Here is a 53,993-nt window from a genome sequence, read left to right as displayed (position 1 = left end):
CACTACGTCAGACGTAGTGCGGGAATCAACGCATCATGCGGGAACGCCGAAGGGCGGGGGTTACACCAGCCAGGCGGCTGATCCCGGGACCAGTAGGCCACCTTCGAGGGGGGTGCTGACGAGCAGGATTTGGCCGGGAGGCAGGGGGACCGGGTGGTTCGAGGCGTTAAGGGCGCAGATCAGGCCACCGGAACGACGGAAAGCGAGGCAGCCCTCCGGGGCGCCGTACCACTCGATGGTGTCGCCGGAAAACTCCAGCCGCGCGTAACGCAACTCCAGGGCCTGTCGGTACAGCGACAGGGTCGAGTAGATGTCCTCGAGCTGGGCTTCCACGGTCAGGCTGGCCCAGTCGGCAGGCATGGGGAGCCAAGTGCTTTCGCCGTTGGTGAAGCCAAACGGAGGTTCGGTGCCCTCCCACGGCATTGGTACGCGGCAACCGTCGCGGCCACGGTCCGTGTGCCCCGAGCTTTCCCACACCGGGTCGACGAGGGCTTCGTCGGGCAGGTCCACGTTCGGCAGGCCAAGCTCGGCACCGTTGTAGATAAATGCGGTGCCGGGTAGTGCCAACTCGAGCATGATCATCGCGCGGGCACGGGCGGTGCCAATGGCGAGCAAGTCGTCGGGCGTCAAACCCTCCGCGGCGGCACCGGTCGGCAGGTAACGGGTCACCTCGCGGGGCACATCATGGTTCGACAACGTCCAGGTCGGGACGGCGCCGACGGCAGCGGTCGCGGCCAGCGATTCGGTAACCGCTTCCCGAATTTCGGCAGCGTCGAATTCGACAGTCGCGAGGCGGAAGTTGAAACCCAAATGCAGTTCGTCGGGCCGCACGTACTTGGCAAAGGCCTCGTTTGAGTGGACCCAAATTTCGCCGACGTTAAAGGTCCCTGGATATTCATCCATCACCGCGCGGATGGCTCGGTGGATTTCGTGGACACCGTCGTCGTTGAAACGCGGATCATCGTCGGTGTGTTTCAGGATCTCCGACGACGCCGTCATATCGGGAAGTCCGGCCGGTTTCGCCATCCCGTGTGCCACATCGATCCGGAAGCCATCGATGCCGCGGTCGAGCCAGAACCGCATCGTGGTCTGCAGGTCGGCGAGGACTTCGGGGTTGTCCCAGTTCAGGTCGGGCTGTTCCGGGGCAAACAGATGCAGATACCACTGGCCGGGCCGCCCGTCGGCTTCGGTCACTCGCGACCACGCCGTGCCGCCGAAGACGCTGGTCCAGTTGTTGGGTGGTTCGTCACCGTCGACACCGCGACCATCGGCAAAAATGTAGCGGGCCCGCTCCGGGCTGCCGGGTGCAGCACCCAACGCAGCCGAGAACCACGGATGCTGGTCGCTCGTATGGTTCGGTACCAAGTCCATCGTCACGCGAATATCCCGGTCATGGGCTTCACGGATCAGTTGGTCGAACAGTGCCAAATCGCCGAACAACGGATCGATGGCGCGCGGATCGGACACGTCGTAGCCGTGATCGGCCATCGGCGACCGCATGATCGGCGACATCCAGATTGCGTCGACGCCCAGCAGTTCGAGGTAGCCGAGTTTGTCGATGATGCCGGCGAGATCGCCGACACCGTCGCCCGAGAGATCGGAAAACGATCGCGGATACACCTGGTAGATGACCGCCGATCGCCACCACTGGGTGCCGTAGTCCGCGGTGCCGTAGGTCATCATCTGCTGATCCACCGTTTTGCCGTCCCTCACTGTTCCACTCTTGCCTGATCTGTGCCGTGCCTGTCGGTGCTAGTACTCGGAGTTCACCAAGGACTGCGCCGCCATGTTCATGTAGTCGGTCATTGCCTTGCGGTGCTCGTCGTCCATGATCGATGATTCGATGGATCCGATCGCGATGTGCATGCATCGCAGCCATGCGTCCCGCTGGATGGGGCCGATGGTGTACGGCACATGCCGCATCCGTAGACGCGGATGGCCGCGTTCGTCGTTGTAGGTGTGCGGTCCGCCCCAGTACTGCTCCAAAAACATGCGGAGACGACGCTCTGCCGGACCCAGGTCTTCTTCCGGGTACATCGGCTTCAGAATTTCATCGTTTGCCACCTCTTCGTAGAAGCGGGCAGTGATGCGGCGGAAGGTTTCGTGACCGCCTATTTCCTCGTAGAACGTGCTCACTTGTCCCATTGTCCACTATCGGTGCGATTCGCCGTCTACGACACTCTGTAGGCCCTCGGGCGACAGGCGGTAGTCCGGTGCGTTAAATTGGACGCAGATGATCTGCAATCGGCAGGTCTGTGCGCTTAGCGTCGAGCGCTTGTCGAAAGGGTCGGGTGTGGACCAGCTTCTTGTCCCAGTCGGAATGACCGTCGTGGTGCTGTGCCTGTTGGCAGTCGCGGCCTGCGTCGTCTCCATGATTTTCTCGCATGGATTGAAGCGACCGAAGATTAACGAATACACGCTTGACCAGCCTTGGGTCAGCGGCCCGACGCTGTTCAGTGCGACCGAGATTGAGCCCATGGCTCTGGCCCGGCACTTTGAGCCCGGCGATGTCGAAGGAGGATCTGCAAGTGGCAAGTGGTGACCTGACCCAGAAGTACACTGCTGTCGCCCCGGCGAACAGCCTCCCCCTGGGGACCGTCGTGACCAACAGCGGTCGCGTTTCGGTGGCCCTGTTTCCGGGCGACGGCTTCGACACCCCGCCGTTCAGCAGCCACGAGCTCATCATGCTCGACGAGGCGTTGAGCCAGGCGAGCGAAGTGGCCAACGTTCGGTTCTCCGTCTACATCGGTGAACTTGGCGATAACGCCGTTGCCGGTGCCCGCGAGATCCTGGCGCAGGCTCCAGAGCCCGCCCACGGCGCACTCATCGCAGTGTCGCCGAACTCGAAAGACGTCGCTGTCGTTTCGGGCTCGGACGTTGCCGGACGCGTCAACGACCGTGTCGCTGAACTCGGTGTTTCGGCCGCGCTGTCGTCGTTCAAGCAGAACGACCTCATCGACGGCCTGGTGTCGGCACTGCGCGTGATGGCGACCGCCGTCGAGCGCCCCTGATCTACCACTAAAGTGGGCCCCGCCGGATTCGGCGGGGCCCACTTTGTGTTCGGCCGCTACACGAGGGTGTAGGTGCGATCGCGTTCGCCGCGCTCCCACAACTGGTCATTGCCGACGGTGGTCGATTCGGCAGCCAGGGTCCGCTTGATGATCTTGTTCGTCGCGGTCGCAGGCAGTTCGGCAGCGATCCGCACATACCGCGGCCAGGCCTTGATGGACAGGTCGGGCTGAGCAGCCAAAAACTCGGCGAACTCGTCGGGGGTGAGGGTGGCACCGTCGCGCAGGACCATCGCCGCCATGACCTGATCCCCGACCGCGTTCGGGTCGGGAACACCGTAAACGGCGACCCGACTGAGCTGATCGAGGCGGGTCAAAATCCGTTCGATCGGGCCAGCCGCCAGGTTTTCACCGTCGACGCGCATCCAGTCGGCGGTACGGCCGGCGAGGTAGATCCAGCCGTCAGCGTCCACATATGCCAGGTCACCGGACCAGAACATGCCTCCCCGCATCCGCTCAGCATCGGCTTCGGGATTGTTGTAGTAGCCGGTGAAGAAGCCGGGGCCGGTGCTGTTGACGAGTTCGCCGACCGCTTCGGTGGCGTTTGTCAGTGCGCCGGTGTCATCGAACTCGGCGACGGCACATTCGACGTTGGTCTCGGGGTTGTAGACCGCGACACCGGGCAAACCCCGGCCGATGGAGCCAAGCGGGGTATCCGCCTCACGGGTAATGATGACGGCGTTCTCGGTGGAGCCGAAGGCGTCGACGACGGTGGTGCCGAAACGGCGAGAGAACTCGGCGATGTCGCGGTCGGAGGCCTCATTGCCGAAGCAGATGCGCAGACCGTTGTCGGCATCGTCCGGCTGTGGCGATGTTGCCAGCACGTAGGCGAGCGGCTTGCCGACGTAGTTCATGTAGGTGATGCCGAAGTCACGGAGGTCACGAGTGAATCGGGAGGCGGAGAACCGAACGGGCACCAGGGTGCCGCCAACAGCGAGCGCCGGCGAGAAGCAGGCTGCGATGGCATTCGAGTGGAACAGCGGCATCGAGACGTAGAACACGTCGTCGGCGGTGAGGCCGAATCGTTCCACCAGGTTCTGGCCCGCATAGACGATCATCAAGTGCGAGACCAAGACTGCCTTCGGGTCACCGCTGGTGCCCGAGGTGAAGATCATCATGAAGGGGTCTTGGATTTCTGGCGTCCGCAATGGCTTGAGATCACCGGCTGCCGCAACCTTGTTTGCCCAGTCTTGCGACTCAAGATCGACGACCCTGACATTCGGCAGTTCGACGCCATCCAGCAGGGTGCGGTTGGCGGCGTCGGTCATCACCAGTTGGGCATCCGAGCGCTCGATGTCGTGTGCGAGTGCCTCGCCGCGCCGGGTGATGTTAACGCCGACGAGCACGTACCCACCGAGGCCGGCCGCAGCCAGCGAGACCAGCATTTCGGGGGAGTTATCGCAGAGAATCGCGACGTGCGCCGGGCGGTCGGAGTCGAGTTCGGCAATCACGGCAGCGGCGTGGGCTGATGCCCGCGCCACAAACTCCTGCCAACTCCACTCGACAATTTGGTCGTCGGCGTCACGGAATCGGACGGCAATATCCGGGGAATCAGCGCGCGATTGAAGCAGCGTTTGAATCGTATCCATAATCGCAGCTTGGCATAAAAGGCATATGCGGCGCCGTCATATCTGGTAGGACGGCACGAACCATCCCGGATACGGGTAAAGCCGGGACGTTCACCCAGAGAAGCCGCGTTCGCCTCGTCGCTGGGACGAGGCAAACGCGGCTTGATCGGTGAGTGGGAAAGCTACCGGCCTGACGAGTCCAAGGCGCGGGCACGCAGGGCGCGGGCCACGCCGTCGCGCCCTTCGATCACCAGGCGCGCCAAGGCTGGGGGATGATCGTCGGCGAGGAACAAATCGGCCTTGGCTAGGCCCTCTTCGCTGACGTCCCACGATGGGTACAGGCCAACGACGACGGTCTGCGCCACCTCGCTGGTGCGGCGTTCCCACAGCGCCGCAACCGAATCGAAGTAGCGCGATGTGAACGGTGCCAGCAATTGGTCCTGGCCGGGCCGGACCAGACCCTCGACGATGGACCGCACGGTGACATTGGCGATCGAGTCGTCGTCGAAGGCACGGTCCCAAGCTGCGGCTTTGACCTCTGCGGACGGTCGTGCCGCACGGGCGGCCTCGGCGTGGCGGGCACCCGCAGCCGTGTTGTCGCGATCGGCCTCAGCGTCAATTATCTCGAGCCCGATGGTGCCGTGCGCGGCGAGTGCCTTAACGAGCCTCCACCGGAGTTCGTCGTCGATCACCAAGCCCGTCAGCCCGTGATCGGCGGGCGAATCTCCATCGAGCAGCGCTTGCAAGAGGGGCTGCTGGTTGTCGTTGGTGACGCCCGCGAGGAGCGCGTTGACGAACGCCAACTGGTGATCGGAGCCAGCTTCGGCTTCGCCCGCCAACTCGAAGAGGCGGGCGCTGAACTTCGGCCATCCGGTGTCCCTTGCCCACCGTGGGTCTGCGTACGACTCCAGCGCGGCGACGGCCTGCAACAGCACGCGCTGCACCACGCCGACCTCGGTTTCAGCGCCGATACCGGCGCTCACGAGACGGACGAAGTCGCGAGCGGACATTTCCGCCTGGCGGGTCATTTCCCAGGCGGCCGACCAAATCAACGTGCGCGGCATCGGATCAGCGATGTCGGCGACGCGTGAGGTAGCCGTCGCGAGGGACTCCGGATCGAGGCGGACCGACGCGTAGGTGAGATCGTCGTCGTTAAGCAGTACCAGTGCACCGCGCGAAATCCCGATCAGTTCGGGGACCTCGGTGCGCTCGCCCTCAATGTCGAGTTCGACAACGTGACTGCGAACCAGTTGGCCGTCGACGTCTGAGTAGACGCCGACCTTCATCCGGTGTACCCGGGTTTCGCCAGCACCGGGTGATGCGCCCTCCTGCAGCACTGCAAACGAGGTGAAGCGGCCCTCCGCGTCGACCTCGAACTCGGGACGCATCACATTGATGCCGGTGGTCTTGAGCCACTGTGCTCCCCACCCGGACAAGTCGCGGCCCGAGGCTCGTTCCAACGACCCCAGGAGGTCGTCGAAGGTGGCATTCGAGAACCGATGCTCAGCGAAGTACTCTCGCAGCCCCTTCAAGAACGGTTCCAGGCCGACGTAGGCGACGAGTTGTTTCAGGACGGAGGCGCCCTTGGCATAGGTAATGCCATCGAAATTGACCTCGACGGCAGCCAGATCGGGGATGTCGGCGGCGATGGGGTGAGTCGACGGCAACTGGTCCTGCCGGTACGCCCAGGATTTCTCAACGTTGGCGAACGTGGTCCACGCGTTGGTGTATTCGGTTGCCTCCACCTGCGACAGCACCGACGCGAAAGTTGCGAACGACTCGTTGAGCCATAGATCGTCCCACCACTGCATGGTCACGAGGTCGCCGAACCACATGTGCGCCATCTCGTGCAGGATCGTTTCTGCGCGGCGCTCGTACAGGTAGCGCGTGACGCGGGAACGGAAGACGTAATCCTCGAGGAAAGTCACGGCACCGGCGTTTTCCATGGCACCAGCGTTGAACTCCGGGACGAACAACTGGTCGTACTTGCCGAACGCGTAAGGCACGCCGAATACGCGGTGGTAGAAGCCAAAGCCCTGCTTGGTTTCGGTGAAGAGACGCTCAGCATCCATGAATTCGCCGAGCGAGGCGCGACAGTAGAGGCCGAGCGGGATGGTGCCGTATTCGTCGACGTACTCGTCTTGCCAAACGGCGTACGGTCCGGCAATTAGTGCGACCAAGTAGGTGCTCATCAACTCGGTGGTGGCAAAGCGGTGCACCAGCGCGCCGGGATTTCCCGGGGCATCGGCGGCAGGTTCGCTGTCGCGGGCACCGTTGGAAATGACCTGCCAGTCAGACGGCGCGGTCACGGTGACGGTGTACGTGGCCTTCAGGTCGGGTTGGTCGAAGCAGGCGAACATGCGCTTGGCGTCGGCGGTCTCAAACTGCGAATACAGGTACACCGCACCGTCGGCGGGATCGACAAAGCGGTGAAGGCCTTCACCGGTATTGGAGTAGGCGCATTCGGCAACCACTTCCAGGGTGTTGTGCGCCGCGAGGTTGTCCAAGGAGAGTCCGACGGCTTCGTCGAACCCGGAGACGTCAAGGTCGACGCCATTGAGGTTGGCCGAGACCAGGTTTGGGGCCACTAGGTCGATGAAGGTGGACTCGCCCTCGGTGGCGGTGAACGTCACGACGGTAGTCGAGGCGAAACGCTCCACCCCCGGCGCGTCGGCGCCGTTGGTCAGATCGAGGTCGATGCGATAGTTCTCAACGGAGACGATGGCGGCGCGCTGCCGCGCGGCCTCGCGTGTCAGATTCGGTGCACTCACGACTCCAACACTAGTGGCGGAAGGACGACTGCGTCGGAAGGCTTGCATAGCAGGGGCAACATCGGCGGTGACGGCAGTGCCGGTGGTTGAATGGGGACATGGCTGACTCTGCAACCTCCGTTGATCGCGTCGACTTCTGGTTCGATTCCCTGTGCCCGTGGTGCTGGATCACCTCCCGCTGGATTTTGGAAGCGGCTCAGGTCCGAGACATCGATGTGAACTTCCACATCATGAGCCTGGCCGTCCTGAATGAGAACAAGGATGTGCCGGACAGTTACCGCGAGATGCTCAAGACCGCGTGGGGACCTGTCCGCGTGCTGGCCGCAGCGCAGGCGCGCCACGGTGACGCCGTCCTTGCGCCCCTATATGCCGAACTCGGGACTCGGATCCACAAGGACGGTAACCGCGACTTTGCTGACGTGATCCCCGCAGCGCTCGCGGCCGCCGGCCTCGAAGCTGACCTGGCCGATGCCGTCGACTCCACCGAGTTCGACGTCGCGATTCGGAAGAGTCACCACGAGGGGATGGACAAGGTCGGTGACGATGTCGGAACTCCGACCATCCATGTCAACAACATTGGCTTTTTTGGGCCGGTGTTGTCGCGGATTCCGCGTGGCGAGGAAGCCGGTCGGGTGTGGGACGGTGCTCTCGCACTGGCGTCGTACCCGCACTTCTTTGAACTCAAGCGCTCGCGAAATGAAGAGCCCGAGTTCGATTAGCCGGTAGTTTCACGTCCGCGACAGATCTGAATTCGCCTGTATGACAAGCACTCTGGCCGCACCCGAGGTTGTCGCCGTCCAACGAAAGACGTTGTGGACGGTCGTTATCAGTCAGGCCTTCGGCGGGGCTGGGTTGGCTGCCGGTATCGCGGTGGGAGCACTGATCGCCGCGGACATGCTCGGTGGAGACTCGCTGTCGGGTTTGCCCACCGCCATGTTCACGCTCGGATCGGCGCTCACGGCGTTCCTCATCGGTCGCGTGACCAACCGAATCGGTCGACGAGGTGGGCTCGGTGCTGGGTTCACCGCGGGTGGTGTGGGCGCGGTAGGTGTTGTCGTGGCAACGGCAATCTCGTCGCCGGTCCTGCTGTTCGCTTCGCTGTTTGTCTATGGCGCGGGTTCGGCGACCAACCTTCAGGCGCGATACGCCGGTACCGATTTAGCGGCCGAAGACCACCGCGGTCGGGCAATCAGCATCGCCATGATCGCGACCACCCTCGGTGCCGTCGCAGGTCCCAATCTCATTGAGCCGACCGGCAAGCTCGCCGAGGCCGTCGGGTTACCTGCACTGAGCGGTCCGTTCGTGCTCGCTGCCGCCGCCTATCTGATCGCCGGTGGTGTCCTGTTTGCCATGCTGCGACCGGATCCGTACCTGCTGGCACGACGACTGTCGTCTGCCGATGACGAGGCCACGACAGCGGTCGACCGGACTCGGCGAAACCTGCGGCGGCCCGCCATTATCGGGGCCTTCGTCATGATCGTGACGCAGGGGATCATGGTGGCAGTCATGACCATGACGCCCGTCCACATGAACGAGAACCACCACAGCCTGGGTGCCATCGGGCTGGTGATCGGATTCCACATTGGCGCCATGTGGTTGCCGTCGCTGGTGACCGGGCAACTCGTCGACCGGGTCGGTGCGCGCGTCACCGCGATTGCCGCTGGCATGACGCTGTTGGTGGCGGGACTCCTGGCGATGGTGAGTCCACCGCAGGGGCTCTTCTGGTTAATCGTTGCGCTGTCAGTACTCGGGCTCGGCTGGAACCTCGGCCTCATCGCAGGTACGGCGCTCGTCGTCGAAGGGACCGATCCGGCCAGCCGTGCCCAAACGCAAGGCTCAATCGACGTGTGGGTCAACGTGATTGGTGCGGTCGCGGGTGTCGGCTCCGGGCTCGTCATGAACGCCGTCGGCTACGGCACGCTCGCCATCGCCGCCGGTGTGCTCGCGTTGGTAGTCGTGCCTGCGGTGATGCTCGGTGGACGCCGCCGCCAACCATCCGATTCCTAGTAGAGCGAGGTCTGCTCCAACTGGTTCGGCAACGTACCCGGTACCACTTGCGCGGGCAATGGCGGTGTGGGTACCGGTGTCACGTTGCCGCTACCTGAACCGCGGACGAAGGACCGGGGACGCAAGAGGATTGCCCCTGCACGAGTGCGGTCGCGCAGAGCGGCGGCGCGCCAGGTCAGCACCGGGTGCGAACTCATGGCGTTCGCCAGTGTCACGAAGAAGCCTTTGTCGTGCGTCGCACGGTCGGCAAACTGATCGAAATCGAGTGCACTGAGCAGGTACTTGCCGCTCGACATGACGCCGATCGCGGCGTGCCCACCGTCGGGCCGCGTGTAGTAGCCGTAGTTGTCGGCCGTGTATTCCTGGGCTCGTGAGAGCAGCGGGCCAAGGAACGGAATGGCCATGATGACAGTGCTCAACAACTGCCGCCAATAGGACACGTGGCCAGCCGCAATGTGGCCAACCTCGTGGCCGATAACAAACTCCAGCGCTTCCGGGCTGCGTGCCCGACCGCCAACCTCAAACAGGTCCGAGTAGATCACCACGTAGCGCCGGAAGCCGTGACCCGACGCGAACGCGTTGATAGCGCCGTTGCCGTTCATCACGTACCCGTCGGGCACGTACTCGAGGCCGTACCGCGCCGCCGATTCCACCAGCATGCGGTAGCCCTCCGGGAACTGCGTCGGACTGAGTTGCACCGCGCTGACTCGCATCCGCGCGTAATTCAGGCCGCGAGCACCGAAGACCAGCAAGGGGAGAGCGAGGGCGAACAGGTACCACTGCGAAATCCCCGTCAGAATCACCAGCCAGACGACGATCGCATAGGTGGCGATCGCCAGGAGAATCCCAACGGCGAGGACCGGAAGCTCCCACGGGTGTCGCCTGGGTGCGCCCGCGTACAGCGCGGGTGGCCGCCAAACTGCACCCGGCCCGGGTACATCAACGGGAGGTGCGATGATCCGTGGATCGTCGACACCGGGAACTGAGGGAATTGGACCGTGGGTATCCACGTCCACCAATCTACTGGTGCCCCATTACACTGGCCGCATGCGCATTTACCTTGGTGCCGACCACGCAGGCTTTGAACTCAAGAACCAGATCGCTGAACATCTCACGTCCGGCGGCCACGACGTCGTCGACTGCGGTGCTCACGAGTACGACGCCCTCGACGACTACCCGGCCTTCTGCATTGCCGCCGCCCAGCGGACCGTCGCCGATCCGGGCAGTCTCGGAATCGTTCTCGGCGGCAGCGGTAACGGCGAGCAGATTGCCGCGAACAAGGTGCCCGGCGCACGGTGCGCCCTCGCCTGGAGTGTCGAAACCGCCCAACTGGCACGCCAGCACAACAATGCCCAGCTGATTGGCATTGGTGGTCGCATGCATTCGAAGGAAGAGGCTTTGGCGATCGTCGACGCCTTCATTTCGACCGCATGGTCCGACGAAGCGCGGCACCAGCGTCGTATTGACATCCTCGCCGAGTACGAGCGCACCGGCGAGGCACCGGCCCTGCCGGACGCCTGATTTTCCGTGCCCGAAGGGCATGCGCTGCACCGACTCGCTCGTCGGCAGCAGCGACTTCTTGGTGGCCAGCGCCTCAACGTCTCAAGCCCGCAGGGTCGCTTCGCGCACGAGGCCGCACTCCTCAACGGGATGGTGTTTCGTCGTGCCGAAGCTTGGGGTAAGCACCTAATCCATCGGTACGACAATGGCGGTGCTTCGGAGCGTGGACGCGGCACCGCGGTGACCCGCCGCATCGTGCATATTCACCTGGGGATCTACGGTGCGTTCCGTGAGGAGTCGCTCCCGATGCCCGAGCCCACCGGGCAGGTTCGGATGCGCCTGATTGGTGACGAAATTGGGATCGATCTGCGCGGACCCAATGCCTGCGAGATATACACCCCGGAGGATCTCGAACGACTCGTCGGACGGCTGGGGCCGGACCCGCTGCGCGGTGACGCCGATCCCGAGGTTGCCTGGCAGGCGATCAAGAAATCTAAACGCGCCATTGGTTCGCTCCTGATGGACCAAAAGGTGCTTGCGGGCGTCGGCAATATCTATCGTGCCGAAGTGCTGTTCCGGGCTGGCGTTGAACCCCACCGGACCGGGGTCACGATTACTCGCGAAGAGTTCGACGAGATGTGGTCGGACCTGCTGCACCTCATGCCAATTGGCGTGCGCCGCGGGCATATTCACGTTGTGCGACCGGAAGACGACAATGGCGCACCAGCCTATGCGGTCGATCGGCCTCGGACGTACGTGTATCGGCGGGCAGGGGAGCCCTGCCGCCTGTGCAGTACCCCGGTCCTTACCGAAGTGATGGAAGGCCGAAACCTCTTCTGGTGTCCGTCCTGCCAATCGTGACGCACGAGATCCCATCCAGCCCTCAAGCCTCAGGTTCCAACCCTTAGTGGATGCTGCCGCCTCTCCAAGGAACCTCCCAGGTTCGACGGGCACAGTTGCATCATGAACGCAGGACAAAAGTTCACGATTTTGGTTGTCGGGGGCACAGGTGAGTCGTTCGAGGGTGACGACCGCACGCAGGTGACAGGGATGCTCGCGGCGGTGACCGAGCGACTCGACGACCGCTTCGATGCCCGATGGGTTGGATACCCCTCAAGTTACGGGCCGGCACCGTCGTTCGACGGCGTCAGCTATGTCGACAGCCTCAACGTCGGCGTGGCCAATCTTGCCGCCGAGATTCGGGCTGCCACGAAGCCGGTCATGATGATCGGCTACTCGCAGGGGGCCGCAGTAATTCGGACGCTGGTCGCGCACCCGGCGAGCCACCGCCTGCTGGGGTCGGTCGCCGCCGTCGGCTTCGTCGCCGACCCCAACCAGCCGCGCGGCGTCATTGACGGATGTACGGGGTGGGGAGTAGCTGGCGAGGGTGCCAACCTGCCCGAAGGGTTGCCCGCGTATTGGGTGGGTGCTCCGTCGGATGTGATCTGCAATGCGAGCGACGATTCGCTGATCCGCGATATTGCCGACCTCACCGATTCACTGTCGTTCCAACAGTTCCGGCAGTGGCTCACCGGTGCGATAGCCCGAGCGATGGGCGACCGGATGCAGAACTCGGAGGCGACGGAGTTCTCGCCACAGCAATGGCGTCGCGATCTGCGACGACTCCGGACGGCTGTGCGAGAAGTGCGCGGCTACCTGCCAGCGGAGATTTCGATGGGTCGCTGGCGTCTTCGAAACCCGATCGGCGGGCGGCACGTTTCGTATTCCCGCGAGCCGTATCGGCGTGCCCCGCTCACCGACCCCGAGGTGACCGGTTGCGAGGACCTTGCGCACTGGCTGCAACTTCAGGCCACGATGGGGGTGCCCCAGCGGGTGGTTTAGTCACGAAAAAACCAGGCTCGTCCGAAATCATTTCGGACGAGCCTGGTTTGGTAGATCGTGTGGGTCAGCAGCGACTAGTCGCCGGTGTACTGACCGCCAACGGTGCCGCGGACGACAATCGGGGTACCCGAACCGATGGTGTCGTAAACCCACTTGCCGTTCTCGGTGCTGATGTTGATGCAACCGTGGCTTGCGTTCGAGACACCCTGCTGAGCGACCGACCACGGAGCGGCGTGGATGAAGATGCCGTCCCACGACATACGCGTCGCGTACTCGACGTAGGTGCGGTAACCCTCGGGCGAGTCGATCGGGACACCGTACGTGGAACTATCCATGTACATGTCGCGGTACTTCTCCTTGGTGTGGTACACGCCATTGGGAGTCGGGTGCTTGTCAGTGCCCATCGAGATCGGCATCTGCTTGACGAACTTATGGTCCTTCCACCAGTAGATCTGGTGGTCGCCATCAGTTGCGAGCGCAACCCAGCCGGTCGGCGACTTCACGTTCGGCTCGGCCGGGATGGCGGGAGCTTCCGGAGTCGTAGTCTCGGGCTTTGGCTTCTCCTTGGTCTTCGGTGCCGGAGCGTTAGGCACGCCGGGGACCTCGGGGAGCTCTGGGAGCTGGATCGGCGGGAGGCCGGGAACGACCGTGACTGGTGCCGCGTTAGCGACTGCCGGGGCCCCCATCGCCAGTGCTGCTGCACTGGCCGCCACAGCAATGACTCGAGCGGTCCGGCTTGCCCGGTTGCTCGAGGACTTGGTGGAAAACACGTGGTCTCTACCTTCGTTTGTGGTCATGAAAAAGGCGCCACCCCCGTGGACGCTCCGGATCATCGTTACACAACCGTTGCCGACTCGCCAATAGCACACGGCCGATACCTGTGAATAATCTAAGTGAAAGTGCAGGTCAAAACGGCACAATTGGGTCTAGGTGGAGTTCGTCACGGATTGCCCGATGTGACTGGTGGGGCCTATGTGATTGCGGTGACGGCGCGAAACTGCTGTCGGCCGTCTGACGGGAGTCGATTAGCCTCGGAACCTGCCATGAGTATCGAACTGCAACTACACCGCGACGTCACTGCCGACAGTGCACCGGAGCGGGCATTGACGACCGCGACCTGGGAGATCGGACCAGGTTGGCGCGGTATTTCCTCAGCGATGCTGGGTGGTGGAATCGGCCCAATCGGCTGGGTGATCAACGCGCAGGTGCCGGGCGACTACTCCCGGACCGACCCCGTCGAGCACCTTGGGGAACTCGCTGACCAGCACGGAATGCGTGGGCGCGGCGTCGGTATGTTGACCGCGGCCCCGGTCGCCAACAGCTTTCAGGCCACTGACAGCGGGGTGTCGGCATCAGCGACAGTTGGCTTGCGCGTCCCCACGTGGGCTGCCGCGGCAGCGGAGGTGCCGGATCCCGAACTCGCGCCCATGGTCTTGCCCGACGAGCCAGCGAAAGCTCCCTACCGTCCGGGCACCATCAACATCACAGTGCAAGTACCGGTCGCGTTAACCGACGCGGCACTTGTCAATGCGGTCATCACGGTGACCGAAGCGAAAACTCAGGCGCTCCTTGAGGCGGGCTATCCCGCCACCGGCACAGCGTCGGACGCCGTGGTGATCGTGGTGCCGGAGGTGGGGGAGCCGGAAGTGTTCGCCGGCCCGCGATCGCAGTGGGGTTCTGCCGTCGCCCGTGCGGTGCACGCGGTGGTCTTGGCGGGCGCTCACGACTACACCAGGCAGCTTGCCGACTAACAAATAAAGTTTTCCAAACAAAAGTCGCGGCAGCGTCTTTCGACGATGCCGCGACCTGGTGGAGCGGGTGACGGGAATCGAACCCGCGTAGCTAGTTTGGAAGACTAGGGCTCTACCATTGAGCTACACCCGCGTTGCGTTTACAGCCCCAAATTTCTAGCGGAGCTGAGCGCGTGCAGAACATTACCGAGCGATGCCGGGAATCACAAAATGCGGTGCCGGAATCACCCTGAAGGGGCCCGGGTTCGCGGAAACGTGGGGCAAGGCCGTACTATCTCCATTTGGCCGTGCCGGAACTTTTTCACGGCCACCGGGATGTGGCGCAGCTTGGTAGCGCATCCGCTTTGGGAGCGGAGGGTCGCAGGTTCAAATCCTGTCATCCCGACGAAATCGTCGCGGCCCGACGAAAGCGCGTCGGCGCGTGGCTTGAAGTTAAAGCCGCGACTGGCAGCAACGAAAACGACAGCACGATCGACTAAGGAGTACCAACACCGTGAAGAGCACCGTCGAGCAGCTGAGCCCGACCCGCGTCAAGTTGAACGTCGAGGTTCCGTTCGAGGAACTCTCCGGTGATTTTGACCGCGCATACGCCTCGCTTGCCCAGCAGATCCGTATCCCCGGCTTCCGCCCGGGTAAGGCACCGGCCAAGCTCATCGAAGCTCGCGTTGGTCGCCAGTCGGTTCTCGAGCAGGTCGTCAACGACGCGCTGCCCAACAAGTACTCCGAGGCCATTGCCGAAGCCGACTTGAAGGCCATCAGCCAGCCCGAGATCGACGTTGCCGAGTTGGTCTACGGTGACCCGGTCCGCTTCACCGCTGAGGTCGACGTCCGCCCCGAGATCACTCTCCCGGCCGCAGACAGCATCGCCGTTGAGGTTGATCCGCTTGAGATCACTGACGCTGACGTGGAAACCGAACTCGACAACCTGCGCGCACGCTTCGGCACCCTCGCCGGTGTTGAACGTGGCGTCACCAACGGCGACTTCGTGTCCCTCGACCTGTCGGCCACCGTCGACGGCGCGGACGTCGAGGACGCCAAGACCGAAGGCCTGTCACACGAGGTCGGCTCCGACACCCTGATCGAGGGCCTGGACGCCGCACTCGAAGGCGTCAAGGCTGGCGATTCGGCCACCTTCACCTCGACCCTCGTCGCTGGCGAATTCGCAGGCAAGGACGCCGAGATCACCGCCAAGGTGAACTCGGTGAAGGTGCGCGAGCTGCCGGAACTCGACGATGACTTCGCTCAGCTGGCTTCGGAGTTCGACACCATCGACGAACTCCGTGAGAACCTCCGCGGACAGGTCGCAGAGTCGAAGAAGTACGAGCAGGCCGGCTCGATCCGCGACGCCGTCGTTGATCAGCTCCTCGAGACCGTCGAGTTCCCGCTTCCCGAGGCTGTTGTGGAGCAGGAAATTGAAGCAACGCAGCACGAGTTGGTGCACGCACTCGGCCACGACGATGCACAGGTCGATCGCTTCCTCGAGGCGCAGGGCAAGACCCGCGACGAGTGGAACGCCGAAAGCCGCGTCGACGCGGAAAAGTCGGTCCGCACCCAGCTGCTGCTTGACGCCCTCGCCGATGCCTCGAGCGTTGAGGTGGGCCAGGACGAGCTGATGAACCAGATCCTCATGCAGTCGCAGCGTTACGGTGTTGCACCGCAGGAGTTCATCCAACAGTTGCAGAACGCCAACCAGATCGGTGCCCTGTACGCCGACGTGCGTCGCAACAAGGCGCTCGCCGAGCTGATCTCGGGTGTCAAGGTCACCGATACCAACGGTGAAGCCATCGACACCAAGGCCTTCTTTGCCCCGGCCGCAGACGAGAGCGACGACAACGCCGAGGGCGACGACGCGTAGTTTTATTACTCCGCAAGGAGTGAGGGCCACAGCCGGGACGAGCAATCGTCCCGGCTGTCGTCGTCTAATCCCGTGCGTCACACCCGACCTGCAACGGGGCTGACAACTGTTCCGCTGTAAGCGAATAAGGGGTGTCGGCGGAACATCTGCGGCCTGAAAATTGATTAACCTCGGTGACAGCATCTTCGTCGGACAGGCATCACGATGCCTGTCGCACCAGCCAACCGGCCGATGAAGAGAATCGCACCGCTAGAGAAGATAGGGACAACTCAGTGAGCAATCTGTACACGCCCTCGATGAGCTCGGGCGTCTCCGGCCTGAACCTGACCGATTCGGTTTTCGAGCGTCTCCTGCGCGAGCGCATCATCTTCCTCGGAACTCAGGTGGACGACGATATCGCCAACCGCCTGTGCGCCCAGATTTTGCTGCTCGCAGCCGAGGACCCCACAAAGGACATCAGCCTCTACATCAACTCGCCGGGTGGCAGCGTCACCGCGGGCATGGCGATCTTCGACACGATGCAACTTGCGCCGTGCGACGTCGCGACCTATGCCATGGGCATGGCCGCCTCGATGGGACAGTTCCTGCTCGCAGCAGGGGCCAAGGGTAAGCGTCACGCGCTGCCTCACGCCCGCATCATGATGCACCAGCCGTCCGCTGGCATCGGTGGTACGGCCGCCGACATTGCGATCCAGGCCGAGCAGTTCGCGGCAACGAAGCGCGAAATGAACCGTCTGAACGCTGAATTCACCGGCCAGCCGCTCGAGAAGATCGAAGCCGACGCCGACCGCGACAACTGGTTCACTGCTGAAGAGGCCAAGGAATACGGCTTCGTCGACCACGTCGTGACCACGGCGAGCGCCTGACCGCGACCGCGTCCATCGATCACCTCATCTCACCGGTTACGGAGACCTCATGACTAACTCGCTTCCCGCCGACGTTCGCGCGGGCATCTCGGATGCGGCCCTGGCAATGAAGAGCATTCAGGCCCGCTATATCCTCCCCAGCTTCATCGAGAACACCCCCAACGGCCAGCGCCAGTACGACCCGTACGCCAAGCTGTTCGAAGAGCGCATCGTGTTCGTCGGCACCCCGATTGACCAGACCGTTGCTAACGACGTCATGGCGCAGTTGCTGGTCTTGGAAAGCCAGGACCCGGACCGCGACATCACCATGTACATCAACTCACCCGGCGGCAGCGTTCCCGACATGCTCGCCATCTACGACACGATGCAGTACGTCCACTGCGACGTCGTGACTGTCTGCCTGGGTGAGGCAGCATCGGCCGCGGCGATCCTGCTGGCCGGCGGCACCCCGGGCAAGCGTGCGGCGCTCCCGAACGCCACCATCCTGATTCACCAGCCGCGTACCGGCGGTGCCTACCAGGGGCAGGTCTCGGATCTGGAAATCCAGGCCGCTGAGATTGAGCGCATCCGCAAGCGCCTCGACGAGATCCTCGCCGGGCATACCGGCCAGGATCCCGCAAAAATCCGCAAGGACACCGATCGCGACAACATCCTCACTGCCGATCAGGCAAAGGAATACGGGATCATCGACGAGGTCTTCGAATACCGCAAGAAGTCGGGCCGCAGCTAACTCTGCGACGCAGGCCAACGTGTGCGACACGCCGGAGGAATACCGGCTGTCGCCGCGTTGGCCACCTAATCTCCAACGACTGCCGCATTTCGGCTCGTCGAAGACCAGGCGCGCGGGTACCGTCAAGGTAGATCGCAGATAGGAAGTAGGTGCGGCCAAATGGCGCGAATGGGAGACGGTGGTGACCTCCTGAAGTGCTCTTTCTGCGGTAAGAGCCAAAAACAGGTCAAGAAGCTCATCGCCGGTCCAGGTGTGTACATCTGTGACGAGTGCATCGACCTCTGCAACGAGATCATCGAAGAGGAACTCGCCGAGACCAGCGATGTGAAGCTCGACGAGCTGCCAAAGCCTGCTGAGATTCGGGAGTTCCTCGACAACTACGTCGTCGGTCAGGACTCGGCAAAGAAGACACTCGCCGTCGCCGTCTACAACCATTACAAGCGCATCCAGGCGGGTGAGAAGAAGAGCGACAAGCGGTCGCCGGGTGGCGAGTCCATCGAGTTGTCGAAGTCGAACATCTTGATGCTCGGGCCCACCGGTTGCGGTAAGACGTACCTGGCGCAGACCCTCGCCAAGATGCTGAACGTTCCGTTTGCCATCGCTGATGCGACGGCGCTGACTGAAGCCGGGTATGTCGGTGAGGATGTCGAGAACATTCTGTTGAAGCTGATCCAGGCAGCGGACTACGACGTTAAGCGTGCTGAGACCGGCATCATCTACATCGATGAGGTCGACAAGATCGCCCGCAAGAGCGAGAACCCGTCGATTACCCGCGACGTGTCGGGCGAGGGCGTGCAGCAGGCACTGCTGAAGATCTTGGAAGGCACGCAGGCGAGTGTGCCGCCGCAAGGCGGACGCAAGCACCCGCACCAGGAATTCCTACAGATCGATACAACGAACGTCCTGTTCATCGTCGCTGGGGCTTTCGCTGGTTTGGAGAAGGTCGTAGACGAGCGAATTGGTAAGCGCGGCATCGGTTTCGGCAACGACGTGGTCAGCAAGGACAAGGTTGATACGGCTGATCACTTCGCCGAGGTGATGCCCGAGGATCTGATCAAGTTCGGTCTGATCCCCGAGTTCATTGGCCGCCTACCGGTTATTGCCTCGGTCGCGAACCTCGACAAGGAAGCCTTGGTTTCGATCTTGTCGGAACCCAAGAATGCGCTCGTCAAGCAGTACGTGCGACTTTTCGACATGGACGACGTCGAGTTGGAGTTCACGCAAGACGCGCTGGAGGCGGTTGCCGATCAGGCCATCCACCGGGGGACCGGTGCCCGCGGTCTGCGCGCCATCATGGAGGAAGTGCTCCTGCCCGTCATGTACGACATCCCCAGCCGCGACGATGTCGCCAAGGTGGTCGTGACCGGCGAGACGGTCCGTGACAATGTTCTGCCGACAATCGTGCCGCGGTCCGAAGACGACGGACCTCGCGAGAAGTCCGCGTAGCAACAGAGTTCAGTCCCCGAGTACCGCGTACGCGGCACTCGGGGACTTTTGTTTGCTCGACGGAACGGGCGGACTTAGCAGGTACCCGGATATGCGGGTTCAACAACGACGGTTTCGGCTTTGCCCTGGAAAATCACGGTCGGAACCTTCAACTGAAGGGGTGCCGCCGACCGCTTCTTCAAGTAGGTCACCAGGTCGTTCATATCCGCGTTGGGGTTCAAGGAGCCTTGGAGGGGAATGTTGCCCAGTTGCTGTGCCACGGAGGCAAGGCAACCGCTGCGCGCCGCCTTGAGCAGCGGGGTTGACTGGGGCGTCACATAGTCTTGGGCGACAAACGACGGGTCCGCAGCTTCGGCGCCAAGCAAAATTGCCGGATAGAACGCCAGCGCCGGGGCCATGGCGGGGTCTCCAGATTGGAGCATCGGAACCATTGGTGCGAGATCGCTGCCGGGCGCAATCGAGATGGCACCCTTTAAGTTGAGGTCCGGTCCTTCTCAGCGTCGGTTTCTTATCGTCGTTGTCGTCTTTGTAGGCATCGAATTTATAGGCATCGAACCTCCGCAAATTGGGGCCAGTTGGGCACAGGACGTACCGATGGGATGCATCTCACCTTCAGTGCTATCGCACGGGTAGGAGGGGAGATGCCTGAAATCCCGAACAGTGGGCACTGATAAACCCGATGCAACTTGCCGATCGGTCCGAGCGATTTGACCCCACGACCAGAAGTCTTTGCCACACTGGGCTCATGACTAGCACGGGCGATGTAAAACTGGCCGGAATCATCCTCGCGGGCGGGCGTTCTCGCCGAATGGGGCAAGACAAAGCAGCCTTGGAATGGGATGGGGGACCGATGCTTTCGAAGATCGCCTGGGCCATCAGCGCCCGTTGCGAACCGGTCCTGGTGGCCGCACCCCTGACATCTCAGGCCTACGTCGACCTCAATGAGGAAACCGATCTGGAGTGGGTCACTACGGAGAAGGCGGGGAGCGGCCCGCTCGGCGGACTCGTAGCCGCATTGACTGTTGCGCGCGAACGGGGTGCGGACGCTGCCTTCGTGTGCGCCACCGACATGCCTCTGGTCGATACCGGACTGATCGACGAACTGGTTGGTGGGCTCACCGAATCGTCCGACGCGGTGGTTGCCTACGATGCCGGGCGCGACCATCCGATGGCCGCGATCTACCGCACGCGGGTCGTCGACCAACTTGCCGATCTTGTCGAGGGCGGCGAACTGAGAATGGTCGCCGCGCTAGAAGCCCTGGTCACGAGGCGTGTTGGTGTTTCGGATCCGGAATGGTTGGCCAATGTGGACGCTCCCGAGGACCTGCACCGCCTGCGCATCTCGAGAGTTTCCTAAGATTAAGGGGTGACGAACCCCGAGCAGAGCAATGCACTCCCTAAGTCGTGGGACCCGGCCGACCACGAATCGGACCTGTACCAGACCTGGGTAGACGCCGGATACTTTACGGCCGATGCCACCAGCGACAAGCCCGGCTACTCGATTGTGCTGCCGCCGCCCAACGTAACGGGCTCCCTCCATATGGGGCACGCACTCGACCACACCCTCATGGACACCCTGACCCGCCGCAAGCGGATGCAGGGCTACGAAGTCCTGTGGCTGCCTGGAATGGACCATGCGGGCATCGCGACGCAGACCATTGTCGAGAAGCAACTCGTGGCGGAGGGGACCAGCAGGCACGAGCTCGGTCGCGAGGAGTTTATTGACCGCGTCTGGAAGTGGAAGGCTGAGTCCGGCGGAACCATCGCTGGACAGATGCGCCGCCTCGGCGACGGGGTCGACTGGAGCCGCGACCGGTTCACGATGGATGAGGGACTCTCGCGCGCCGTCCACACCATCTTTAAGCAGATGTTCGATGACGGCCTCATCTACCGTGCCGAACGACTCGTCAACTGGTCGCCAGCCCAGCAGACAGCGATCTCCGATATCGAGGTCAAGTACGCCGACGTCGACGGCGAACTCGTCTCGTTCCGCTACGGCTCCATGGACGACGACCAGCCGCATATCGTCGTTGCGACGACCCGTATGGAGACGATGCTGGGTGACACGGCTATTGCCGTCCACCCCGACGACGAGCGCTACCGAGACCTCATCGGCGTCGAGCTTGACCACCCGTTCGTCGACCGCAAGATTCCGGTGATTGCCGACGACTATGTCGACCCGGAGTTTGGGTCGGGCGCGGTCAAGATCACCCCGGCTCACGACCCCAACGACTTCGCGATCGGCCAACGGCACAATCTGCCGATGATCACGATCATGGACCGGACTGCCACGATCGAGGGCACCGGAACGACGTTCGATGGTCTCGACCGATTCGCCGCTCGCGTTGCCGTCCGCGAAGCACTGGCCGAACAGGGCCGCATCGTGAAGGAGATCCGTCCGTACGTGCACAGCGTCGGACACTCCGAGCGCGCAGGTGAACCGATTGAGCCGCGACTGTCGATGCAGTGGTGGGTCAATGTTGAATCCCTCGCCAAGGCTGCGGGCGATGCCGTTCGCGACGGTGACACGGTGATTCACCCGAAGAGCCAGGAGCCGCGTTGGTTCGACTGGGTCGACAACATGCACGACTGGACGATTTCCCGTCAGCTGTGGTGGGGTCACCGAATCCCGATTTGGTATGGCCCGAACGGCGAAGTGGAATGCTTCGGCCCGGACGAGACGGCGCCGGCTGGCTGGGAACAAGATCCCGACGTACTGGACACCTGGTTCTCGTCGGGTCTGTGGCCCTTCTCGACCATGGGCTGGCCCGAGCAGACCGACGACCTGGCGAAGTTCTATCCGACGTCGGTCCTGGTCACGGGCTACGACATCCTGTTCTTCTGGGTGGCCCGCATGATGATGTTCGGCACCTATGTCGGCAAGCTCGACCTTGGGGGATTCGGCACTCGACCCGACGGCGGTGCGAAGGTGCCGTTCTCCGACGTCTTCCTGCACGGACTGGTGCGCGACGAGCACGGCAGCAAGATGAGCAAGTCGAAGGGCAACGGTATCGATCCGCTTGATTGGGTTGACCGCTTCGGTGCCGATGCGCTGCGATTCACCCTGGCCCGCGGCGCCAACCCGGGCAGCGATATTTCGGTCGGCGAATCACACGCGCAATCGTCCCGCAACTTCGCCACCAAGCTGTTTAACGCCACCAAGTTCGCGATGATGAACGGGGCGCAGGTCGGCGACTTGCCGGCCGCCGACGCGCTCACCATCGCTGATCGTTGGATCATCGGTCGCCTCAACGAGGTGTTGGCCGACGTCGACTCGGGCTTTGAACGTTACGAGTTTTCGAAGTCGTGCGAGGCGCTGTTCCACTTCGCGTGGGACGAGGTCTGCGACTGGTACTTGGAATTGGCAAAGGTGCAGTTTGCCGAAGGCGGCGCGCGCGCCGAGGCGACGACCCTGGTGCTCGGCAATGTGCTCGACCAGTTGCTCCGCGCCCTGCACCCGGTGATGCCATTTGTCACCGAAGTCCTGTGGAAGGCGCTGACCGGCGGCGAGTCGGTGGTTATCGCCGCGTGGCCCACGGGAACCGGAACTGGCTCCGACACCGACGCCGCACAGCGGATCGACGACCTGCAGAAGCTGATCACCGAGGTCCGACGCTTCCGCAGCGACCAGGGCCTCAAGCCCGGTCAACGGGTCGCGGCCACCGTCGAGGGGCTCGACGAGGCTGGCCTGGCCGATCTACGTCCGCAATTGGACTCGCTCGCGAAGTTGGAGGCCGCCGGAGACGACTTCTCGGCGACCGCGACCGTCGAGGTGCGACTGTCGACCGGTACCGCGACCGTCGCGATCGACACCTCGGGCACCGTCGACCTGGAGGCCGAACGCAAGCGTGCGGCGAAGGATCTTGCTGCCGCGGAGAAGGAGTTGGCGGGGACCACCGCCAAGCTCGGCAACGAGCAGTTCCTGTCGAAGGCACCGGACAACGTTGTTGACAAGATCAAGGCTCGACAGGCTCTCGCTGAGGCAGATATCGCCCGACTGACCGCCAAGCTCGCCGAACTGGGTGCCCAGTGACCCATTCGCCGGACGCGGCCGCCGACTACGCCGAGCTGCAGGCCCTGGAAACCGAACTCGATACGCGGTGGCCGGAGACCAAGATCGAGCCGTCCCTGTCGCGCATTAGCGCGTTGATGGAACTGCTCGGGAACCCACAGCACGCCTACCCGACGATTCACGTCGCGGGAACCAACGGCAAGACCTCGGTCACCCGCATGATCGATTCACTGCTGCGGGCATTTCACCGTCGTACCGGTCGGGTCACCAGCCCCCACCTGCAGATGGTGACCGAACGCATTGGGATCGACGGTGCGCCGATTTCGCCGCGCACCTACATCGACACCTACCGCGACATCGAGCCTTACGTGACGATGGTTGACGATTCGTCGACCGCCGATGGGGGCCCGCGGATGAGTAAGTTCGAGGTGCTCACCGCGATCGCTTACGCGGCTTTCGCCGAGGCACCCGTTGAGGTGGCGGTCATCGAAACCGGCATGGGTGGTCGATGGGATGCGACCAACGTGATCAATTCGCAGGTTGCCGTCATCACGCCGATTGCGATGGATCACGCCGACTACCTGGGCGATACCCTCGCCGCGATCGCAGCGGAGAAGGCGGGCATCATCAAGCCGGGCCCCGAGGATGCGATCATCCCGATGGATCCGATCACCGTCATTGCACCGCAGACCCCCGAAGTAACCGACGTCCTGATGCGAGCGTCGGTGGAGGCGGGAACGATAGTGGCGCGGCAGGATTCGGAATTCGCGGTGCTCGAGTCCGCGACCGCCGTTGGCGGACAACTGTTGCGCATCCAGGGGCTGGGCGGTGTATACGACGAGGTGTTCCTACCGCTCCACGGTGCACATCAGGCCCAGAACGCCGCACTTGCGCTCGCCGCCGTCGAGGCGTTCTTCGGTGCCGGTGCCGACCGTCAGCTCGATGTCGACGCGGTCCGCGAAGGATTCGCCACGGTCGAGAGCCCGGGCCGATTGGAGCGCGTTCGCAGCGCCCCCACGGTCTTCCTCGATGCCGCGCACAATCCGCATGGGGCCGAGGCGCTCGCCAAGGCTCTGGTGTCCGAATTTGATTTCCGCAGGCTCATCGGCGTGATCGGTGTCCTCGGAGACAAAGATGCGCGCGGCTTGTTGACGGCGTTGGAGCCGGTCCTCGACACCGTCGTCCTAACCAACAATGGATCGCCGCGCGCACTCGATACCGATGCGCTCGCCGACATCGCGAACGACGTATTCGGCGAAGACCGCGTCGTCGTGGAACCTTTCCTACCCGATGCCGTCGATGCGGCGATCGCGCTGGCCGAAGAAGACGAACAGGGTTCAGTCTCCGGCGCGGGCGTCGTTGTCACCGGTTCCGTCGTCACCGCGGGTGCAGCCCGCACCCTGTTCGGCAAGGAGCCGTCATGACAGAGCAGTTCACCGCGCCCGCAACCGACCCGTGGAAGGGCTTCCGCGGCGTGATGGCTGGCACCTTGATCCTGGAAGTGATCGTGGTGGCACTGGCCTTCCCCGTGGTTGCCCGCCTCGCTGGTGGCGTGACCTGGGCGTCGGGCCTGTACCTCGGAATCGTGACGCTGATCTTGCTGCTGCTCTCGGGCCGACAGGGTAAGCCGCGCGCACTAGAGATCAACCTGGTGATGCAGGTGTTTGTGATTGCCGGCGGACTCATACACTGGTCGATCGCCGTCGTTGGCGTGGTGTTTTTGTGCGTGTGGCTGTACATCGCTTACATCAAGCGTGATGTGGCGAAACGGATCGAGCAGGGGCGACTGCCCGGACAACAACCACTCTGAGCTGTGACGATGTGACCCATTCTGTGTTTTCGGTTACACTCGCTGATCGGTGGGTGGAACCTTGGGAACTTCATCCGATCGGCGCACTTGCGGGGGTTCGTGGACGCCAGATCGGGTAGCCCATTCGAAATCAGAAGTAGGCGGAGGAACGCACAGGTGTTGTCGAGTTTGGGTCGATTGAGTGTTTCCGTCGCCACGGTCGCTGCGGCAGTTGCGACCGTCGTGGTGCTTGCCGCACCGGTGGCTTCAGCAGACTCCCCGACGCATCCCCGTCCGAACGATCCCGCGGCTTCGCAGTCGCAGGCGCCGCACGCACAGCCCTCCAAGTCCAATGCGCAGCCCTCCAAGTCAAATGCCCCCAAGGCGACGGAGACCGACCCGGACGCTGCCGAGGCGAGTTTCCCCATGCCGGTGCAGCCCGGTGCGCTGGGCTACTTGGCGACACGGTCGGCGACCCTGTGGTTGCACCAACGCGGTGCCGTCAACGTCATCGCCAACCTCCCGGTGCCGGGGGCCTACGCCAAGTCGAATAAGTACATGGCGAAAGAGCTCGACCGTCAGCTGACCGCGGCGGTCAAGACGCCGGGCGCCTGCCTGCAGATCATCGTCAGTGGCGGCGATGGTGGGGGACTGTTCAACTACGGCTTCTTCGCAATCGAAAAGCAGTACTGCCCCAAGTAGTGCACCGGTGACCGACGGTCGCTACAGTGTCGTGCGTGACTGAACAGACTCTCGTCCTCATCAAGCCCGACGGCGTCCAGCGCGGCCTGGTCGGCGAAGTACTCGCCCGAATCGAGCGTAAGGGCCTCACACTCGCGGCGTTGGAACTGCGCACGGTGACCACCGAGGTGGCCAGCGAACACTATGCCGAGCATGCCGAGCGGCCCTTCTACGGTTCCCTCCTCGACTTCATCACTTCCGGACCGTTGGTTGCGGCTGTCGTCGAAGGCCCGCGCGCGATTTCGGCATTCCGTCAGCTTGCCGGTGGCACCGATCCGGTCGAGAAGGCTACGCCCGGCACTATCCGTGGCGACTTTGCGTTGGAAACCCAGTTCAATATCGTTCACGGTTCCGACTCGCCCGAGTCCGCTGCTCGTGAAATCGGTCTCTGGTTCCCCGAGCTCAACATCTCAGAAACCCTCTGAACTCTGCTTTAACGATCGCTAACATCTGATCGACCTCAGACAACGCGGCGCGCGAGAGGCATTTCGGCACTCGTGTGTGGGCTATGGCCCGTGATGTGGGATACTTGCCTAGTCGTCGGCACCACGCTTTGGCGTCGACGATCGACGCACAGCCAGATAGAGGTACCCGGTTCCGTCAGATCCCCACAGGGATCCGGCTGCGGCCCGAGGCCTGCGTCGAGCAAGGCGTCTTGACGACGCAAAGACCACATAACACCCGGTCAATCCGGCCGGCACACATTGCAATAAGGCCCTCGCGTGGCCGCGTTGTCTCGCTTTCACAGTGACTACGCGCCCGGGGGTCTTGAGGAGACCACGTGACCGATAACGGGTCGCCGACTGATGCCACTTCGGCGGATCAGTCAGCGGAGAAATTTCCCCTACGACTCCGTGTGCATGCACTTGCGCGCGCGCTGGAACTGACCAGCAAACAGGTACTTGAGCACCTGCAAGACATGGGCGTGACGGCACGCACCGCACAGTCGTCGATCTCGCGATCGGATGCCGAGGCCGTCGAACGCCGCGTCAGCGGTGCTACCGAGGCTCCTAAGGACGAGCCTGCATCGGCTCCGGCCGATACCGCGCAGGCCGGTTCGTCACTGTTCTCCGCTGTTGAGACCCCACAACCGGTTGCTGCCCCTCGTCAAGAGTCCGCAGCACCGCTATTCCTCCCGCCAAGTGCGGTTGAGGCTCCGTCGAGCGTCGAAACCCCGGCCGCTGCGGGCGAGGTCGCTGAACCAGCTAAGACAGGGCCAGCCAAGACGGGATCCGGCAAGGCAGGGTCAGACAAGGCAGGGTCAGACAAAGCAGGGGCAGACAAGGCAGGGACTGCCGAAGCCGAGGCGAGCCAGCCCGAGAGCGCCCCGTCCGATGCCAGCGACGGTGATACCGAGCAAGCACCGGCCCAGCGACGCCAGCGTCGCCCAGCAAAGAAGACCGCAGGCAAAGCGAAGGTCGCCGAGGCCAGCAGCGACGATGCCGAGACTGCGGAGACACCCGCCAAGGTCGACGCAGAAGATGCCAGCGCAGAGCAGGCAGACGTTCCGGCTGAATCGGGCGACACCGAATCGGCTGACGACCAAGAGCAGCGTTCAGACGAAGGCGAGAGCCGCTCGCGGCGTCGTCGACGTGGCCGCCGAGGCCGCGGTCGTGGACGTGGCGATCAGGGTTCCGAGGGCGACGACAACGGCGATGAGCCGAGCACCGACAGCGACTCGAGCGATAACGCTGACGCCTCCGCAGACGAGACCGGCGACACCGACAAAGCCGCCGACAACGCGAACCAGACAGCGAACGAGACTGCTACGGACGCCGACGCAACGGACGCTGGCGCCGCCGAAGGCGACGAGAGTGCCGCCAGTGGCGACTCCGATGCTGGCGACACCGACGATGATGCCTCCGGCCCGTCGAGCAAGCGTCGACGTCGTCGCCGCCGTCGTCGCAGCGGCAGCGACAGCGACACCGAAGACATCTCCGCGAGCGATGACCCACCGAACACCGTGGTCCACGAGCGTGAGCCTCGCACTAAGCGCGTCCGCGACGAAGTGCAGGGCATCTCCGGTTCCACACGTCTGGAAGCCAAGCGTCAGCGCCGTCGCGACGGTCGTGACGCTGGCCGTCGCCGTCCGCCAATCCTGACCGAGTCAGAGTTCCTGGCGCGACGGGAATCCGTTGAGCGAGTCATGGTGGTGCGCGAGCGAGCCGCCAACAGTTCGATCACCTCCGACCCTGCACATCCCGGTCACACCGAGGACTACACCCAGATTGCCGTGCTCGAAGACGGCGTCCTGGTGGAGCATTTCGTCACGACCGAGACTTCGCAGTCGATGGTCGGAAACATCTATCTGGGCCGCGTCCAGAACGTGCTGCCCGGCATGGAAGCCGCCTTCGTCGACATTGGTCGCGGACGCAACGGCGTCCTCTACGCCGGCGAAGTGAATTGGGAAGCCGCAGGCCTCGACGGTGGCTCGCGCAAGATTGAGCAGGCACTCAAGCCCGGCGATCAGGTCCTCGTCCAGGTCAGTAAAGATCCGATCGGACACAAGGGTGCACGCCTGACGACCCAAATCTCGCTGGCTGGCCGCTACCTGGTGTACGTGCCCGGCGGCACGTCGACCGGTATTAGCCGTAAGCTGCCCGACACTGAGCGCAAACGACTCAAGCAGATTCTCGCCAAACTCGTTCCCGAGAAGGCTGGCGTGATCATTCGCACCGCCTCCGAGGGCGTCAGTGCCGAGGAACTCGGTGCCGACATCGAGCGGCTGGAAGCTCAGTGGCAGGGGATTGAAGCCGCGGCCGCCGAGCACAAGGAAAAGGCCGCAGGCACCACCAAGGCTCTCTACGAGGAGCCCGACCTGCTGGTCCGCGTAGTGCGCGACATCTTCAACGAAGACTTCCGCAAGCTCGTCGTCGAAGGCGACCGAGCCTGGTCGCAGGTCTCCGGCTACGTCAACGACGTTGCCCCGGACCTTGCTGAGCGACTCCAAGAGTTCCAAAAGGATCATGCCGATGCGCCTGACTCGTTCACGGTGCACCGGATCGACGAGCAACTCGCCAAGGCACTCGACCGGAAGGTGTGGCTCCCTTCGGGTGGCACGCTGATTATCGAGCACACCGAAGCGATGACCGTCGTCGACGTCAACACCGGCAAGTTCACCGGTGCCGGCGGCAACCTCGAAGAGACCGTTACCCGGAACAACCTCGAAGCGGCCGAAGAGATCGTTCGCCAGATGCGCCTGCGCGACATCGGCGGCATGATCATCGTCGACTTCATCGACATGGTCTTGGAGTCGAACCGGGACTTGGTGCTACGACGACTCACCGAAGCTTTGGCTCGCGACCGCACACGCCATCAGGTGTCGGAGGTGACTTCGCTGGGCCTGGTCCAGATGACGCGCAAGCGTCTCGGTACCGGTCTGCTCGAGGCCTTCTCGACCACATGCACCACGTGCTCCGGTCGCGGCGTGATTGTGCACGCCAACCCGGTTGAAGTTCGTCCGGCCGAGGACGGCAGCCGCGGTGGCAACAACGATGCAAACTCACGTCGGTCGCGTCGCTCGCGTCGGCGCGGGGGAGAGTCGGGAACCGACTCGCATTCGACTGACGATTCGCAGTCGCCAGATGAGAGCCACGTCGAGCAGAAGGCGCCGCACAAGCCGGCCGCCGAGCATCCGATGTTCCGCGCCATGGCGCACGACGAACACGAGGCGCACAGCCACGCTGCCGACTCGGACGACAAACTCGAGTCGACCACCAACGTCGACGCCAGTGCAGAGTCGGCAACCGAGACGGCCAGCAGCGAGGAGACCACCGACAACGGTGGTCGCAGCGAGCAGCAGCGCGGCGGCCGTAACCGAAACCGGTCGCGTGGACGCAACGGTGGTGACAGGCAGCGCGGGGACAGCCAGCGCGGTGAAGCCGACCGTGGCGACACTGTGCGTTCCGAGCGCAAGGGTTCTGCCGTTGAGGCACCCGCAACGGCAGTCTCGGAGCCTGCTGCGGTCCAGCCCCCCGCGGAGTCGAAGCACGTGGCGGAGTCGAAGCCGGTAGCGGACGCACCAACCGGAGCGGTCGTGACACGGCGTCGTCGTGCGGTTCGCCGCGCAGCGGCACCAACCACCGCAGCCGAGCCGGTCGAGACAGTGGTTTCACAGACCCCGGTCACGACCTTCGCTAAACAAGCCAGTGAACCGGTCGTGGAGGTGAAACGGTCACCACGGCGTCGGAGCGGACGTCGAGCGGCCGGTCCGCCCCCCGCCAACGAGTGACCAATGTCGGTGACATTGGTCTCACGAAAGCTTCTCGGCGCGCATCGAGCGCGCTGAGTTTGACCTGACCAGGCGCGATCCCGTAGCCTTGGCAGGTCGCCTTCCGCAGGCGCGTAGCTTGCTGCGCGCAGCGGCGGAAGGGGTTACCGACCCTCGAGGGTCGGAACCAACACACACCAATTACGCCGGGTGAGCAGGCCTGACCTGTGGACTCCGGCCCGAAGACGAGTTAAGAGGACGCGGGATGGCAACGTACGCAATCGTCAAGACCGGCGGTAAGCAGTACAAGGTCGCCGAAGGTGACACTGTAAAGGTCGAGAAGATTGACGGCGAGCTCGGCAGCACTGTGCAGCTGCCGGTGGCACTGGTCGTCGATGGTGCAAATATCACCACCGACGCCGACAAGCTGGCTGCTATCTCGGTCACCGGCGAGGTCGTCGAGCACGTCAAGGGCCCGAAGATTCGGATCCACAAGTTCAAGAACAAGACCGGCTACCACAAGCGCCAGGGCCACCGTCAGAAGCTGACGGTGCTCAAGGTCACCGGTATCAAGTAGAACTTTTTAGCCCGAACTTCTCAGGAGGACAGTCAGATGGCACATAAGAAGGGTGCATCGAGCTCGCGCAACGGTCGCGATTCAAATGCCCAACGACTCGGCGTCAAGCGCTTCGGCGGCCAGACCGTCAATGCTGGCGAAATCTTGATCCGTCAGCGCGGCACCAAGTTCCACCCCGGCGTCGGCGTGGGTCGCGGCAAGGACGACACCCTGTTCGCCCTCGAGGCTGGCGCGGTTAAGTTCGACGTGAAGCGCGGACGCAAGACCGTGAACATCGTCCCGGAGCCAGTCGCAGTCTGACCTGCGAATCCGGGGAACTAAAGCTCTTCTGACAGGGCGGGCAGGGTCACTAGACACCCTGACCCGCCCTGTCTGCATATCCAGATCCGGCCTCACCGGATCCGCCAGTCGGAGACTCCTTCGGCCGGTGCTTTCGAGGAAGGCGAGAATATGTCACGCTTCGTCGACCGCGTGAAGATCGACGTGGTGGCCGGCAACGGCGGCCACGGTTGTAGCTCCGTGCACTCAGAGAAGTTCAAGCCACTGGGTGGTCCTGACGGAGGTAACGGCGGTCGCGGCGGAGACGTGCGACTCGTCGTTGACCCGCAGGTTCACACCCTCCTGGATTTCCACTTCCGGCCCCATGCCCGCGCCACCAACGGCACCCCCGGCCAGGGTGGAAACCGCAGCGGTGCAACCGGCCAAGACCTCGTCCTTCGGGTGCCCGAGGGCACAGTCGTGTTCAATTCCGACGGCGAAGTGATTGCCGACCTCGTCGGTGAGGGAACCGAGTTCGTCGCAGCAAAGGGTGGTCGCGGAGGACTCGGCAATGCCGCGCTGGCTTCGCGCGCCCGCAAGGCCCCTGGGTTTGCGCTGCTCGGTGAACTGGGGGACGAGCGAGAACTGATCCTGGAACTGAAGTCTGTCGCTGACGTCGGTCTCGTCGGATTCCCCTCGGCCGGAAAATCCTCGCTGGTGTCGGTGCTGTCCGCCGCCAAGCCCAAGATCGCCGACTATCCGTTTACCACGCTCGCCCCGAACCTGGGTGTCGTGACCGCTGGCGCGGAAGTATTCACCGTTGCCGACGTGCCCGGACTCATTCCCGGAGCCTCCGAGGGGCGCGGCCTCGGACTCGATTTTCTCCGCCACCTGGAACGGTGTGCCGTGTTGGCGCATGTCGTCGACTGCGCCACCTTGGAACCGGGCCGCGATCCACTCTCCGACATCGACGCACTCGAAGCCGAGCTCGCGGCGTACAAGCCTGCGCTCGACGAAGACCACTCGCTCGGCGATCTCGCCGATCGGCCGCGCATCGTAATCCTCAACAAGATCGACGTGCCCGAGGCCGCTGAACTCGCTGACCTCGTCGAACCCGACATCGCCGAACGCGGCTGGCCCGTCTACCGGATCTCGGCCGTCGCTCACAAGGGACTCTCGGAGCTGACGTACGCGCTCGCCGAGATGGTCCGCAAGTACCGCGCCGAAGCTGAAGCGCAGAAACCGGTCGACGTCCGCCCGATCGTGCGACCAAAGGCCATCGATCGCACCGAATTCACCATTGTCCGCAACCCGGACATTGAAGGCGGCTTTATCGTCCGCGGCGAGCGACCCGAACGATGGGTGCGCCAGACGCCGTTCGAGAACGACGAAGCGGTCGGTTACCTCGCTGACCGACTGAACCGGCTCGGCGTAGAGGCTGCACTCGTCAAGCACGGGGCACAGCCCGGTGCCTCGGTGACCATCGGGGCCATCAGCTTCGATTGGGAGCCGAGCGCAGATATGGTTGACGTGCCGCTGACCGGACGCGGCACCGACGTGCGTCTGGAGCGCAACGACCGCGTTGGCGCCGCGGAGCGCAAGATTGCCCGCAAGCTGCGTCGCGAGTCTACTGGCGACACAGAACTCGGCTGGGGAGACGAAGAGTTCGACGAAGATGACGAATGATCTTTCAGTTGCCGACGGCAATACTGCCGTGAAGTCGATGCGGGAGACCATCGGATCGGCGCGCAGTATCGTCGTCAAGATTGGCTCGTCGGCGCTGACCGACATCGAGAACGGTATTGATCTCAAGCGGCTCGACTTGCTGGTCGACGCGCTCGAAGCTCGCATGAAGGCCGGATCAGATGTGATGGTCGTGTCGTCGGGTGCCGTCGGTGCGGGTATTGCGCCACTTGGTCTTAAGAAGCGACCCCGCGACCTGGCGACGAAGCAGGCCGCCGCGAGTGTGGGACAGTTGGCGCTGGCCCACGCATGGGGGACGTCGTTCGCTCGATACGGCAGGGTAGTTGGCCAGGTGCTGCTCACCGCCGACGACATCTCAAACCGAGCGCATCACGCCAACGCTCAGCGGACCCTCGATCGATTGCGGGCATTACACGCAGTAGCGGTAATTAACGAGAACGATACGGTCGCGACCACCGAACTCCGGTTTGGTGACAATGATCGACTTGCCGCGCTCGTCTCACACCTGGTGCATGCCGATGCGCTGATTTTGCTGTCGGACGTCGACGGCCTCTACAACGGCGACCCGCGTAAACCGGGTCCTGACGGTACTCCCGCGCGACTGATCGAGCAGGTAGACGGTCCAGAAGATCTCGATGGCGTGATTGCCGGGACCGGCGGATCCCTCGGGACCGGAGGCATGGCGTCGAAGTTGGCTGCCGCTCGTCTCGCCGCGGACTCTGGCGTCCCGGTGCTGCTCGCCGCCGCGTCCGAGGCTGCCGCCGCACTGGGTGATGCATCAGTGGGTACGGTGTTTGCCCCTCGGCCCACGCGCCTGTCCGCCCGAAAATTCTGGGTCCGGCATGCTGCCGAATCCCACGGCCAACTAGTGCTCGACGACGGTGCTATCGCTGCGGTTTGCGGACGACGACGGTCGTTGCTGCCTGCTGGCATCGTGTCGGCGACCGGCGACTTCTCCGACGGTGATGTCGTCGAGATTGTTGACCGCGACGGCAACGTCCGCGGCCGGGGTGTGACGTCGTACGACGCGGAGGATGTCGCGAAGATGATTGGTCGCTCGACGGCCGATCTGCCACAAGAACTGCAGCGTCCGGTTATTCACGCTGACGACCTGGTGCCAGCATAACTTGGGCAAAAAGAAGCGTTAGGTGTCGCTGGATCGCGTTGGATGTCGGTAACAGCCGACACCGAACGCGATCTGGCGACACCTAACGCAACAGATCAGCGCCAGCGCTTAGGCGCGGTGCCTGCCCGCGGAAACGGGAACCGCAACGAGCGGGTAGACGCCGTTTTCGTCGTGCACTTCGGTGCCGACAACCGGGGGATTGAAGACGCAAAGCATGCGCATCTGCTCGTCGACCACCACGGTGTGGCGTTCGTGGCCGTCCAACAGGTACATGCTGCCAGCCGAGAGCTGATGAATTTCGCCGGTCTCCCGATTGAGCAGGCTGCCACGACCTTCCACGAGCCAAACGGCTTCTACGTGGTTGGCGTAGTGAAATTCATTGACCGAACCGGCTGCGATCGTCGTCTCATGGAATGAGAAACCGACTCCGTCTCCGCCGAGCACGATCCGCTTGGAGACCCAGTTGCCTTTGGGGTCACGGACTTCTCGGTCGGTGCCAGTAATTTCTTGAGTGGTACGGACAATCACGCGCTTGTCTCCTGGAAATGTTCGTTGAATGCTTGGTCGACTGACTCGCTCAGGATCGCCAACCCGTGAGCCAAGTCTTCACTGGTCGTCGTGAGTGGCGGAAGTAGCTTGACGACTTCGGAATTCGGTCCGGAAGTCTCGGCCAGCAGGCCCTTGCTGAAGGCAATCGCGCAGGCCCGGCCAGCCAGTTCGGCCTTCTCGAAGACCAGGCCCTGAACCATGCCGCGACCTCGATGCGAGAGACCTTCGTGACGCTGGCACAACTCGTCGAAGCTCTCGGCGATCTCGATGCCCTTCGCCTTGACCTGCACCGACAGGGCGTCGTCGGACCAGTACTTGTTGATCGCCGCGGTCGCCGTCACAAACGACGGATTGTTGCCGCGGAACGTTCCGTTGTGCTCACCCGGCTCCCAAACGTCGAGGTCGGGACGAATCAAAGTCAGCGCCATCGGCAGCCCGTAGCCGCCAATCGACTTCGACAGTGTCACGATGTCGGGAACGATGCCGGCCTCTTCGAATGAGAAGAAGTCGCCGGTGCGGCCACATCCCATCTGGACGTCGTCGACGATCAGGAGAATCTCTTTGCGCTTGCAGAGGTCGGCGAGGCCTCGGAGCCATTCCGGACGAGCCACATTGACGCCGCCCTCGCCTTGCACGGTTTCGACAATCACAGCGGCCGGCCGATTGAAGCCGGAACCGGAATCGTCAAGGACGCGCTCAAACCACGCGAAGTCTTCGACGCTTCCGTCGAAGTAGCCGTCGAAAGGCATCGGCGTGGTGTGAACCAACGGGACGCCAGCACCGTTGCGCTTCATGGCGTTACCGGTGACGGCGAGCGAACCCAGCGTCATTCCGTGAAAGGCGTTCGTGAAGTTGATGATTGCCTCGCGGCCGGTAACTTTACGTGCCAGCTTCAGTGCAGATTCGACGGCGTTTGTGCCGGTAGGGCCGGGAAACTGGATTTTGTAGTCAAGTCCGCGCGGAGCAAGGATCTTGGTGGCGAAAGTTTCGAGGAATTCACCTTTGGCGCACGTGGACATATCGAGACCGTGAGTAATTCCATCACGCACGATGTACTCGACGAGAGCGTTCTTCAGCACAGGATCGTTATGGCCGTAATTTAACGCTCCGGCACCGGCGAAAAAGTCGAGATAACGATTACCGTCAACGTCGGTAAGCCAGGACCCGACAGCCGTATCGAATACGGCTGGCCAGTCGCGGCAGTAGGAACGGACCTGAGATTCGTGCTGGGTAAAAGTGCGATCGTCCAGGGTAGTTTCGATGCTCATATTTAGGAGAATTTCCTTGTGTGAGATGTCCGGCGACCAGCTTTTTAGTCGGCCGGAGTCAGCAGATACAGATCTTCAGGCTGGTGCGAGGCAGACTCGCGCAAGCCGTCATCGCTGACGTTGGGGAACAGCTCTGCCGCAAAGAACGGCTGGTGTGAAAAATTTAGGCCAAGAGCCCGGGCAACGCCTGCGAACAGTCGTTGTGATGCTTCGTTATCTGGGCTGATCGTGGTGTTGATGGCGGTCACGCCCGCCTGGGTGCCGCGGTGGAATAGCTCGCAGAGCATCCGCTTCGCGATCTGCTTGCCGCGATGGGCGTCGTCGACCGCCACCTGCCACACCATCAACGACGCTGGGTCCGCGGGCCGACGGTATCCAGTGACAAAACCAATCGGCACACCATCGACTTCGGCGACGATTGACGTCTCGGAGAACTCTTGCGACCAAAGAATATAGGAATATGGTGAATTCACATCGAGCACTCGTGAATCGCGGGCAATCTCCCATATTCGTTGTCCATCACTGGCCTGCGGCCGCCGAAAGACGACTGCGGTTTTGGAAAAATCTTCCTGCGGGAAATCAATTGGCTTCATGACGTGAACGAGGTTATCGACCAATCAGATGAAAGTCACCGTAGATCCAAAACTGGTCCGCAATAGCCCCGGCTTTGACCAGTACAGCACTAATGTGAGACTTGCGTCACAGTGCGGCTCGTTAGGCGAGCGCGGCGCTGTTCGCGATGTTCGTCTCGTATGTCTGGCTTAACAGCACGGCTACCGCCGAGAGGACCACTTCGCAGCGGTGGTCAATCTTTAAGGTGGCGAGGTCGTCGCCGCGAGTGTTGCCGCGATTGACGATGATGATCGGCTTGCCCGTTGTCGCAGCATGTCGGACAAAGCGCAAGCCCGACATCACGGTGAGGGATGACCCCGCGACGACCAGGGCGTCGGTAGCGTCGACCAGGGCAAAAGCTTCGTCGACGACATCCTTGCGGACCGTCTCGCCGAAGTAGACGATGTCGGGCTTCAAGATGCCGCCGCAGTGGGGGCAGTCGATCATCACGAAGTTACCGATGTCGTCGAGCGCGGCATCGGCATCGGGGGCAACCTCGATCGCACCGCGAGACGCCATCTGTTCGGCATAGCCCGGATTAACCGCTTCGAGTTCGTCGGCGAGGCGATGGCGTGACATTTGGGTTTGGCAATTGAGGCAGCGGACCCGTCCGTACGAGCCATGCAGGTCGACAACTGGCGATGATCCCGCCTTCATGTGCAACATGTCGACGTTCTGAGTGATGACGCCAGCGGCGATCCCGTCGGACTGGAGATCCCGCAAAGCGAAGTGCGCAGCATTTGGGAGGGCAGCGTCCATGAACCGCCAGCCGACGTGATTGCGCGCCCAGTAGCGACGGCGACTCTCGGCGGAGGCCATGAACGCATCGATCGTCATGGGGCGTCGCGAAGGTGAGTCTGGGCTCCGGTAGTCGGGGATACCTGACGGGGTCGACAGGCCGGCGCCGGTCAGGGCCACGATTCTTCGGCCTGCAATGATCTCGGCGAACTGCTCCGCACGCTGTTTCGGATCCGGGTCGGCGGTCGTCGCCGGTGCGGGAGTCCAGGCGGTGGTGCGAGTTCGCATGCGACCACGCTACTGGCTTCGCCGGGACTGTGCTGCCCTGAAAGCGCATGCGCCATGCACTACGCTGGTTGGGAATATGACCAGAATTATTGCCGGTGAATTCCGTGGCCGCCGGCTCGCCGTTCCAGCCGACACCACGCGTCCCACCTCCGACCGCGTGCGCGAAGCACTGTTCTCCATGCTTGGTTCGCGCATGGACTTGGCGGACCTCCGGGTCCTCGATCTGTTTGCGGGTACCGGGGCGCTTGGCATCGAAGCTGTCTCGCGCGGGGCCGCCTCGGCGGTCCTCGTTGAAGCCGACCGTCGCGCCGCTGGGATCCTTCGCGACAACGTGTCCGTGTGCGGGGCTGCCTCGCGCATACGCATTGTGAACCGGAGCGTGGAATCTTTTGTGGGTGCACCGGCTGGTCCTTTCGACCTTGTCTTCATCGATCCGCCCTACGAGGTGTCCGACGACGAAGTCGACGGGATTGTCGCCAATGTTGCGGCAGCGTTGGCTCCGGAGGGATGGATCGTCGTGGAGCGTGGCCGCCGAAGTCGGGAAGTCGCGTGGCCGGACGGGTTGGAATTGGTGACGAGTAAGCAGTACGGCGACACGACCGTGTGGGTCGGCAACCGCATTTAGTGGGGCCGCGCGAATACTCGCGTAGATTCACCAGACATGAGCGTCGCAGTCTGCCCCGGTTCGTACGATCCCTTCACTCTCGGTCACCGTTTTGTCGTCGAACGTGCCGCCCAACGGTTCGAGCGCGTTGTGGTGGCGGTGGTGGTGAATCCAAACAAGCAGGGAATGTTTGGGGTCGAGGAACGGATTTCGCTGATCGAAGACGATTGTGCTGGCCTGCCGAACGTGACCGTACGTAGCTGGACCGGCCTGGTCGTCGACCTGCTTCTGGAAGAAGGCGCCGACACCATGGTGAAGGGGTTGCGGTCGGAAACGGACTTCGCCTACGAGATGCCCATGGCGCAGATGAATCGGGAGCTCACCGGATGTGAGACCTTCTTTATGCTCACCGATCCGAAGTACGCGCACGTGTCGAGCTCGTTGGTGAAAGAGGTCGCCAAGCTCGGCGGCGATGTAACCCCATACTTGTCGAGCCATATTCATGCCGCGCTGACTGATCGACTGTCACAGACTCTGCGCGCTTAGCGAGCGTGACCAGCGCAACTTCCGACACGCCCGGCTAGCCTCCGCTGTCACAGCCGCAACATTGGGCACAATGGCCTCAGAACTATCAATGGCCGCCGAACCCGTTGGCTGAGCCGGATTGGGGAAATCGTGTACCGCGTATTTGAAGCGCTCGACGAATTGGTCGCGATCGTTGAAGAGGCCCGCACCGTGCCGATGACCGCCGGATGCGTCGTTCCGCGCGGCGACGTCCTCGAACTGCTCGACGACCTTCGCGACGCCATGCCGGGCGAACTCGACGATGCCCAGGATGTCCTCGACGAGCGTGACACGTTGGTGACGAACGCGCGTGACCACTCCGAGCGATTGATCACCGGTGCCGAAAATGACTCGGAAGCGATGCTCGCGCACGCCCGCGCGGAAGCCGACCGGATCTTGTCCGAAGCAAAGGCACGCGCGGACCGAATGATGGACGAAGCGTCGAACAACGCGCAGACCATCGTGGGCGACGCGAACGAAGAGGCGCAACGTCTCGAGCACAGTGCTGCCCGTGAACATGAAGCAGTCACCGGTCGTGCTCGCGCAGAAGCGGCCCGCGTCATTGAAGCGGGCAACGCGAACTACCACAAGTCCGTCGCCGATGGCATCGCTGAGCAGCAGCGGATGGTCTCTGAGTCGGAGGTTGTCGCGGCAGCCAAGTCCGAAGCCGGGCGCATCGTCGATGCCGCTCACGCCGAGTCTGATCGCCTGCGCGGGGATTGCGACATCTACGTGGACGACAAGCTTGCAGACTTCGAGGACATCCTCACCGGGACGCTGCGCTCGGTGCATCGCGGACGACAGCAGTTGCGGACCGGTGCCGCGATGCACGACTACGTCGAGTACCCACACGGTGTCGACGGTGACGAGCAGTCCGGTCCCACTCAGATGGCGGGCTAAGCTGCGCGAGCTTTAGTTTCCAACCGGGGTGAAGCAGTAAGATTGTCCAAGTGACTGACTCTGGATTTGTGATCGACGTCCGATCTGTACCCCGTCGTGCTGGCTCGATGATCGAGAAGGCTTGGACGATCCAGACGCCCGAGCGTCTGGGTGCCGAGATGCTCGGCATTCCCGCCGGTGGCGACGTGAGCTTTGACCTTCGGTTGGAGTCGGTCAACGAGGGCGTTCTGGTAACCGGCACCGTTGGTGGCCACGCGGTCGGACAATGCAGTCGGTGCTTAGATCCGATCGAGGACGACATCACTGTTTTCCTTACCGAACTGTTCGCCTATCCGAACAGTGAGACCGACAAGACGGCTTCGGAAGAAGAAGACCTCGAGCGAATCATCGATGAGGAAATCGACCTGGAGCAGGTCGTGATCGACGCGATCGCCACAGATCTGCCGCTGTCGCCACTGTGCACGGAAGACTGCCCGGGACTGTGCCAGACCTGTGGCATCAAGCTGGCCGACGCTGAGCCCGATCATCACCACGACCTGATTGATCCCCGGTGGGCCAAGCTGGCCGACAAGATCAAGCCCGGTGCGGAGGGCGATTCGAAGTGAGCAAGCGGCCCGATACGACGCTCCTCACTGACGTTCTCGGCGTCACGATCAGCGACGAGTTGTTGACGCTGGCGCTGACGCACCGGTCGTACGCGTACGAGAATGGCGGCTTGCCGACCAACGAGCGCCTGGAGTTCCTGGGCGACGCGGTGCTCGGTGTCGTGGTCACCGAACGCCTGTACCTCGGCTTCCCCGACCGTCCAGAAGGTGAGTTGGCGAAGATTCGGGCCAGCGTGGTCAACATGAACGCCCTCGCCGACGTCGCCCGCGACCTCGGCGAAGGCGGTCTCGGTGCGCATCTCTATTTGGGGCGCGGTGAAGAGCTGACCGGCGGTCGCGACAAGGCTTCGATCTTGGCGGACGGCTTAGAGTCACTGTTCGGTGCGATTTTCCTTGATCACGGTATTGAGGTTGCCCAGCAGGTCATCCTGAATCTGTTTGAACCGATCATCGAGCGGTCGGGGAGCCTCGGTGCCGGGCTCGATTGGAAGACGTCGCTGCAAGAGCTGTCGGCGGAGCGGAGTCTCGGTCAGCCGCAGTACCTGATTTCGTCGACCGGTCCCGATCACAACAAGGAGTTCACGGCCACCGCGGTTGTCGGAGGCGACGAGCTCGGTGACGGTGTCGGCAGAACCAAGAAGGAAGCCGAGCAGCACGCCGCTGAGCTTGCGTGGAAGACGCTCAACGAGCGACCCCGGTAGGGACCGTGCCGGAACTTCCTGAAGTCGAGACCATTCGGCTCGGATTGGCTGCGCATGTGCTCGGCCGGGCCATCGGCGACGTTGAGGTGCTGCACCCGCGCGCCGTTCGCCGCCATATCGGCGGAGCTGTTGACCTCTCGAGCCGGTTGCGCGGCAAGCGTTTTACCTCCGTCGAACGGCGCGGCAAATACCTATGGCTGGTGGCTTCCGACGACACAGATGAGGTGGCGACGGTTGTGCATCTGGGGATGAGCGGGCAAATGCTCATCGCCGAGCAGGGGAGTGAAGATCCCGTGCACCTGCGGATCCGCGCGACACTTGACGGTAACCACGAACTCCGATTCGTCGACCAGCGGACCTTCGGCGGCTGGCACCTGGACGAGTTGGTCGAGGGCGCAGGTCGTCGCCTCCCGGAGTCCGTCGCTCACATCGCGCCCGACCCGTTCGAGGAAGCCTTCGACCGCGCCGCAGCGATTGATGCTCTCCGACGCCGCGACACCGAGATCAAGCGTGCAATCCTGGATCAGACGGTGATTTCCGGCGTCGGCAACATTTACGCCGACGAATCCCTCTGGCGTGCCCACCTTCATGGGCGGCGTCGTACACGCGGGATTCCTAAGGCCAAACTCGGCGAACTCGTCGACCATGCCACCGACGTGATGGCCGAGGCGATCAACGTCGGCGGCACGTCGTTCGACGACCTCTACGTCAACGTGAATGGGCAGTCCGGGTACTTCGACAGGAATCTACATTCATATGGCAGACATGGCCGACCATGTCCGAGGTGCGGAACGCTCATCGTGAGGGAGCAGTTCATGAATCGGGGCTCCCACTTCTGCCCGAAGTGTCAGCCACCGCCACGAAGTAGGCGCTGACCGGAGCCGGTGAACACCCCGGCCGGTTCATTACTTGCATATGCAAGTAAAACCGAGCCTTATATATAGAGGGGGAGCCCGTGACCATCACCTACGCCATTCCCGACACCCACGGTTGCCTCGACGAGCTGCGCGACGCCCTGACCAAGGTCGATCTCTCCGACCCGTCGACCCATCTCGTGTTGCTCGGAGACTACGTCGACCGCGGTCCCGACAGCGCCGGTGTGCTCGCCGCCGTCAAGGCCCTCTGCGACGCCCACCCCGACCAGGTGACCCCGCTCGCCGGCAACCACGAGCGCTGGTTCCTCGATTGGCTCGGCGCCGACGACAACGACCCCGCCTGGCTGCTGGCCGACACCGGCCTGGTCACGATCAAGTCGTTCCTGCCGACCCAGGTCGTCGAGCAGGCCGTCGCCGAGCTGGCGGGCGGGTCCATCGACACCGTCAACGCCACCCTCAAGCGCGAGATCAGCGCCCGTCATGACGATCTGATCGCCTGGCTGCGGGAGCGGCCGCTGTACTACGAGACCGCCACGCACCTCTACGTCCACGCTGGTGTCGACGAGGAGGCCGGACCGATGTGGAAGGCGGTGACGATCGATGAGACGTTCACCGAGAAGTTTCCGCCGTCGCTCGGCCCGACCTCGGTCGGCAAGGTTATCGTCGCCGGCCACACCGGCGTCGGCCCGCTGCACGCGAAGGAGGGCCGGATGCGCTGCTGGGAGCCATTCGTCGACGCTGGCCACATTTACCTCGACGGGCGGGTCGAGAACACCGGCGTGCACAATGTCATGCGCTACGACGCAGCGACGCGCACGACGACCTTCCTCTGACTTGAGACATGAGCATCCGCCGGCCGGTGGCGGGCGGGTGCTTGTTCTCTCGATTCGCTGTGCGCCGTCCTCTGCACGCGATCTACTGGTGGGTGTGGACGACGACGAGACGATGACCGAGGCGCAGATCGACGCCGAGTTCGAACGAACGCAGCCCATTGGCAACGCGATCAACGCGCTTGCGCAGGCTGAGCTGGCCGTCGCCGCCGTCGACGAGCTTGACCCGACCGTCGCTGCACGGCTGGAGCAGATGCTCGCTGTCGTCGCCGACGAGATCCAGCGAGACCGCTGACCGGGTGAATCTCGCTGTGGGCCAGTGGCGGTGACCTAACATGTCTGATTCCTCTAATACGATCAGACCATGACCAGCACAACCGCGCCCGTGTCGCACCGGACCGGCAGTCTCAACGCCGCGAAGAAGGCTAAGAACGACGAGTTCTATACCCAGTGGGCCGACATCGAGCGCGAGATGAATGCGTACCTCGACTACGACCCAGACCTCTTCCGCAACAAGGTCGTCCTGCTGCCGTGCGATGACCCGGAGTGGTCGCAGTTCGCCAAGTTCTTCGCCCTGCACTTCCATGACTTCGGCCTGAGGAAGTTGATCGCGACATCTTTCGCCCCTGACAGCAACCCCGGCCTGTCGTCCTACCAACCGACGCTGTTCGAGACCGAGTCGCCGCAATTCGACGAGGCTAAGACCCGCGCCAACGGCAAGCTGTTCGTGCTCGACCGCGACATCAACGGCGACGGCATCGTCAACATCGACGACCTGCAGTGGGAGTACCTGGCCGGCGACGGTGACTTCCGCTCCGCTGAGGTCACCGCGCTGCGGGATGAAAGCGACATCGTCATCACGAACCCGCCGTTCAGCCTGTTCCGCGAGTTCGTGAACTGGCTCGTCGCTGCTGGCAAGAAGTACTCGGTGGTGGGCAACAGCAATGCCACCACCTACGTCGAGATCTTCCCGCTGATCCAGCGCAACGAGCTGTGGAAGGGTGCCACGGCCAACAACACCGACATGATCTTCGGCGTGCCCAAGGGTGCTCCGGTCAAGGAGGCCGACCGGCTCAAAGCCGAGAAGGCCGGTTACCCGTCGACCGATGACTACGACTTCACCCGGCTGGGCAACTCCTGTTGGTTCACCAACATCGACCACGGCCGCCGCCACGAACCGCTGCAACTCATGACGATGGACGACAACGTCAAGTTCTCCAAGCACAAGGAGATCCGCGGCGTCGGCTACGAGCGCTACTACAACTTCGCCGAGGCCATCGAGGTCCCGTTCGTCGATGCCATCCCGGCCGACTATGACGGCATCATGGGCGTGCCGATCACCTTCCTGGACAAGTACAACCCCGACCAGTTCGAGATCCTGGCCCACGGCGACGACATGGAAGGACTACGCCAACTAGGCGTCGACACGCTTGGCGAGGAGTTCGTCAAGACCTACTACGAGCAGGGCGGCACCGGTGGCAACAGCCCTGGGCACCGACGGCTCGGTCTGACCAACCCCAACTACCGCACCGCCTACAAGCGCATCATGATCCGCCACAAGGCAGGTGCCTGATGGAGACCACGCTGCACCAGTTCTCCGTCGAGAAGGTCCTGGAGGGCTTCCACTACAACGAGCTCGAAGGCAAGGGCCTCTACGGTCTGAACGGCAAGCTCACCATCCAGCCCGAGTTCCAGCGCAACTACATCTACGGCGACGGCAAGAAGGACGTGGCCGTCATCGACTCGGTGCTCAAGGGCTATCCGCTGGGCCTGATCTACTTCAGCGTCGCCGACGGCGGTCAGCTCGAAGTGCTCGACGGCCAGCAGCGCATCACCTCGCTCGGACGGTTCGTCACAGGCCGGTTCGCAATCCAGTGGGAGGGGCGCGAGCAGACGTTCGGCTCGCTGCCCAAGGAGCTGCAGGACCGGATCACCGAGCACACCCTGCTCATCTACGAGTGCGAGGGCACCGAGCCCGAGATCAAGCAGTGGTTCCAGACCATCAACATCGCCGGCGTTCCGCTCAACACCCAGGAGTTGCTCAACGCCATCTACTCGGGCCCGTTCGTGACCGCGGCCAAGGCCGTCTACTCCAACTCCAACAACGCGAACATGCAGAAGTGGCTGTCCTACGTCAAGGGCGACCCCAAGCGCCAGGACGTGCTGGCCACCGCGCTCCGGTGGATCTCCGACGACCAGGACATCGATGTCGACGGCTACCTGGCCGCCCACCGCCACGACGTCGGCTGCAAGCAGCTGCAGGCCTACTTCGACGAGGTCATCGCGTGGATCGACCAGGTCTTCACCCGCTCGCCGGACAAGGAAATGCGCGGCCTGGAGTGGGGCCGCCTCTACGAGGCTTACCACCATCACCACTTCGACCCGGCCAAGGTCGATGCGCGGATCGACGCGCTGCGCGGCGACGGCGCGGTGAAGAACGACCGCGGTGTCTACGAGTACGTGCTGACCGAGCTGGCGCCCGGGGTCGACGCCGATCCGCAGCTGCTCGACGTGCGGCTGTTCGAGGCCAGCGTCAAGAAGCAGGCCTACGCCCAGCAGACCACGGCGGCGAAGACCGCGGGCACCTCGAACTGCCCGACCTGTGCCGCTGGCGGCAACAACAACAACGCCAAGCGGATCTACAAGGCCGCCGAGATGGAGGCCGACCACGTCTCGGCCTGGAGCAAGGGCGGCGCTTCCACTCTGGCCAACTGCGAAATGCTCTGCATCACCCACAATCGGGCGAAGGGTAACCGCTAGCGATGATCGAGAGGTCTATCGACTTCGAGCGCCGTCGCTACATGCGCTGCCAAACGTGCTCCCACGAGTGGGAGGTCGCCGTCGGTGACGAGCCGTGCCCGGAATGCGGAACCGATGGCACCAGCGAGCACTACCCGACTTTCTGGGTGCGTCCGCACGATCCGGTTCACGACGACGACACCGTGCGAGACACCTACTGGTATCACTCGTCGACCCACGCTGTCTGGCCCGACAAGGACTTCGACCCGACTGCGCAGCTCACCGACGTGTGTAGGCAGCACATGGAGTCTTCACGTCCCGGGGCCGTCGAGCGCTGGGCAGCAGATCAGAAAGCCAAAGCGCTCCATGTCGGCACCTACGAGGCCGCCATCGAGAACATGCTCCGCAGAATGAACCGGCAGAGCGACGCGGCAAGCCAGTTCTACCTCCACCGCGTTCGGCTCCGGCCCGATTGCGTCATCGAGCCCGGCATCCACAAGGAACTGCGCAGCCTCATGGGCGATGTCCAGCTATCGGACGAGTGCGCACCGGGCGTCGAGGTGTACCGCTACGTCAACGTCCACGAAGACCAGTCCAGTGTGTCGCTCGCCGTTGAGATCAGCGCGGTCGGGAGCGTCCAGAGCATCCCGATCCCGCTGGCAGTCGATGCTGACGATCCAGAGCTGCGCGCCGCCACGGCCCGCCTGGTCTCCGCGGCCGCCAGGCCACCGGTGGTGTTGCCCGAGACCGACGACCCGCTCGAACAGATGCTGCGCCGCTACAACCCACCGGCGACCCCCCTGGCGTCCGAAGCCGGTGCTCTTCTCCAAGAAGCGTCTGACCGGCTGCCGCCACGGCTGCGGGACGACTTTAGCGTCGGGTTCGACGAGGCCGGGTTCTCCACAGACTCCAGCGTGTACCCGGCCAAGCTCATCGGCCTGCAACGTTTGATCGCGGATCCGCAAGCGGCCATCGACACGTTTTCGGCGCAGCCGTGGCGGAGCGTGTAGCCGCACCATCACCGCGACGACCCGCGCTGGCTGCACGCAGCAGGCGCGGGTCTTGCCGTTTCAGTCCGTCCGCAAGCCGGTTGGTCAGCGAGGCACTCTCCGAGCGGCCGGCCGATGGCAGGCCGCCCAGGTCGCGAAGTCGCACAACACCCGTCCATCCGACCGACAGGTGAAGGTCCGCCAATAGACGCGCGCTGAGATACTCGGCCTCATGAGTGAGTCCGGGTACCCCGCAGCGTTGGCAACACACATCGGTTACGTCGTACTGGAGGCCGCCGAGGTGGAGGCCCAGATCGGCGAGCTGATCGTCCTACACACAGGTCGCGATAGCCCCGATCCATCGTGGTGGGCCAGCGGCGAGACCCTCGCCAAGGCTATCGAGAAGATCGGCGACCCTGAACTACAGCCGATTGCCGACGAGATGCGAAAGTTGCTGCCCCATCGCAACGCGATTGTCCACGGCCTGTTTCCTGGGTACGGACGGAGCCGAATGACGTTGAAGCGCGCCAAGGGCAAGAAGGGTAGCACCCCCTCGTTCGAGCTGGCCGGGGAATGGACCGACGAGGCGCTCGAGGATTTGGCGCGTCGGTTCCGAGCAATGCTCCCGGTGATTGATCACGCCATCCGCGAGGCGATCGGCCTCCCTCCTCGAACGTAGATTCGATCTACTGGGGTACTCCCAAAGTGACAACCCCTCAAGGCTGCATAATGCGTCTCAATAGGGTGGGTACTCGCTATTTATTGACAGGTGTCAACACATGCCTTAGACTTGCATTGACAGATACCGAGTGCCGCGACGGACGCGGACGACGACAGGAGACACCCCATGCCGAACGCAACCATCGCATTCGATCGCGACATCGTCGTCGTCCAGCATGATCCCTCGGTCCCGCTGCACATCGTCGAGCACGACGACCAACGCAGCAGGACGATCCGGCCCCGCGGCCCGCACCGCCATATTGTCGTCACCGAGATGAAGTGACCGGCCAGCGCGTCGGCTACGTGCGCGTCAGCACGGCCGATCAGAACGAGGTCCGCCAGCTCGACGGTGTCGAGCTGGACGAGATCTTCGTCGACAAGGCCAGTGGTAGGACCCGTGACCGCGACAAGCTCGACGCGCTGATCAAGTACGTCCGCAAGGGCGACACGGTGTTCGTCCACTCCCTCGACCGCCTGGCCCGCAACGTCACCGACCTGCAGGAGATCATCGCCGAACTGAACGGCAAGGGCGTGCGCGTCGAGATCACCACGCAAGGTCTGGTGTTCACCGGCGACGACAACCCGATGACCAAGCTGCTGCTCCAGATGCTCGGTGCTGTCGCGGAGTTCGAGCTGGCGACCATCCGGGAGCGCCAGGCCGAGGGCATCGCCAAGGCCAAGGCAGCGGGCAAGTACAAAGGCCGCAAGGCCGCGCTCACACCGGAGCAGGCTCAGGAGATCTCTCGCCGCCACGCCGGCGGTGCGGGCGAGGGGATCACCGCACTGGCCAAGGAGTTCGACGTCTCTCGGCAGACGGTTTACCGCTACCTGGCCGAGGTCCGGTAGCCGCGACGGCATAGCCGACGCCGAGAGCCTCCTCGACACCCCACTTCGAGGAGGCTTCTCGCATGTCCACTCCCAATGCGTCCCCAGCAACGATGACCGCTACCCGGTCCGGTTCCCGCGTCGTCGTCACGCGCACCGACGACGGTCTGATCGCCGGCACCGAGCCGATCGTCTCCGTCATGGTCGACAGCGGCGAAGTCTTGAGCTTCACGCCGGCCACCGCCGCGGTCCTGGCCGCCATGCTCGCCCGCGCCGCGACGGACACGATCGCGGTGAAGATCCTGGTCACGAACTCGTACCCGGATGCGACCTTCACCCACGTCTACGACGTCACCGTGCCTGCGCTCCGCGATGACGAGTACGCCGACGACTGGTGCTACGACTGCCTCTGGGAGCACACCGGCGAGGGACCCGAGTACGCCAACACCCCCGCTGCCTACGAGGTCGAGATTCTCAGTGCACCAGAGCCTTTCGCGCACCTCGTCGGCCTGAAAGTCGATTCCTACGGGTAAGCGCCGGCAGAGCCGTCGACGGCCGCCACCTCGAACACCACACCGAGGGAGGGACCGCCCATGACCATGACCATCTGCGACCCGTGGGTCGAACGCCACATCGCCGCCGGCCGGCTGTCGCCGGGAGCCCGAGGGCTCACCCGCGAGGCCGCTGCGACGCAGTACAACGAGTGCAACGGTCTTGTTCGGTCGGATGAGGATCACCTCTACACGCCTGGTCAGGCCGCTACGATCGCCCGCGAGTTGCTGGGCGACATCGGCGTCGAGATCGCTGAGGGCTCGCGCATCCTGCTCACCGACATGACCGGTGGGGCGAGGTGCTGGTCATACCTCGTGGAGCCATCGCAGCTCGCTTTCGCCTGCGAACAGCATCGACTCGTCACCGGCGAGAACATCAATGCCGAAGCAATCGAAGGGGCACTGCCATGGGCATGAAACCGAACGTCGCCATCACCGAACCCGACCGTCCGCAAATCTGGGTCGGTTGCTTCCGATGCAGAAATGACGGCCTGCTCGTCGGAACCTGGTTCGACGCCGTTGGCGCAGCCGACATCACCGTCGCCGACGTTCACCGCGGTTCCGGGGTCGACTGGGCAGAGGAGGGCTGCGAGGAGATCTGGGTCTTCGACCTGGACGGATGCTGGCCGATCAACGCCGAGATGGACACGGTGACCGCGGCACGGTGGGCCGAGCGGTACGAAGAGGTCGGCCCGACCCAGTGGCCGGCGTTCTGTGCGCTCGCCCGCTCCGAGCACATGATCGACCCCGAGGATGCCGACGTTCAGCAGTTCACCGACCGGTACCGGGGCGAGTGGGAGTCGTTCGAGGAGTACGCGCGCGACTACGTCGAGAGCGTCGGCGAGCAGCAGTCGTGGCCGGAGGAGGCCAAGACGTACTTCGACCTCGCTCGGTACGCGGCTGATTTGAAGCACGGCCACACGGTCGAGGACAGCCCCTACGGCGGCGTCTACGTGTTCAGCGACTCGTGATCGCCCCGGGGCTGGCCGCTGCGCGAGCCGGCCCCCAGGTCATTCACCTATACGACACAGGACTTTGCAGGGGGTGTGAGCTAGGTCTCAGTTCTTGACACGACCTGCTACCCTCTTAGACGTATAGATAGGCCACCGCGGGGGCGGTCTGCCCAGCTCATCGCCTATTTTCTGTCACAAACCCCTGGTACCAATGAACGCGTCGTCCTGATGGGCGGCGCGTTTTCTTTTGCGCTGTGCGACGATGCCTGTGTCGCAGTAGTGCACCATAAGTCGGACGCGACAGATCGACCATGATTCGCACAGCAGGGAGGACCGCATGAACATGACAAGATGGGCCCGTGCCCGCACCCGACGCCTATATCCCGCAGCGAGAGTTACTCGCGCGGCCCGTGCGTCGTGAAGCCGTGGGGCGAGCGCTTCGCGCAGCCCGGGTCGCGGCGGGTCTCAACAAGCAGCAGGCGGCAGCGGCTAGTGGCCTGTCCAGGCATTCGTTGATGCGCTTGGAAGCGGGCAGCGGCTCGATGAATTTGGATCGCTTGTGGTCGTTGGCCAGGGCGTACAGCACTACGCCCAGCGCGATTCTCGCTGCCGCCGAGGCCGACGGGGCCGCCGAGACGCTCAAGCCCTAACCGGCTACTCCGCACCACCGCTCACTCCCACGACGTCGACACCCTCGACGTCCGCACCCGTGCACGGGTGCCCGCACACACCACCTGACACCACCACCTGGGAACCACCACCATGAAAACTCGCATCATCACCGCTCTGACCGCGCTGTTCGTCGCCGTCGCTGCTCTGGCCGGCACCACCGCGACCGCTCCCGAGGCCTCTGCCCGCGTCTCGTCAGGCAAGTACACCTGGACCACGACGAAAACCCTCACTGGTGCCAGAGGCTCTTACCCGGTCACCATCCGTGGGAACGTACTGACGCTCGACATTCGGGGCACCATCATCGGCGCGTCCAAGCACGCTCGCATCCACCAGACCCGCACCGGCGGGTTCTTCGACTATGGCGGCAACCGGTACGTGCTGCGCAAGTCAGGCCGTAAGTACGTCGGCGAGGAACTGTGGCTGACCATCAACGGCGCCGTCGTGGGCCGCACGAGCCTCACGCCGCGCCGCTGACCGCACCCGCGACCTCGAAGGAGAGCCATGTCTGACCTTGACCTCTACGCCATTCACGGACTCGACCGCAGGGTCCCGTCGCCGGAACTGGCCGCGCAGCTGACCAGTCAGCTCAACGCTGCCGCCGACCCTGTCGCTCGCCAACGGCTCGACATCGCGCGATCCATCCTCGGAGATCCGCAGCGTCGAGCGCGCTACGACGCCCAGCTCAGCGACCCGCAGGCCCCACCAATCACCGAGCGGGTCCTCGCGGCCCTGGCCGGTCGTCCCGCGCCTGTGCAGGCCAAATCGTCTGCCTTCGCGCGGCCGCGTGTCCTGGCTGCACTCGCAGCCTTCCTCGGCGTCCTGCTGATCGTCGTGATCTCTGCCGTCGCGTGCAGTGGGGGCGACGACGACAGCGACAGCAGCCGCGACGCCGCTACGCCTGGCACGACGTCGACCCTGACGACGGAGCAGAAGAAGCCCGCGACCGTCTACTCGGCCGAATACCGCTCGGACGACGCGTCATTCGTCCCGAGCGCGGCCATGCGGATCGACGAGGTGCTCGATCTGGAGAGCACTGCCCGCAAGTTGGGATGGACAGGCAGTGACTTCGGTTCGTCGACCACGACGAGCCTCTCGCTCGCCCGCGTCAACGAGTCGGGAAACCTTGAGCTGACGTGGTGTGACGCGCCGTCCCCAGATGTCCCCACATCGCGCATGAAGTGCTTCGCAGTCACCGCCTCTTCCGACCTCCGACTGCTGACCGAGGTCGCGTTCCCGCAATCCGAGCGAGGCACGCACACGAGCAAGGGCGGGAAGACCGGCGGACTCTTCGCGTACGTCCGCGTCACTAGCGGCGACCGACTGCCGGCCGAGGCCATCACGGTCAAGGGCGGCTATACGAAACTGGAGGCCTCGGAGTTGGTAGCCGGCGAGCGCGACGACGTCGCGTACTTCGTGGTGCCGGGTGACCTGACGCTCTACAAGGCAACGGTCGTCCGCGACTGACCAACCCACGCAGCACAGAACCCCCTCACCCGATTCGGGTGAGGGGGTTCTTCTTTATGCGGTCAGCTACTTCGACAAGCGCTCTTTCTCCAGGTCGTCGACCCGAGCGGCGTTGCCCTTGAACTTCGACCGCCGCTCCCGGGCGGCCTCCGCGGCCTCGCCGCACGTCGCGGTCGGCACGCCCTTGGGGTGCTTGGCCTTGGCCGCCACCATGCCGCGCGCCCGCAGCGTCGTGCCGTCGACGAGTCGGGCGTCCAGCGTCGCCGCCATCGCCGCGGCCGAGTTGAGCGACGTGTCGGCCCGCCAGCGCGCCTGCGCACGCTCGTGGGCCTGGTCCCAGGCCGTCATCGGACGGATCTTCCCGGACTTGGCGTCCTTGATCTCGCGGCCCGCGCGAAGCTCTCGCAGCCCCTCCATCACCGCCGCGTTCTCGTGCTCCAAGGCCCGCGCCACCGAGTAGGAATCGTCGCGCACGCTCTCCAGCTCCGGCTCAGGCTTCTCCGGCTCCTGAGCCGCTGCGGCCATGAGCTTGCGCACGGCCTCCTGCGCCCCCTCTCCACGCGCGTCGACGGTCACCGGCTCGACCACCGGCTCCGGTGCCGCCGTCGCCTCTGCGGGGCGCTCAGGGGTCTTCGCCGCCGCCTTGCCGCGGGTGCGCGGCGGTGCGAACACCGAGTCGGGGATCGACTCCTCGGCCGCCGCTTCGCGGGCCAGCTCGACGGCCTCGCGCTCGGCTAGCTCGACGCCGACCTGCTCGGCCCACCCCTTCGCCGTGAGGTCGTCAGAGAATGTCGAGGCCTTCCGGCGGCGCACCCGCGGCTTCGCGTCCTCGTCGGTGTCGTCGAGCATCTTGTAGGTCCAGCCGATCGAGTCGTGGCCCTGCGGCTCCGGTTCGCCGGCCCTGCGCGCACGCTCGACCTCGGCGGCCTTTGGCTTGATCCGCGAGACCTTCGCCTCCAGCGCGACGCCCTCAAGACCGAGGGCTTCGGTGAGCTTCTCGGTGGCGTTCTCGCGAGTCAGCTCCGGGTCGGCCAGGACCCCACGCATGCACTCGTCGACGCGGTCGCCGAGCTTCTGGTCGAACGCGCCCTTTGCCGAGCGCTTGTCCTCCCAGTACGACGCCCGGGTGCGCTCAACGGTGACAGTTTCGCCGTCGAGCACCTGCTGCTGCACCTTCGTCTTCCAGGTCGGCTCAATCACACGAAGGTCCCACTCGCGGGCCAACTCGTCGTTCACCTTCTGCACCTGGTGGTGCAGGTGGCCGTGCCGCAACGCCAGGCCGGTTCGCTCGTTGTGGTTGACGATCTTGATGTGGTTGTGCGGGTGCCCGCCGGCGCCGTCGACGTGCGTGATGACGAGGGCGAGGGAGTCCGGATGCAGGCGTTTTGCAAGCGCGTACCCGGCGTCGTTGACCCGTTGGACCGCGTCGGGGTCGCTCGGGTCGAACTCCGACTTTTCGAAGGACTGGATCAGCGAATGGGTCTCGCACTTGCGCCCCTTCGCCTCGGCGACCTGCTCCGCGTACGCGACGTACTCCCACGGGTCGCCGAGGTCGCATTTCATCGCCGCGACGCGGTCGGTGCCGGCCGCCAGATTCTCCTTGTGCTTCTTGGTCCACTTCGCGCCGTACAGCTCGTAGTAGACCGCGCCATGCGTCCGCCCCCGCGACAGACGGCGGACGTTCGTCGTGCTCATGCGCCCGCCCGTACCGTGCCGCCCAGAAGGCGCTCGGACACCGCGAGCGCCTCGTCGAGCCGGCCCAATTCGTCGCGCACCTCGTCGGGCGTCTCGGTTCCGGCCCAGTAGCACAGGGCCTTCTCACGGTTGCAGGTTCTCGTCCATGCGTTGAGCGCCTCGCCAGCGGAATCCAGAGCCTCCACCGCGTCATCAAGGCTCGACTCCTCGGCCAGTGCCGTCGTCATCGCCGCCAAGGAATCGACCACGTCCTCGACGACACCGACCGCCGGCACCGGACCGTCCTCGCCGTAGCGCCAGCCATCGAAAACCAGCGGCTCCATCGCCACGGTCCCCCTCTTTTCCGTCTGCCGCACCTGGCGCAGGTTGACCCCGATCCGTGTCACCGCCACCCGAGCACGGGCCAGCGATCGCGTCTGCTCCATCGTGCGGCCCGACTGCTGCGCGATCTGCGTCGGCATGGACGCCCGGTCGATCAAATCCATGACCGCACCGCGCACCAGCTTCGTCGGATCGAGGTCGTGCTCGGCGGCGTAGGCCACCACGCGCAGCGCCTCGCTCTCGGTGAACCCGTCACCGAGATCCGAGCGCCTCGCCTCCCGTGCGGCGTCGAGCGCCGCACCGCGGACCAACGCCGAGACCGAGAGGCCTGCGGCCTCTGCTCGCCGCTTCACGGCTGCAAATTCGCTAGGCGCGAATTTGCAGCCGACGAAGCGACTTCGCGACTCCGCCCTAGCCGTCTGCTTCGCAGCCGTCCCAGTCGTCGGCCGCTCCTCCTGCTTCGCAGTCGTCACGTCCTCCTCCTCCCACCATCGTCGAAACTTCGTTTCTCCATTCATCGTAGCGCCTTGGTGGTGCAAGCAACACAATCGTTTAACGTCGGCTCCGCCGCCGTCAAACGATTGCACGCCGCCTTCGGCGGACGTCATCAGGTGGGCTGCGCCCCCCTCGCGCTGCGCGCTCACCCCTGCTCTCCCCAGAATCTCCGGACCTGGCGGTCCGGCCGCGCCCGGAAAACCGGGCGGTGGTG

56 protein-coding genes and 2 tRNA genes are annotated in these 53,993 nt (G+C 63.7%); 44 read left to right on the top strand and 14 right to left on the bottom strand.

From position 1 onward, the window contains the following. Nucleotides 1-60: 60 nt before the first annotated feature. Both WBA38_RS17745 and WBA38_RS17740 read right to left on the bottom strand, forming a co-directional pair. Nucleotides 61-1,683: a glycoside hydrolase family 13 protein gene (locus tag WBA38_RS17745; protein WP_424293825.1), complete on the bottom strand. Its 1,623-nt coding sequence runs from the start codon at nt 1,681-1,683 to the stop codon at nt 61-63. A gap of 69 nt (nt 1,684-1,752) precedes the next feature. Beyond that, nucleotides 1,753-2,145, bottom strand: a complete 393-nt coding sequence (locus tag WBA38_RS17740; protein ID WP_424293824.1) for a globin — start codon at nt 2,143-2,145, stop codon at nt 1,753-1,755. Nucleotides 2,146-2,293: 148 nt separating this feature from the next. Between WBA38_RS17740 and WBA38_RS17735 the strand changes: the two genes are divergently transcribed. Continuing rightward, nucleotides 2,294-2,542, top strand: coding sequence for a hypothetical protein (locus tag WBA38_RS17735; RefSeq protein WP_424323226.1), 249 nt, complete (start codon nt 2,294-2,296; stop codon nt 2,540-2,542). After that, nucleotides 2,529-3,011 carry a DUF5130 domain-containing protein gene (locus tag WBA38_RS17730; RefSeq protein WP_424323225.1) on the top strand — a complete coding sequence of 161 codons (483 nt, stop codon included), beginning with the start codon at nt 2,529-2,531 and terminating at the stop codon, nt 3,009-3,011. Before WBA38_RS17735 ends, WBA38_RS17730 begins: the two co-directional genes overlap by 14 nt. Nucleotides 3,012-3,067: 56 nt before the next feature. Here WBA38_RS17730 and fadD1 read toward each other — a convergent pair whose 3' ends face one another. Further along, a complete protein-coding gene (gene fadD1, locus WBA38_RS17725) occupies nt 3,068-4,657 on the bottom strand; it encodes a fatty-acid--CoA ligase FadD1 (protein WP_424323224.1) in 1,590 nt (529 codons plus the stop codon). Between the two features lie 161 nt (nt 4,658-4,818). Beyond that, complete coding sequence (pepN, locus tag WBA38_RS17720; protein WP_424323223.1) at nt 4,819-7,407, bottom strand: aminopeptidase N; 2,589 nt, start codon at nt 7,405-7,407, stop codon at nt 4,819-4,821. A 98-nt stretch (nt 7,408-7,505) separates the two neighbouring features. On the opposite strand from pepN, the gene WBA38_RS17715 reads away from it, so the two are divergent. Both WBA38_RS17715 and WBA38_RS17710 read left to right on the top strand, forming a co-directional pair. Further along, entirely contained in the window at nt 7,506-8,126 is a 621-nt protein-coding gene (locus WBA38_RS17715) for a DsbA family protein (protein ID WP_424294452.1), read from the top strand. A 40-nt stretch (nt 8,127-8,166) separates the two neighbouring features. Further along, entirely contained in the window at nt 8,167-9,414 is a 1,248-nt protein-coding gene (locus tag WBA38_RS17710; RefSeq protein ID WP_424294451.1) for an MFS transporter, read from the top strand. On the opposite strand, the gene WBA38_RS17705 is transcribed toward WBA38_RS17710, so the two are convergent. Then, nucleotides 9,411-10,430, bottom strand: coding sequence for a M48 family metallopeptidase (locus WBA38_RS17705; RefSeq protein ID WP_424294450.1), 1,020 nt, complete (start codon nt 10,428-10,430; stop codon nt 9,411-9,413). The genes WBA38_RS17710 and WBA38_RS17705 overlap by 4 nt on opposite strands. A 31-nt stretch (nt 10,431-10,461) precedes the next feature. Between WBA38_RS17705 and WBA38_RS17700 the strand changes: the two genes are divergently transcribed. The 3 genes from WBA38_RS17700 to WBA38_RS17690 all read left to right on the top strand — a co-directional run bounded on the left by WBA38_RS17700 (nt 10,462) and on the right by WBA38_RS17690 (nt 12,756). After that, nucleotides 10,462-10,935 carry a ribose-5-phosphate isomerase gene (locus tag WBA38_RS17700; protein ID WP_424294449.1) on the top strand — a complete coding sequence of 158 codons (474 nt, stop codon included), beginning with the start codon at nt 10,462-10,464 and terminating at the stop codon, nt 10,933-10,935. A 6-nt stretch (nt 10,936-10,941) separates the two neighbouring features. Then, nucleotides 10,942-11,775, top strand: coding sequence for an Fpg/Nei family DNA glycosylase (locus tag WBA38_RS17695; RefSeq protein WP_424294448.1), 834 nt, complete (start codon nt 10,942-10,944; stop codon nt 11,773-11,775). A gap of 102 nt (nt 11,776-11,877) precedes the next feature. Beyond that, nucleotides 11,878-12,756 (top strand): PE-PPE domain-containing protein, encoded by an 879-nt coding sequence (locus WBA38_RS17690; protein WP_424294447.1) that lies wholly within the window; start codon nt 11,878-11,880, stop codon nt 12,754-12,756. A 74-nt stretch (nt 12,757-12,830) separates the two neighbouring features. Here WBA38_RS17690 and WBA38_RS17685 read toward each other — a convergent pair whose 3' ends face one another. After that, nucleotides 12,831-13,442, bottom strand: a complete 612-nt coding sequence (locus WBA38_RS17685) for a L,D-transpeptidase family protein (protein ID WP_424293350.1) — start codon at nt 13,440-13,442, stop codon at nt 12,831-12,833. A gap of 357 nt (nt 13,443-13,799) precedes the next feature. On the opposite strand from WBA38_RS17685, the gene WBA38_RS17680 reads away from it, so the two are divergent. Next, the gene (locus WBA38_RS17680; RefSeq protein ID WP_424323222.1) at nt 13,800-14,507 is read left to right on the top strand and encodes an adenosylcobinamide amidohydrolase; all 708 of its coding nucleotides are present in this window, start codon (nt 13,800-13,802) and stop codon (nt 14,505-14,507) included. Between the two features lie 59 nt (nt 14,508-14,566). On the opposite strand, the gene WBA38_RS17675 is transcribed toward WBA38_RS17680, so the two are convergent. Next, nucleotides 14,567-14,640, bottom strand: a tRNA-Gly gene (locus WBA38_RS17675). Nucleotides 14,641-14,818: 178 nt separating this feature from the next. Between WBA38_RS17675 and WBA38_RS17670 the strand changes: the two genes are divergently transcribed. The 5 genes from WBA38_RS17670 to clpX all read left to right on the top strand — a co-directional run bounded on the left by WBA38_RS17670 (nt 14,819) and on the right by clpX (nt 19,404). Continuing rightward, nucleotides 14,819-14,892: transfer RNA gene (locus tag WBA38_RS17670), tRNA-Pro, on the top strand. Between the two features lie 108 nt (nt 14,893-15,000). Continuing rightward, the gene (gene tig, locus WBA38_RS17665; protein ID WP_424323221.1) at nt 15,001-16,362 is read left to right on the top strand and encodes a trigger factor; all 1,362 of its coding nucleotides are present in this window, start codon (nt 15,001-15,003) and stop codon (nt 16,360-16,362) included. Between the two features lie 296 nt (nt 16,363-16,658). Further along, on the top strand, nt 16,659-17,228 hold the full coding sequence (locus WBA38_RS17660) for an ATP-dependent Clp protease proteolytic subunit (RefSeq protein ID WP_424323228.1): 570 nt from the start codon (nt 16,659-16,661) through the stop codon (nt 17,226-17,228). Between the two features lie 49 nt (nt 17,229-17,277). Further along, nucleotides 17,278-17,958, top strand: coding sequence for an ATP-dependent Clp protease proteolytic subunit (locus WBA38_RS17655; protein WP_424297390.1), 681 nt, complete (start codon nt 17,278-17,280; stop codon nt 17,956-17,958). 159 nt (nt 17,959-18,117) lie between these two features. Continuing rightward, a complete protein-coding gene (clpX, locus tag WBA38_RS17650) occupies nt 18,118-19,404 on the top strand; it encodes an ATP-dependent Clp protease ATP-binding subunit ClpX (RefSeq protein ID WP_424297389.1) in 1,287 nt (428 codons plus the stop codon). A gap of 74 nt (nt 19,405-19,478) precedes the next feature. Here clpX and WBA38_RS17645 read toward each other — a convergent pair whose 3' ends face one another. After that, a complete protein-coding gene (locus tag WBA38_RS17645; protein ID WP_424297388.1) occupies nt 19,479-19,826 on the bottom strand; it encodes a hypothetical protein in 348 nt (115 codons plus the stop codon). A gap of 323 nt (nt 19,827-20,149) precedes the next feature. On the opposite strand from WBA38_RS17645, the gene mobA reads away from it, so the two are divergent. The 11 genes from mobA to proB all read left to right on the top strand — a co-directional run bounded on the left by mobA (nt 20,150) and on the right by proB (nt 33,821). Further along, nucleotides 20,150-20,761, top strand: a complete 612-nt coding sequence (gene mobA / locus WBA38_RS17640; protein WP_424297386.1) for a molybdenum cofactor guanylyltransferase — start codon at nt 20,150-20,152, stop codon at nt 20,759-20,761. 9 nt (nt 20,762-20,770) lie between these two features. Further along, nucleotides 20,771-23,437, top strand: a complete 2,667-nt coding sequence (locus tag WBA38_RS17635) for a valine--tRNA ligase (protein WP_424297384.1) — start codon at nt 20,771-20,773, stop codon at nt 23,435-23,437. After that, nucleotides 23,434-24,840, top strand: coding sequence for a bifunctional tetrahydrofolate synthase/dihydrofolate synthase (gene folC, locus WBA38_RS17630; protein ID WP_424297382.1), 1,407 nt, complete (start codon nt 23,434-23,436; stop codon nt 24,838-24,840). Before WBA38_RS17635 ends, folC begins: the two co-directional genes overlap by 4 nt. Next, on the top strand, nt 24,837-25,226 hold the full coding sequence (locus WBA38_RS17625) for a DUF4233 domain-containing protein (RefSeq protein ID WP_424297380.1): 390 nt from the start codon (nt 24,837-24,839) through the stop codon (nt 25,224-25,226). Before folC ends, WBA38_RS17625 begins: the two co-directional genes overlap by 4 nt. Before the next feature lie 177 nt (nt 25,227-25,403). Next, a complete protein-coding gene (locus WBA38_RS17620; protein ID WP_424323220.1) occupies nt 25,404-25,907 on the top strand; it encodes a hypothetical protein in 504 nt (167 codons plus the stop codon). Between the two features lie 35 nt (nt 25,908-25,942). Beyond that, complete coding sequence (ndk, locus tag WBA38_RS17615) at nt 25,943-26,371, top strand: nucleoside-diphosphate kinase (protein WP_424297376.1); 429 nt, start codon at nt 25,943-25,945, stop codon at nt 26,369-26,371. 356 nt (nt 26,372-26,727) lie between these two features. Further along, nucleotides 26,728-30,177, top strand: a complete 3,450-nt coding sequence (locus tag WBA38_RS17610; protein ID WP_424323219.1) for a translation initiation factor IF-2 N-terminal domain-containing protein — start codon at nt 26,728-26,730, stop codon at nt 30,175-30,177. Between the two features lie 244 nt (nt 30,178-30,421). After that, a complete protein-coding gene (gene rplU, locus WBA38_RS17605) occupies nt 30,422-30,733 on the top strand; it encodes a 50S ribosomal protein L21 (protein ID WP_424297373.1) in 312 nt (103 codons plus the stop codon). A 36-nt stretch (nt 30,734-30,769) separates the two neighbouring features. Next, nucleotides 30,770-31,033, top strand: a complete 264-nt coding sequence (gene rpmA / locus WBA38_RS17600) for a 50S ribosomal protein L27 (protein WP_424297372.1) — start codon at nt 30,770-30,772, stop codon at nt 31,031-31,033. A 150-nt stretch (nt 31,034-31,183) separates the two neighbouring features. Continuing rightward, a complete protein-coding gene (gene obgE, locus WBA38_RS17595) occupies nt 31,184-32,677 on the top strand; it encodes a GTPase ObgE (RefSeq protein WP_424296460.1) in 1,494 nt (497 codons plus the stop codon). A 37-nt stretch (nt 32,678-32,714) separates the two neighbouring features. After that, complete coding sequence (gene proB, locus WBA38_RS17590) at nt 32,715-33,821, top strand: glutamate 5-kinase (protein ID WP_424323227.1); 1,107 nt, start codon at nt 32,715-32,717, stop codon at nt 33,819-33,821. Nucleotides 33,822-33,929: 108 nt separating this feature from the next. On the opposite strand, the gene WBA38_RS17585 is transcribed toward proB, so the two are convergent. The 4 genes from WBA38_RS17585 to WBA38_RS17570 form a co-directional block, all read right to left on the bottom strand. Next, nucleotides 33,930-34,349 carry an ectoine synthase gene (locus WBA38_RS17585; protein WP_424296457.1) on the bottom strand — a complete coding sequence of 140 codons (420 nt, stop codon included), beginning with the start codon at nt 34,347-34,349 and terminating at the stop codon, nt 33,930-33,932. After that, nucleotides 34,346-35,638 (bottom strand): diaminobutyrate--2-oxoglutarate transaminase, encoded by a 1,293-nt coding sequence (ectB, locus tag WBA38_RS17580; RefSeq protein WP_424323218.1) that lies wholly within the window; start codon nt 35,636-35,638, stop codon nt 34,346-34,348. The genes WBA38_RS17585 and ectB overlap by 4 nt, the downstream gene beginning before the upstream one ends. A gap of 44 nt (nt 35,639-35,682) precedes the next feature. After that, the gene (ectA, locus tag WBA38_RS17575; protein WP_424323217.1) at nt 35,683-36,231 is read right to left on the bottom strand and encodes a diaminobutyrate acetyltransferase; all 549 of its coding nucleotides are present in this window, start codon (nt 36,229-36,231) and stop codon (nt 35,683-35,685) included. Between the two features lie 121 nt (nt 36,232-36,352). Further along, nucleotides 36,353-37,276 carry a Sir2 family NAD-dependent protein deacetylase gene (locus tag WBA38_RS17570; protein ID WP_424323216.1) on the bottom strand — a complete coding sequence of 308 codons (924 nt, stop codon included), beginning with the start codon at nt 37,274-37,276 and terminating at the stop codon, nt 36,353-36,355. A 76-nt stretch (nt 37,277-37,352) separates the two neighbouring features. Between WBA38_RS17570 and rsmD the strand changes: the two genes are divergently transcribed. From rsmD to WBA38_RS17470, 20 genes are all read left to right on the top strand, one after another. Beyond that, entirely contained in the window at nt 37,353-37,901 is a 549-nt protein-coding gene (rsmD, locus tag WBA38_RS17565; RefSeq protein WP_424296449.1) for a 16S rRNA (guanine(966)-N(2))-methyltransferase RsmD, read from the top strand. 36 nt (nt 37,902-37,937) lie between these two features. Continuing rightward, the gene (gene coaD / locus WBA38_RS17560) at nt 37,938-38,426 is read left to right on the top strand and encodes a pantetheine-phosphate adenylyltransferase (RefSeq protein ID WP_424323215.1); all 489 of its coding nucleotides are present in this window, start codon (nt 37,938-37,940) and stop codon (nt 38,424-38,426) included. Between the two features lie 129 nt (nt 38,427-38,555). Continuing rightward, nucleotides 38,556-39,344, top strand: a complete 789-nt coding sequence (locus WBA38_RS17555; RefSeq protein WP_424323214.1) for a DivIVA domain-containing protein — start codon at nt 38,556-38,558, stop codon at nt 39,342-39,344. Nucleotides 39,345-39,394: 50 nt separating this feature from the next. Beyond that, on the top strand, nt 39,395-39,949 hold the full coding sequence (locus tag WBA38_RS17550; RefSeq protein ID WP_424294336.1) for a YceD family protein: 555 nt from the start codon (nt 39,395-39,397) through the stop codon (nt 39,947-39,949). Then, on the top strand, nt 39,946-40,650 hold the full coding sequence (gene rnc / locus WBA38_RS17545) for a ribonuclease III (protein WP_424294337.1): 705 nt from the start codon (nt 39,946-39,948) through the stop codon (nt 40,648-40,650). Before WBA38_RS17550 ends, rnc begins: the two co-directional genes overlap by 4 nt. Nucleotides 40,651-40,655: 5 nt before the next feature. Further along, the gene (mutM, locus tag WBA38_RS17540) at nt 40,656-41,525 is read left to right on the top strand and encodes a bifunctional DNA-formamidopyrimidine glycosylase/DNA-(apurinic or apyrimidinic site) lyase (RefSeq protein ID WP_424323213.1); all 870 of its coding nucleotides are present in this window, start codon (nt 40,656-40,658) and stop codon (nt 41,523-41,525) included. Between the two features lie 80 nt (nt 41,526-41,605). Beyond that, on the top strand, nt 41,606-42,358 hold the full coding sequence (locus WBA38_RS17535; protein WP_424323212.1) for a metallophosphoesterase: 753 nt from the start codon (nt 41,606-41,608) through the stop codon (nt 42,356-42,358). A gap of 94 nt (nt 42,359-42,452) precedes the next feature. Further along, nucleotides 42,453-42,650 carry a hypothetical protein gene (locus WBA38_RS17530; protein ID WP_424323211.1) on the top strand — a complete coding sequence of 66 codons (198 nt, stop codon included), beginning with the start codon at nt 42,453-42,455 and terminating at the stop codon, nt 42,648-42,650. A 69-nt stretch (nt 42,651-42,719) separates the two neighbouring features. After that, nucleotides 42,720-43,928 (top strand): adenine-specific methyltransferase EcoRI family protein, encoded by a 1,209-nt coding sequence (locus WBA38_RS17525; protein ID WP_424323210.1) that lies wholly within the window; start codon nt 42,720-42,722, stop codon nt 43,926-43,928. After that, entirely contained in the window at nt 43,928-45,115 is a 1,188-nt protein-coding gene (locus WBA38_RS17520; protein WP_424323209.1) for an HNH endonuclease family protein, read from the top strand. Before WBA38_RS17525 ends, WBA38_RS17520 begins: the two co-directional genes overlap by 1 nt. Before the next feature lie 2 nt (nt 45,116-45,117). Next, nucleotides 45,118-46,104, top strand: a complete 987-nt coding sequence (locus WBA38_RS17515; protein ID WP_424323208.1) for a hypothetical protein — start codon at nt 45,118-45,120, stop codon at nt 46,102-46,104. 211 nt (nt 46,105-46,315) lie between these two features. Further along, nucleotides 46,316-46,762: a hypothetical protein gene (locus WBA38_RS17510; RefSeq protein WP_424323207.1), complete on the top strand. Its 447-nt coding sequence runs from the start codon at nt 46,316-46,318 to the stop codon at nt 46,760-46,762. Between the two features lie 168 nt (nt 46,763-46,930). Continuing rightward, a complete protein-coding gene (locus WBA38_RS17505) occupies nt 46,931-47,086 on the top strand; it encodes a hypothetical protein (protein WP_424323206.1) in 156 nt (51 codons plus the stop codon). Beyond that, a complete protein-coding gene (locus tag WBA38_RS17500; protein WP_424323205.1) occupies nt 47,083-47,649 on the top strand; it encodes a recombinase family protein in 567 nt (188 codons plus the stop codon). Before WBA38_RS17505 ends, WBA38_RS17500 begins: the two co-directional genes overlap by 4 nt. A gap of 62 nt (nt 47,650-47,711) precedes the next feature. Beyond that, nucleotides 47,712-48,161 (top strand): hypothetical protein, encoded by a 450-nt coding sequence (locus tag WBA38_RS17495; RefSeq protein ID WP_424323204.1) that lies wholly within the window; start codon nt 47,712-47,714, stop codon nt 48,159-48,161. A gap of 60 nt (nt 48,162-48,221) precedes the next feature. Continuing rightward, the gene (locus WBA38_RS17490) at nt 48,222-48,596 is read left to right on the top strand and encodes a hypothetical protein (protein ID WP_424323203.1); all 375 of its coding nucleotides are present in this window, start codon (nt 48,222-48,224) and stop codon (nt 48,594-48,596) included. Further along, nucleotides 48,587-49,150, top strand: a complete 564-nt coding sequence (locus WBA38_RS17485) for an antirestriction protein ArdA (RefSeq protein WP_424323202.1) — start codon at nt 48,587-48,589, stop codon at nt 49,148-49,150. Before WBA38_RS17490 ends, WBA38_RS17485 begins: the two co-directional genes overlap by 10 nt. Nucleotides 49,151-49,491: 341 nt before the next feature. Continuing rightward, entirely contained in the window at nt 49,492-49,782 is a 291-nt protein-coding gene (locus tag WBA38_RS17480) for a helix-turn-helix domain-containing protein (RefSeq protein ID WP_424323201.1), read from the top strand. Nucleotides 49,783-49,894: 112 nt separating this feature from the next. Then, nucleotides 49,895-50,278: a hypothetical protein gene (locus WBA38_RS17475; RefSeq protein WP_424323200.1), complete on the top strand. Its 384-nt coding sequence runs from the start codon at nt 49,895-49,897 to the stop codon at nt 50,276-50,278. A 27-nt stretch (nt 50,279-50,305) separates the two neighbouring features. Beyond that, a complete protein-coding gene (locus tag WBA38_RS17470; protein ID WP_424323199.1) occupies nt 50,306-51,268 on the top strand; it encodes a hypothetical protein in 963 nt (320 codons plus the stop codon). A 66-nt stretch (nt 51,269-51,334) separates the two neighbouring features. Here the strand turns inward: WBA38_RS17470 and WBA38_RS17465 are convergent, their stop codons facing one another. After that, nucleotides 51,335-52,963 carry a relaxase/mobilization nuclease domain-containing protein gene (locus WBA38_RS17465; protein ID WP_424323198.1) on the bottom strand — a complete coding sequence of 543 codons (1,629 nt, stop codon included), beginning with the start codon at nt 52,961-52,963 and terminating at the stop codon, nt 51,335-51,337. After that, nucleotides 52,960-53,757: a plasmid mobilization protein gene (locus WBA38_RS17460; RefSeq protein WP_424323197.1), complete on the bottom strand. Its 798-nt coding sequence runs from the start codon at nt 53,755-53,757 to the stop codon at nt 52,960-52,962. The genes WBA38_RS17465 and WBA38_RS17460 overlap by 4 nt, the downstream gene beginning before the upstream one ends. Nucleotides 53,758-53,993 lie beyond the last annotated feature (236 nt).

Source organism: Gordonia sp. (in: high G+C Gram-positive bacteria) (assembly GCF_049647785.1).
Taxonomy (GTDB): Bacteria; Actinomycetota; Actinomycetes; order Mycobacteriales; family Mycobacteriaceae; genus Gordonia.
The sequence above is the reverse complement of the archived record's forward strand: the minus strand, read 5'-3'. Positions and strand labels throughout refer to the sequence as shown.

Coding starts and splice junctions, on each gene's coding strand:
- ectA (WP_424323217.1), bottom strand. CDS start 36,231: ATGAAGCCAATTGATTTCCCGCAGGAAGATTTTTCCAAAACCGCAGTC.
- clpX (WP_424297389.1), top strand. CDS start 18,118: ATGGCGCGAATGGGAGACGGTGGTGACCTCCTGAAGTGCTCTTTCTGC.
- fadD1 (WP_424323224.1), bottom strand. CDS start 4,657: ATGGATACGATTCAAACGCTGCTTCAATCGCGCGCTGATTCCCCGGAT.
- WBA38_RS17700 (WP_424294449.1), top strand. CDS start 10,462: ATGCGCATTTACCTTGGTGCCGACCACGCAGGCTTTGAACTCAAGAAC.
- WBA38_RS17465 (WP_424323198.1), bottom strand. CDS start 52,963: ATGAGCACGACGAACGTCCGCCGTCTGTCGCGGGGGCGGACGCATGGC.
- ectB (WP_424323218.1), bottom strand. CDS start 35,638: ATGAGCATCGAAACTACCCTGGACGATCGCACTTTTACCCAGCACGAA.
- WBA38_RS17690 (WP_424294447.1), top strand. CDS start 11,878: ATGAACGCAGGACAAAAGTTCACGATTTTGGTTGTCGGGGGCACAGGT.
- rsmD (WP_424296449.1), top strand. CDS start 37,353: ATGACCAGAATTATTGCCGGTGAATTCCGTGGCCGCCGGCTCGCCGTT.
- rplU (WP_424297373.1), top strand. CDS start 30,422: ATGGCAACGTACGCAATCGTCAAGACCGGCGGTAAGCAGTACAAGGTC.
- WBA38_RS17515 (WP_424323208.1), top strand. CDS start 45,118: ATGATCGAGAGGTCTATCGACTTCGAGCGCCGTCGCTACATGCGCTGC.
- WBA38_RS17740 (WP_424293824.1), bottom strand. CDS start 2,145: ATGGGACAAGTGAGCACGTTCTACGAGGAAATAGGCGGTCACGAAACC.
- WBA38_RS17645 (WP_424297388.1), bottom strand. CDS start 19,826: ATGCTCCAATCTGGAGACCCCGCCATGGCCCCGGCGCTGGCGTTCTAT.
- WBA38_RS17475 (WP_424323200.1), top strand. CDS start 49,895: ATGAAAACTCGCATCATCACCGCTCTGACCGCGCTGTTCGTCGCCGTC.
- WBA38_RS17660 (WP_424323228.1), top strand. CDS start 16,659: ATGAGCTCGGGCGTCTCCGGCCTGAACCTGACCGATTCGGTTTTCGAG.
- WBA38_RS17685 (WP_424293350.1), bottom strand. CDS start 13,442: ATGGGGGCCCCGGCAGTCGCTAACGCGGCACCAGTCACGGTCGTTCCC.
- WBA38_RS17485 (WP_424323202.1), top strand. CDS start 48,587: ATGGGCATGAAACCGAACGTCGCCATCACCGAACCCGACCGTCCGCAA.
- mobA (WP_424297386.1), top strand. CDS start 20,150: ATGACTAGCACGGGCGATGTAAAACTGGCCGGAATCATCCTCGCGGGC.
- WBA38_RS17525 (WP_424323210.1), top strand. CDS start 42,720: ATGACCAGCACAACCGCGCCCGTGTCGCACCGGACCGGCAGTCTCAAC.
- obgE (WP_424296460.1), top strand. CDS start 31,184: ATGTCACGCTTCGTCGACCGCGTGAAGATCGACGTGGTGGCCGGCAAC.
- WBA38_RS17655 (WP_424297390.1), top strand. CDS start 17,278: ATGACTAACTCGCTTCCCGCCGACGTTCGCGCGGGCATCTCGGATGCG.
- WBA38_RS17745 (WP_424293825.1), bottom strand. CDS start 1,683: ATGATGACCTACGGCACCGCGGACTACGGCACCCAGTGGTGGCGATCG.
- WBA38_RS17490 (WP_424323203.1), top strand. CDS start 48,222: ATGACCATGACCATCTGCGACCCGTGGGTCGAACGCCACATCGCCGCC.
- WBA38_RS17510 (WP_424323207.1), top strand. CDS start 46,316: ATGAGTGAGTCCGGGTACCCCGCAGCGTTGGCAACACACATCGGTTAC.
- coaD (WP_424323215.1), top strand. CDS start 37,938: ATGAGCGTCGCAGTCTGCCCCGGTTCGTACGATCCCTTCACTCTCGGT.
- rpmA (WP_424297372.1), top strand. CDS start 30,770: ATGGCACATAAGAAGGGTGCATCGAGCTCGCGCAACGGTCGCGATTCA.
- proB (WP_424323227.1), top strand. CDS start 32,715: ATGCGGGAGACCATCGGATCGGCGCGCAGTATCGTCGTCAAGATTGGC.
- WBA38_RS17570 (WP_424323216.1), bottom strand. CDS start 37,276: ATGCGAACTCGCACCACCGCCTGGACTCCCGCACCGGCGACGACCGCC.
- WBA38_RS17495 (WP_424323204.1), top strand. CDS start 47,712: ATGTCCACTCCCAATGCGTCCCCAGCAACGATGACCGCTACCCGGTCC.
- WBA38_RS17710 (WP_424294451.1), top strand. CDS start 8,167: ATGACAAGCACTCTGGCCGCACCCGAGGTTGTCGCCGTCCAACGAAAG.
- WBA38_RS17625 (WP_424297380.1), top strand. CDS start 24,837: ATGACAGAGCAGTTCACCGCGCCCGCAACCGACCCGTGGAAGGGCTTC.
- WBA38_RS17680 (WP_424323222.1), top strand. CDS start 13,800: ATGAGTATCGAACTGCAACTACACCGCGACGTCACTGCCGACAGTGCA.
- WBA38_RS17520 (WP_424323209.1), top strand. CDS start 43,928: ATGGAGACCACGCTGCACCAGTTCTCCGTCGAGAAGGTCCTGGAGGGC.
- WBA38_RS17505 (WP_424323206.1), top strand. CDS start 46,931: ATGCCGAACGCAACCATCGCATTCGATCGCGACATCGTCGTCGTCCAG.
- WBA38_RS17470 (WP_424323199.1), top strand. CDS start 50,306: ATGTCTGACCTTGACCTCTACGCCATTCACGGACTCGACCGCAGGGTC.
- WBA38_RS17715 (WP_424294452.1), top strand. CDS start 7,506: ATGGCTGACTCTGCAACCTCCGTTGATCGCGTCGACTTCTGGTTCGAT.